Raw genomic sequence first — 55,850 nt, 5'->3', positions numbered from 1 at the left:
GTCTACTCGCCGCGTCTTAAGAAGAACATCGCGCTGGCGATGGTCGACGCCGAGTGCGCCAACATCGGCGCAGAGGTCGAGGTTGTCACCAAGTCGGGTCCGGCACCCGCAACGATCGTGGAGCGCCCCTTCTACGACCCGAAGAAAAAGATCGCCGCGGCCTAAGGCTGCTCGTCTTTCCCGGCGCGCGCGTCTTGATGCGCGCGCCCAACTTCTTCTCGCCCAACAAGAGACCTAAGATATGTCCGATCTTGCCATCGAGCTGCATTGGCAGCGCTCCGAGCCCGCTTTGCAAACCGGTAAATACTCCAACGAGCACACCGTCCAATACAACAGTGTCTATGATGTTCAGGTCGATTCCGCGCCCGACTGGGGCGGCGATCCTGCCAACACCAACCCTGAGCAAGCGCTGGCCTCCGCGCTCTCCAGCTGTCATATGATGACCTTCCTGGCTCTGGCGGCAAAGGCGGGCTGGCCCGTGGCGAGCTATCACGATTATGCCGAAGCGCATCTGGGCAAGAACCCCAAGGGCCAGATGTCGGTCACGCGAATCGACTTGCACCCGGTGGTGCGCTTTGACACCGGCTTTGCCGTGGATGATGCGCAATTGGCCCAGATGCAGGACCGCGCACACCGCTATTGTTTTATCGCCAACACGCTGGCTGACAGCGTCGAGATCAACATCCGCTAAAGGAGCGCCCCATGACTACGACAGACATTCTCCTCTCTGAACTGGGTGATGATGGCGTCCTGCGTCTTACGTTTAATGATGTGGCCCGCCGCAATGCGCTTTCCGAAGCGATGCTGGGCGCTTTGGGCACAGCTATTGCCGATTCCGGGCAAAACCCGGCGGTGCGCGTCATCATCCTTGCCGCCAATGGCCCGGCCTTTTGTGCAGGTCACGACCTCAAGGAAATGACAGCATGCCGCGCAGACGCGGATGGCGGCAAAGCGTACTTCGCCAAAGTCATGTCCATGTGCTCGGGCGTGATGCAGGGCATCGTCAACTGCCCCAAGCCGGTGATCGCCGAAGTGACAGGCGTCGCCACCGCGGCGGGCTGTCAACTCGTGGCCAGCTGTGATCTGGCGGTTGCGGCGGACACGGCCCAGTTCAGCACGCCGGGCGTTCACATCGGCCTCTTCTGCTCGACACCCATGGTCGCCCTGTCGCGCAATGTCTCGGCCAAACACGCGATGGAAATGCTTCTGACAGGCGACATGACGCCTGCCGCCCGCGCCGCCAAGATGGGTCTCGTCAATCGCGCCGTGCCCGAAGACATGCTGCAAGAGGCGACGTTGGAAATGGCCCGCAAGATTGCCTCTAAGTCGTCGATGACGCTGGCCACCGGAAAGCGCGCCTTCTATGCACAAAGCGAAATGCCGCTGGCGGAGGCCTATGACTATGCGTCCCAAGTGATGGTCGATAACATGCTTGCGCGCGACGCCGAGGAAGGCATCGGCGCCTTCATCGAAAAGCGCGCGCCCCAGTGGCAGGACGCTTAAAAAATGAGTGCAAACCCCTACAACACCGACCTGGACCGCACCCCGGCCAACCACCAGCCGCTGACGCCGCTCACCTTCCTTGAACGCGCCGCCACGGTGTTCCCCGTACATACTGCCATCATCCATGGCCCCCTGCGGCGCAGCTATGCCAGCTTCTATGCCCGCGCGCGACAGCTTGCCTCGGCCCTCGCGGACAAAGGCATCGGGCGGGGCGATACCGTCTCGGCCATGCTGCCCAACACACCAGCCATGCTCGAATGCCACTATGGCGTGCCCATGTGCGGCGGTGTGTTGCATTCGATCAACACGCGGCTGGACGCGGCGATCATCGCCTTTCAGCTCGATCATGCGATGTCGAAGCTCGTCATCGTTGATGCCGAGTTCCTGCCGCTGATGCAAGAGGCGCTGGTGCTGGCCGAGGTCGACCCTTTAGTGATCTTGGTGGATGACCCTGAATATGACGGCGCGCGCATGGCGTTTGACGGGCCAGACTATGAAGACATCGTCGCAGGCGGCGATCCCTCGTTTGACTGGCTCATGCCCGAAGATGAATGGGACGCGATCTCGATCAACTACACCTCTGGGACGACAGGCGATCCCAAGGGTGTCGTCTCGCACCACCGCGGTGCCTATCTGCTGGCCCAAGGCAATGCGTTGACCACGTCGATGCAAAAGCATGCCGTCTACCTTTGGACCTTGCCAATGTTCCACTGCAACGGCTGGTGCTTTCCATGGACGCTCTCGGCGATCATCGGCACACATGTCTGCCTGCGCGAAGTCCGGGCCGAGCCGATCTGGAACGCGCTCGCTGATGAAAAAGTCACCCACCTCTGCGGCGCACCGATCATCATGTCGCGGCTGATCTCGGCACCTTCGGACGTCCAGAGTGCGCTCGATCACACTGTGCAATTCTTCACCGCCGCCGCACCGCCCCCCGAAAAGCTGCTGGCCGATATGAAAACCGCAGGCTTTGACGTAACCCACCTGTACGGGCTCACCGAAACCTACGGCCCTGCCGTGGTGAACGATTGGCATGAAAGCTGGTCATCCCTACCCGGCGAAGAACAAGCGCGGCTGAAATCACGCCAGGGCGTGCGCTATCTGCCTCTTGAGGGGCTCGATGTGCTTGTTCCTGAAACCATGGAGCCCGTCCCACGCGACGGCGAGACGATGGGCGAGGTCATGTTCCGCGGCAACGTCGTGATGAAGGGCTATTTCCGTAACCCCTCTGCCACGCGGCAGGCCTTTGAGGGCGGCTGGTTCCATTCCGGCGATCTGGGCGTGATCCATCCCGATGGTTATATCCAGCTCAAGGACCGCTCAAAGGACATTATCATTTCGGGCGGCGAGAACATTTCTTCGATCGAGATCGAAGAAGTGCTTTACAGCTACCCCGCCATCGAGATTGCCGCTGTTGTCGCCATGCCGCATGATAAATGGGGCGAAACCCCCTGCGCGTTCATCGAACTGACGCCGGGCCAGGAGATTGACGCCGAGACGCTGCGGACATGGTGCCGTGGCAGGCTGGCAGCCTACAAGGTTCCCGGTCGGTTTGTCGTGACAACCATTCCCAGAACGTCGACCGGCAAGATTCAAAAGTTTGCGCTGCGTGAGCACGCAAAGGAGCTCGCAGCACAATCATGAGCCAACGCCCGTGAGTTTTCGACAGATAGTCATTGATTGCTGTGACAGCTCCCTAGGCGATGGCCGTATCATCTCTGAATTTTTGATCCGTTGGGTCACATAGCAGCCATTCTCGCACTTTGCAGCATTGGGTAAAGTGGGCTCACAGCTGCCATTCGCCGCGCCTAACGTAAATGTCCGCTCTGGGTGGAAAGCAAGCCCACACATCATCTGTGTTCTCAAACCGTGTTTGCACAAAAAATATGCCAACACTCTGATTCAGCTGTCAAAATAGCCAGCAACACAGCAAAAAGTGTGTTTATGAATTCTATCTCTTGATAAACTTAGAGCTTCGTTAGTTTGGGCTTCCTACCCCCACCGGACAACTGAGCGCCCCTTTAGAGGGGATGTCCGCGTTTGTCCGTCTAGGTGGGGGGGCGTAAACCTCACAAATCCAATGGCTCTCAACCCTATCAACTGTGTCAACTACGCGAGCTTTGCGCGGGTCATAGTTGATAGAGTTGACAAGGTTGATACCCATTAGTTGGCAATCAGAAGTCCCTCTCGGCGGCTGATTAACCCACTCGTAATCATTTTGTTAACTGCTGCGCTGAGTTGACCCTTGTCGCAGCTTAGATGCTCGACAATGGCGGCTTGAGTGCAGCGAGGATGGGCACGGATGTACTCAAGGCATTTTTGTTGAAACGTGCCGAGACGACCCTCAACCATGTCCTGTGGCCAGCCAAAGCCTGGCGACTGCCATGGAAGTACAAGCTCCTGCTGCTCGACGTCTTTGCCGGTGATGTAGAGGCCAACATCTTGGCTACCGATTTCGGGCTTCATCACCATTATCGTTTCTACTGTCGCCGCGATACCTTGTGAGCCGAGAATGGTTTCGACAGGAGAAGCGTCGCCTTCTTTGGCTTTTCTTGTATGATGCACAAGAATAATGGAAAGGTCCAAGTCATGGGCCAGCTTCCGCAAACCAGAGAACTCTTCTTCTGAGAGTGTATATTCATCTTTCTTCGTTTTGGATGATGGCGCCGCGCGGATAGAAGCGAGCGTATCAACTACTAGGCACTTCATTGCTGGATACTTGGCTTTCAATCCTCGTATGAACGCATGCGCGGCTTGTCCTTTTGGTAACGGCCGTTCGCACGACAAGCCCGCAATGAAGTGAATGTCGGGGGGCGGAAAGGGGCAGAGAGCCGACAAACGACTTTGCAATCTGCTGTCATTGTCTTCACTCGCGAGGTAGACGACCTCATGTCCAGCCTCGGCGACTTGCAGTGCAAAGAAAAAACAAAGCCAAGATTTACCAACTTTTGGGGGGCCGGCCAGCATAGTTAGAGCGGGCTTAGGCAATAGCTTCGGTATCAGCCAGTCGATTGGAGGAAAGACTTTCGCTGATAACTCCTGAGCAGACATGATCGTGTATCCGGCTAGAGGATCATCTTCGTCTATGTGAACCTCCCCATAGCCCTTTTGCCTTGCGCCTCTAATCATAGGCCGCAGTTCTGCTGTGGTTTGGGCAACTGTATAGCCATCAAGGGTCACAGCAGGCGCAAGAGCAGCAATGAACTCATCAGAGAGGCCAGCAGTGACGAGTGAAGCGACGAGGTCTCGCACATTGCTGTGCCAACTCTCCCCGTTGAGTGCAGCTCTTAAGCGGTTTGCGTTTTTGTCTCCGGTATCGATGAAGAACGATGTGTCGTGGGACGCGACGGTGCTTGCGGTCTGATCTTTCTGTATCGGAAACGCAGCCATAAAATCTTCAAATGACATCGGCATTAAAAGTCCTCCTTGAGCAGAGTTAATTCGGGTATGTAGCCACGCGTGTGTTTGGCTTTTGAAGGGTAAGCAACAGTGCCGGCCAGCCTCATGATGCGTGATGGGTTACAAATCGCTGGGTCGCTGCCAAAATTTGCGACGAGGCGTTTTTGCATCACTTTCCAGTTATTAAGGTTGAGGATGCAGTCGACACGCCAATAGGCATGAAGCCTCTGGGTTGGCGTACTACCAGTTTGAACGTAAAAGTCTGGTTTTACATTTGAAGCTAGAAGCTGCTTTGATGCTTCTCCATCATCTGCATCAGCAAATACGAAGTATGCCCCTACAATGGCTCCGTCGTTCGCCGGGCCAACGTTGGTGTTATCCATTGGGTTTACACAGATGTAGGCGTTCCACCCAGCCTGATTTAGATCACAGACTTTAGTGATCGCATCATCGAGAAAGTCTGCGTCGGCTGGATCGATATAAAGGCTTTTGGAGTGGCCTCTATCTTGTAGACACCTGATTTCGAGCAGGGCGGACAGCCCATCCTCAATCCATGGCTTTGTCAGCAGGTCAATGTGGCGCTCGATGGCGCTACGGTTGTATTCGAGTATCATTTTAAGACCTCATTTATTTGAGGCGAACCAAAAAACATGCTAATGTTCAACCAGACAAACGCTCCCCAACGAATTTGTCATATCGAACTAACCGCGTGCTTTCTGAGTGCGCGGTTTTTCTATGAGCGGGAGCGCTGTTTTTCGTATTCGCGGAAAGAGGAGGGCAGGGCATGGAGGAGGTGATCCTCTGATGCTACTGAGAGCAAGTTTAAGCTCCCACACGTCCGCAGCAGGCTATCGCGGCATGTGTGATAGCTAACGCCCCGCCAAGGACCTTCATGGGAGGCCTCTTTCTTTTGGATTATCGACTGGATGCGATCCTTGCAAAAGATAATTCGCCAGCGGGCGGTGAGGTGAAGGATCACATCATCGTAGTAGTCCGCGCTCTCCATGCGTGAGGAGGGCTGTGGTGAGCTACCCCCGTTGTTTTGATGCGGGGTTGGGGGTGTTTTAGTCATCTGCTGACACCCCCTGCATGGCCTCAAACCATTTTTCGATGTCTTCGGCCAGCCAACCGACAGCGCGTCGACCTATTCTGACTGGGCGAGGAAATTCGCCTTCATCCATCATTTTGTAGATAGAGCTGCGAGACAGACCGAGCCTTTTTTCCAGATCAGTTCGGCGTAATATTGTGGGAACCATTGGGTTTTCCTTCGATGCAGTTAGTCACTGCTGGAAGGGTATTCGCTGACTTTCAGTCTGTCGTTTGCGGATAACTTTTGATTAGTTTTTCGCAAACCTCACTTTCCCAATTCCAATCAATCTTTAATTCTTTCCTGCCGCGGGACAGTGACGTCTCTAGGGTGGCAGATGTTTTTGGAAACAGCTCCGAACTATTCTGCGCACCACTTAGAGTTAGTGCTGCTTCGCCATCCTGCATGATTTCGATGAGCGCACGATTAGTTATCCCTGAGCGTAGTTCTTGTGGAATATACTTTTGAACATGCTCCCAAATAACGAGTGCTCTCAGACAGTCGTAACTTTGATATGCTTCTTTACGCGGTCGACCGTTATTCTTGGCCGCAATTTTTCTGATGGACTGGCCTACTTCCAAGCAAAAGCCTTTGTATGCCCAGCGCGTTGCGTCCTTTGTTGCACCCATCCCCATACCATACACATAGTCTTCGCTCATTGGCTCAAGCTCCCACTCTTCGCCATCAGCCAAGCTGACAAGGTCAAGAATGCCACGAACACGTTTCTTACTCATCCCGTTCCCTCCAGAAACGCATGCCATTTGTTCATCAGCTCGGCACGTTGTTCGAGTAAATCTGTTCGGTAGTATGCGTGTTCGGTAGCCCCGCCAAATTTATGAGCAAGTTGCAACTCCGCTGCCTCGCGAGAGTGACCGTGTTCAGCTACCCAGTCTCTGTAAGTCGAACGTAAGCCGTGGGGGACCGCGGGGCGTTTACTGACTTTGTCAACAAATCCAATTTCGTCTGCAGCGTGCATGCGCTTCATCAGGGCAGACATTGTCATGTCGGAGATAGGACTGCCCGACCACGACCTAAAAACAAGCCCACTACTTGTTTTGCTTGCATGCAGCACCTCAAGAATAGGGCCGGTTATGGGGATGCGATGCTCGACGCGGGCCTTCATGCGATCAAACGGCCTTGTCCACTCACCGTAGAAGCCAGACCCCTCAGCCTTATCTTCTGAATAAAGCTCAAACTCAGACCAATCCGTGCCCCGTACTTCGTTGGATCGTGATCCTGTCAGCGTAACAAGCATAAGTGCTTTTGCGCCGATGCCATCTCTCCGTTTCAGTTCATGCCACCACCGCTGTGCATCTTTAAGTTGAAGTGCTGGGTGATGATTGTTGCTCTTGGGTTTTGCGGGGAGAAGTATGGAAAGGTTGCCGCCCCAAATTGCAGGGTTTGGCCCTGAGCGATGTCCCTTAACCGTGGCATAGTCGAGGACCGATTGTATCCTGCCGCGAACTCTTCCTGCAGTTTCGGGTTTTTTGGACCAAATCGGCTCCAAGGCGAGATGAACGTCATTCACAGTTATTTCGTCAACAGCCATGTGCCCGAGTAACGGAAATGCATAGGTTTCTAGCGTGGAGCGCCATTGTGCTTTGTGTTTTGGGTTTGAGAGTTCCGATTGCTTGAGGCGTATTACGATTTCTGCGACCTCGGCAAACGTCGGTATCGTAGTAGGTACGCGCCGTGCAACTCGTGGGTTTTCGCCGCTTGCTGCCAGCTTCTTGTTTTTCGCGGCTAACTCACGGGCTTCTGCAAGAGAGACGCTGGGGTAGCTGCCAAGTCCAAGCTCGATTTGCTTGCCTCGAAAGCGCAGCTTTTGAGACCAGCTCTTCGAGCCACTTGATCTCACATGGATATGAAGACCCGTTCCTGAGCTGTCGTAATACCGTCCAGCTTCAAGTCGTGAATTCAAATATTGGATTGTAAGTTTCTTGGCCATTCGCCCCCACATTCGCCCCCACAAAAATCTTGGAACACATGGGTATTGTAAGGAATATTAGAGATGATAGGAACAGCAATATTCAGCAAAATATGCCTATTATGCGCTAACTTTGGAAGATTTTGGAATAACAATTATACGGACTTCCTGTCCGCCATACTTTCGAAAGTCCTTTTTAATTCAGCGCCTTAAGTGTCGAGTTGTCAACTTGTTCGGGCGAGTTGTCAAATTGCTGTTCCTGCAATTAACTTTTTGGCATCTGCACTTTGAATTTAGGTGCGGTCCTGTGCGGCGGCGGTTTGGGTAAGAATGCTCCTGCGCTACCCTTCATTGGGCGTGAAGTGCTTTAAGAAAGCCAGCCTGCGGCTGATATGTTTGAGAAGCTCAGAAACAAGGTCAAGCTCCTCATAGATTATGGGGCTGAATAGATCGGGGGAACTTTTTAAAATTTACCGTTTGATAAATTTTTTAACTGGGAGTAGCCTCGATCCAAGATGTCAACATTTGGAGACGCACATGGGCAACTCTGTATCCACTACGGGAATCGTGTCAGGCCGCAAAGACAAGCAAGCCTTGGCGGAAAGTTTTAAAGATCTTCACGCGCCGCTGAGCGACCATGAGGCGCTTGTGGCGTCTGATCGGTGTTACTTTTGTCATGATGCACCTTGTGTAACGGCCTGTCCGACCTCGATTGATATTCCGCTGTTTATCCGGCAAATCGCCACCGGGACGCCGGAAGCCTCGGCCAAGACCATTTTTGAACAGAATATTCTGGGAGGCATGTGCGCTCGGGTCTGCCCGACAGAAACCCTCTGCGAGCAGGTCTGTGTGCGTGAGGTGGCGGAGGGAAAACCCGTCGAAATCGGGCGTTTGCAGCGATATGCCACCGACCGTTTGATGGCCGCGGGCACGCATCCTTTTGAGCGGGCTGCTCCCACGGGGAAGACTGTGGGTATTGTCGGGGCGGGGCCGGCGGGGCTGGCTTGTGCGCACAAGCTCGCGGTGCTGGGCTATGACGTGACGATCTATGAGGCACGCAGGAAGGGCGGAGGGCTGAACGAATTTGGCATCGCGGCTTACAAATCTGTCGATGATTTTGCGCAAAAGGAGCTGGAGTGGCTTTTGTCGGTTGGTGGCATCACCATCGAATATGGCAAGACAGTTGGCGAGGATATTTCGCTGGTCTCCCTACGGGAGGACTTTGATGCTGTCTTCTTTGGGATGGGGCTTGCGGGCGTGAATGCGCTGAGCTGCGAAGGCGAGGAGCTGGACAGTGTGATCAATGCCGTTGATTTCATTTCCGATATTCGCCAAGCGGCAGATCTGAGCCAGCTTGCGGTTGGCCGTCATGTTGTTGTGATCGGCGGGGGGATGACCGCTGTGGATGTGGCGGTGCAGAGCAAGCTTCTGGGCGCGCAGGATGTGGCCTTGGTGTATCGCCGCGACAAAGACAGCATGAGCGCCTCTCTTTTTGAGCAAGATCTTGCGACCTCAAAAGGGGTGCGCATAATTTACAACGCCCAGCCTGTGCGGGTGCTCAGCGAGGGGCCGGCGCTGTCTGTCGAGTTTGCCTATACCGAAACCAACGGGGGCAAGCTGACCAAAACCGGCGAGACTTTCCGCCTTGATGCTGATCAGGTATTTAAGGCGATTGGCCAGTCGTTGACAGGCGCTCCAGAGGCTTTGACCCTGCAAGGGGGTAAAATCAAGGTCGATGAAAACGGGCGCACCAATGTGCCAAAGGTTTGGGCCGGGGGCGACTGTGCCACAGGCGGCGATGACCTGACGGTCACGGCGGTTGCAGAGGGCCGTGACGCGGCGATCGATATTCACACCACACTTTTGGGCTAAAGCAAAAAGAGGGTAATTCAATGGCAGATCTTACAAGCAACTTCGTGGGGATCACCTCTCCCAATCCGTTCTGGCTTGCCTCGGCTCCGCCGACGGACAAAGAGTATAACGTGCGCCGCGCTTTTGAGGCGGGCTGGGGCGGCGTTGTCTGGAAAACGCTCGGGTCGGAGGGCCCACCTGTGGTCAATGTCAACGGGCCACGCTACGGCGTGATTCATGGGGCGGACCGCCGTGTTCTGGGGCTGAACAACATCGAGCTGATCACCGACCGCGACCTCTATCAAAACCTTGATGAGATCAAACGTGTGAAAGCGGATTATCCTGACCACGCGATTGTCGTTTCACTCATGGTGCCCTGTGAGGAAGAGGCCTGGAAGGCTATCTTGCCGCTGGTCGAGGAGACGGGCGCAGACGGAATCGAGCTGAACTTTGGCTGTCCGCACGGGATGGCGGAACGAGGTATGGGTTCGGCCGTGGGGCAGGTGCCTGAGTATATCGAGATGGTGACGCGCTGGTGCAAGCAGTATTACTCCAAGCCGGTGATTGTGAAGCTCACGCCAAACATCACCGATATCCGCAAGCCCGCTGCGGCGGCGATGCGTGGCGGCGCGGATGCTGTGTCATTGATCAACACGATCAACTCGATTGTCTCGGTTGATTTGGACGCCATGGCGCCGGAGCCGACGATTGACGGCAAGGGCACGCATGGCGGCTATTGTGGCCCGGCGGTCAAGCCGATCGCGATGAACATGGTGGCCGAGATTGCACGCACGCCGGAGACTTCCAACCTTCCGATTTCGGGCATTGGCGGAATCACCACATGGCGCGACGCGGCGGAATATATGGCGCTTGGCTGTGGCAATGTGCAGGTCTGCACGGCGGCTATGACCTATGGGTTCAAGATTGTGCAGGAAATGAAGAGTGGATTGTCCCAGTGGATGGATGAGAAGGGCTATGCCTCAATTGATGCGTTTAAGGGCATGGCTGTGCCCAATGTTACTGATTGGCAGTATCTGAACCTCAACTACGTTACAAAGGCCTCGATCAACCAAGACGACTGCATCAGTTGTGGCCGCTGCTTTGCCGCTTGTGAAGACACCTCGCATCAGGCCATCATCATGTCTGAAGACCGTGTTTTCACTGTCAATGATGCTGAATGCGTGGCCTGTAACCTCTGTGTTGAAGTCTGCCCTGTCGAGGACTGCATCACGATGGTCGAGCAAGCGCCCGGAACGGTGGATGAGCGCACACAGAAAGTTGTGGTGAAAGAGCATGGTGACTGGACGACGCATCCGAACAACCCCAGCGCAGTCGCGGCCGAGTAAGCCAAAAGGCCTGAGGGTGTGATCGGGCGGGAGTTGTCCGGTCACATGGCCATGATGTGTTTTGCGGCGCTTGTGGCGGGGTCGTTTTCGCTTGGGGCGCTGATTGGCGATCAGCTCTCTGCGCTTGTGGTCACGGCACTTCGGTTTGTTTTGACAGCGGCTCTCTTGGGTGCTTTGGCGTGGCCTGCGCTGGTGCGTGGGGAGTGGCGCGTCAAGACGCCCTGGCGATATGTTGCCTTGGGGGCCAGCCCTGCGCTTTATTTCATGCTGATGTTTGAGGCCCTGAAGACCACATCACCCGTTTCGCTTGCGGTCTTGTTTACACTGACGCCGCTTGTGACGGGTATTTTTGGATATGTTCTGCTCGGGCAGGGCGTTTCGCGGCGCGTTTTGCTGGGGCTGCTGATCGGCGGGCTTGGCGCGATCTGGGTTATCTTCCGGGGCGATTTGAGCCTGCTTCTGGCCTTTCACATCGGACGAGGCGAGCTGATCTTTCTGGTCGGTATGGTGTGTTATGCCCTCTATGCGCCGCTTGTGCGCAAGCTCAAACGGGAGGAGCCGCAAGTTGTGTTTACCTTTGCAGTCACCTTGGGGGCGCTGCTGGTGACACTTCCTTTTGCTGCGCGCGATCTTATTGAGACCGACTATAGCGGCGTTGCCCTACAGGTCTGGCTTGTGATTTGTTATCTCGCCGTTTTTGCCAGTGCGGCAACGTTTTCGCTGATCCAATTTGCCACCTTGCGCCTGCCCTCTGTCAAAGTCATGGCGCATACCTATCTGATCCCGAGTTGGGTTATTGTCTGGGAGCTTGTTTTGGGCCGTGGTGTGCCGCTTGGCCCCGAGATGATCGGTGTTGCGCTGACGGTGATGGCGCTTGGGCTGTTGCTTAAGTCACAGGCGTAGCGCCGCTTTGAAGGCAAGAGACATCAAGGGCGCAACATGGTGCGATACATCTTGTCCAAAAACGGCCCCGCCGTCTCAAAAGGATCGCTGCCATCGCCCAAAACACTGCGCACCTGAATATCAAAATCGGCATAATGCTGGGTTGTTGCCCAGATCGAAAAAAACAGATGGTAAGGGTCGATGTCGGCGAGTTTGCCGGCTTTGATCCAGCTCTTGACAACTTTGGCTTTGAGCGAGGTGAGCTCTTTCAGTTCGCCCTGAATTTCGGGCAGGATATGGGGTGCACCTTGCAGAATCTCGTTTGCAAAGAGCTTGCTTTCCCGCGGGAACTCGCGGGCCATTTTCAGCTTTTGGGCCACATATCCGCAGATTTCTTCGATTGGGTCTCCGGCCTCATCAATCTGGTGCAGAGGGTCAAGCCATGTTTGCAAAAGCTCTGCGAGCAGGGTTTTGTGAATGGCTTCCTTATTGTCGAAATAATAGAGGATATTGGGCTTGGAGAGGCCGGCGCGCGCGGCGATCATGTCGATCGTGGAGCCGCGAAACCCGAAATCGGAAAACACATCAAGCGCCGCTTCAAGGATCGCGCGGGTTTTCTCGCGTTGAATGCGCGTTGGTTTTTTTGTGGTTTGCGAGCGCGGCATATCTAAATCAAACGACCTTTTCAATCAATCGGGCGTCAATCCAACACCCTTCAATATGATGGTCTTAACGGATCGTTTCGCAGCTTTCCATTGGGCATCGCTATATGGTTGTCCACCGTTTAGAGTTTCGATCTGGTGACCGAAATCGGCATAGTGCTGTGTGGTTGACCATATCAGGTAGAGCAGATGGGCCGGATCAATAGGATCCATTTCGCCGTTCTTGATCCAGCGTTCGATATGTTGGCCGCGGTCTTTGGACCAGTCGAGCAATTGGCCTTCCAAATAATCCTGAATAATTGGCGCACCATGCATGATTTCTGCTGCCCAAACCTTTGATCCGTATGGATGACTGCGCGCCAGCTCCATTTTTGTATCGATGTAGCGGCTTAGGGCTTCCTTGGGGCCTAGGGCCGTATCAAAGGCCGAAGCCGCCTCCATCCATGTGTCGAAAATATTATAGACGACGCGGCGATAAAGCTCTTCCTTGGTTTTGAAATAATAGTGCACATTGGCTTTGGGAAGCCCCGCAACATCGGCGATCAGTTGGGTGGTCGCGCCTGCAAAGCCGGCTTCGGCAAAAACTTTTTCCGCTGCCTTCAGAATAACCGTCTGGTTTTGCGAGCGCTTAGAAATTTTGCGAAAGGCTATCGGCTCTGGGGGCAAGGTGTGTTTCTTCCAAATAAAACTTGACCGATTAGTCAGGTCGCTACAATACTTGACCATATAGTCAAAAAATATTCCGTCAAGGAATGTCTCCGGGAGGTCTTGATGCCAACACTCAACTCAAATCTTCGTATCAACGGTGAGCGCCTTTGGGACAGCTTGATGGAAATGGCAAAGATCGGCCCCGGTATTGCGGGCGGCAACAACCGCCAAACATTGACGGATGAGGATGCTGAGGGGCGGGCCTTGTTTCAGTCTTGGTGCGAGGCGGCGGGCTGCACCATGGGGCTTGACCAGATGGGCAACATGTTTGCCACATGGGGCGGAACGGATCCTGACGCTCTGCCTGTATACGTTGGCTCTCATCTTGATACCCAACCGACGGGTGGCAAATATGACGGCGTATTGGGTGTGCTGGGCGGGCTTGAGCTGTTGCGCAGTTTGAACGATTTGGGAATTAAGACCAAGCACCCGATTGTTGTAACCAATTGGACCAACGAAGAAGGCACGCGCTATGCCCCGGCGATGCTGTCTTCGGGCGTTTTTGCGGGTGTTCACACGCAGGATTGGGCCTATGAGCGGGAAGATGCCAAGGGGCTGAAGTTTGGCGAGGAGCTGGAGCGCATTGGTTGGCGCGGAGATGAGCCGGTTGGCGCGCGCAAGATGCGGGCCTTTTTCGAGCTGCACATCGAGCAGGGCCCAATTCTGGAAGCAGAAGGGAAAGACATCGGGATCGTCACGCACGGACAGGGCTTGAGCTGGACCCAAGTCACCATCACCGGCAAGGACAGCCACACAGGCAGCACGCCCATGCCCATGCGCAAGAACGCCGGTCTGGCCATGGCGCGTGTGTTGGAAAAGGTTGACGAGATTGCCTGGTCGCACGCGCCTCACGCGGTGGGCGCAGCGGGGCATATCGATGTGTCTCCGAACTCGCGCAATGTGATTCCCGGCCAGGCCGTGTTCACTGTGGATTTTCGCTCGCCCGAGCTTTCCGTGATTGAGGACATGGAGGCGCGCTTGCGTTTTGAAGCGCAAAAGATTGCTGATGATATGAGGCTGGAAATCGCGTTTGAAAAAGTGGGCGGGTTTGATCCGGTCACATTTGACGAAGGCTGCGTCACGGCATTGCGCAATGCAGCCGAGCGGCTGGGTTATAGCCATATGGATATTATCTCGGGCGCGGGCCACGACGCGTGCTGGATCAACCGGATGGCGCCAACAGCGATGGTAATGTGCCCCTGTGTGGATGGGCTTTCGCACAATGAGGCGGAAGAGATTTCCAAAGAATGGGCCACAGCAGGGGCTGATGTATTGATGCAGGCGGTCTTAGAGGTTGCCGAGATCGTCGAGTAAAACGGTCTCTGGGCCGCGCGACATCCGCGAAATAGGGGAGATGACAATGAACACCAAAGTAATCAAGGGCGGAACAGTCTGCACGGCGGACCGCAGTTTTAAGGCAGATATCCTGATCGAGGGAGAGGTGATCAAACAGATCGGCCAGGACCTGACGGGAGAGGAATATATTGACGCCGAGGGCGCCTATGTCATTCCGGGTGGAATCGATCCGCACACCCATCTTGAAATGCCTTTTATGGGCACAACGGCGGCCGAAACCTTCGAGAGCGGCACCTGGGCCGCTGCGGCGGGTGGAACGACCATGGTTGTTGATTTCTGTTTGCCCGGGGCAGACGGCAGCATCAAGAACGCGATCAATGAATGGCACCGAAAATCGGCCCCCCAGATTTGCTCGGATATCGGCTATCATATGGCGATCACCGGCTGGGACGAGAGCGTCTTTAACGAGATGAAGGATGCGGTCGATATGGGGGTCAACAGCTTCAAGCATTTCATGGCCTACAAAGGCGCACTGATGATTGAAGACGACGAGATGTTTGCCTCTTTCAAGCGCTGTGGAGAGCTTGGGGCTTTGCCAATGGTTCATGCCGAGAACGGTGATCTGGTGGCCGAGCTGCAACAAAAATACTTTGACCAAGGCATCACTGGCCCCGAGGGCCATGCCTTTTCGCGGCCACCGGAGCTTGAGGGCGAGGCGGCGAACCGCGCTATCACGATCGCGGATACAGCCGGGGTGCCGCTTTACATTGTGCATGTGTCCTGTGAGCAAACCCATGAGGCTATCCGCCGGGCGCGCCAGAAAGGGATGCGGGTTTACGGCGAGCCGCTGATCCAGTTCCTGACCTTGGATGAAAGCGAGTATTTCAACACCGATTGGGACCATGCGGCGCGCCGTGTGATGAGCCCGCCCTTTCGCTCCAAAGACCATCAGGACAGTCTTTGGGCGGGGTTGCAATCGGGCTCCTTGCAGGTGGTTGCGACGGATCATGCCGCCTTTAGCACCGAACAAAAACGGGCAGGCCGAAACGACTTCCGGATCATTCCCAACGGGTCCAACGGCCTGGAAGAGCGGCTTGCGGTGCTTTGGACAGAAGGTGTCGAAACAGGCCGCTTAACCAAAGAAGAGTTTGTGGCAACAACCTCGACCAATATCGCCAAAATTCTGAATATCTACCCAAAGAAAGGCGCGATCGTGGAAGGGGCCGACGCGGATCTTGTCGTGTGGGATCCGGCGTTGCGCAAAACAATCAGCCCGAGCAATCACCACTCTGTGCTTGATTACAACGTCTTTGAAGGCTTCGAAGTCAAAGCGCAGTCGCGCTTTACGTTGAGCCGAGGCGATGTGATCTGGGCCTGGGGCCGCAACAGCCAGCCACAACCGGGCCGGGGGCGATTTGTTCCGCGTCCGGCGTTCTCTTCGGCCCAGAAAGCCCTGAGCCAGTGGAAAACACTCAACTCACCACGGGCCATCAACCGTGATCCTCTGAACATTCCGGCGGGTATCTAGATGAGCGAAACGGTAATTTCGGCGAAAAACCTATCGCTGACCTTTCAAACCAATGACGGGCCTGTCCATGCGCTCAAAGACGTCAATCTTGAGATCAACAAGGGCGATTTCATTTCGTTTATTGGCCCTTCCGGATGTGGGAAGACCACATTTTTGCGGGTCATGGCCGATCTTGAAACACCGACGTCAGGCACGATTGAAGTCAACGGTATGAGTGCGTCTGAGGCGCGAATGAAGCGCGCTTACGGCTATGTGTTTCAGGCCGCAGGGCTTTATCCCTGGCGCACGATTGGCGGCAACATTCGCCTGCCGCTTGAGATCATGGGTTTTGACAAGGCCGATCAGGCCGAGCGGGTGGCGCGGGTATTGGAGCTTGTTGAGCTGTCGGGATTTGAAAACAAATTTCCCTGGCAGCTTTCGGGCGGGATGCAGCAACGAGCGAGCATTGCACGGGCCTTGGCGTTTGATGCGGATATCCTGTTGATGGATGAACCCTTTGGAGCTTTGGACGAAATCGTGCGCGACCACCTCAACGAGCAGCTTCTGAAGCTCTGGGCGCGCACCGAAAAGACCATCGGATTTGTGACCCATTCCATTCCTGAGGCGGTGTTTTTGTCGACCAAGATCGTCGTGATGTCGCCACGCCCGGGGCGGATTTCGGATGTGATCGAAAGCACGCTGCCACGCGATAGAACGCTTGATATCAGGGAGACACAAGAGTTTGCCGACATCGCGCATCGGGTGCGCGAAGGCTTGAGAGCAGGGCACGCTTATGACTGAGTTTTGGCATAGGGCTGGGCCTGTCTTGACCATGATCTTGCTGCTGGTCGCGCTTTGGTATGCTGCGGCTGTTGCGCTCAATGCGGCTTGGGCCAAGGACAAGGCGGCTCGCGCCAACACGAGCTTGAGCTTTTCTGAACTTGTGGCTGACACGATGAATCAGGAAAAGCCGCTGTTGCCCGCGCCGCATCAGGTTGTGAAAGAGATTTACAAAACCACCGTGTTGAAAAAAATCACCTCAAAGCGCTCTTTGATCTGGCATGGCTGGATCACGCTTTCGGCGACCTTGCTGGGCTTTGCTTTTGGCACGGCACTCGGCATTTTGCTGGCCATCGGGATCGTTTACAGCCGCGCGATGGATATGTCGGTGATGCCCTGGGTAATCACCAGCCAGACCATTCCTATTCTTGCTGTTGCGCCAATGATTATTGTGGTGCTCAACGCGGTGGGGGTGTCGGGGTTGCTACCAAAGGCGATCATCTCGATGTATCTTTCTTTCTTTCCGATTGTTGTGGGCATGGTCAAAGGGCTGCGCGCGCCAGACCAGATGCAACTTGACCAGATGCGCACATGGAATGCTGGCGGGGCGACAACCTTTTGGAAGCTGCGCCTGCCGCGCTCTATGCCTTATCTTTTTGCCTCGCTCAAAATTGGTATCGCCGCATCACTTGTCGGGGCGATCGTCGGAGAGTTGCCGACCGGAGCTGTCGCGGGATTGGGCGCACGGCTCTTGGCGGGCAGTTATTATGGCCAGACCATCCAGATCTGGAGTGCTCTTATCTGCGCGGCGGTTCTTGCGGCCGGTCTGGTGGCTTTGATCGGGCTCATCGAGCGGATTACTCTGCGTAAAATGGGGATGTTGCAATGAATTGGGCCTTGTTGGCATTTCTGTTTTGGCTTCTGATGTGCGCTGTGAATGTGCGCTTGGCCAATGGTGTGCAGACGCGGCTGACCCGGTTTCTCGTGCCGACGCTGTTTGGCGTGACGATCCTGATCTTGTGGGAGGGGCTTGTCCGCGGGCTGAACATCAGCCCGATCCTCTTACCACCGCCAAGCTCCATCGCGCTGCGGTTTTCTACAAGTTTGCCGATCTTGTGGGGAGATTTTGTGCAGACTTTCATCAAGGGGGCAATTTCGGGGTATGTCATAGGCTGCGGCGCGGCGTTTCTGACCGCGATTGCCGTGGACCGGTCCGATTTTTTGAAGCGTGGCCTTTTGCCGATTGGAAACTTTGTGGCGGCGCTGCCGATTATCGGCATGGCACCTATTCTTGTGATGTGGTTCGGGTTTGACTGGCAGTCCAAGGCGGCGGTTGTAGTGATTATGGTCTTTTTCCCGATGCTGGTGAACACCGTGACGGGGTTGGGCGCTCAGGATGCGATCCAACGCGATCTGATGAACACCTATGGCGCGAGCTATTGGCAAAGGTTGATGAAACTCAGCTTGCCTGCGGCCATGCCCTTCATCTTTAATGGCCTCAAAATCTGCACGACTCTCGCCCTGATCGGTGCAATCGTGGCCGAATTTTTTGGCTCGCCCATACGGGGTATGGGCTTTCGTATTTCCACAGAGGTCGGGCGGCTCTCGCTCGATATGGTCTGGGCGGAAATAACTGTCGCTGCCCTTGCGGGAACGGCGTTTTATGGGTCGGTGGCCCTTATCGAGAAGGCTGTAACCTTCTGGCATCCATCGCAACGAAACTAAACAAAACACCAGTTAGGAGAGACAAAATGAAAAGTATATTCAAAGGGGTGATTGCTGGCACATTGATGCTCGCGGGGACGACCGCCCAAGCGGCTGATGATGTGACCCTGCAATTGAAGTGGGTCACCCAAGCGCAATTCGCAGGCTATTATGTGGCCTTGGATAAGGGATTTTACGAAGAAGAGGGCCTCAACGTCACCATCAAGCCCGGCGGCCCGGACATCGCACCGGCGCAGGTTATTGCCGGCGGCGGTGCTGATGTTGTTCTGGACTGGATGCCCTCGGCTCTGGCCTCACGCGAGAAGGGCCTTGATTTGGTGAATATTGCCCAGCCGTTCAAAGCCTCTGGAATGATGCTGACCTGTCGCAAAGATGCGGGTATCGCCAGCCCCGCGGACTTTCCTGACAAGACATTGGGTGTCTGGTTCTTTGGCAATGAATATCCGTTCCTCAGCTGGATGAGCAAACTGGGCCTGAAAACTGATGGCTCTGCCGGCGGTGTGACGGTTCTCAAGCAGGGCTTCAATGTTGATCCGCTTTTGCAAAAGCAGGCGGCCTGTGTTTCGACCATGACTTACAACGAATACTGGCAGGTGATTGATGCCGGTCTTAGCCCTGAGGAGCTTGTTGTTTTCAAATACGAAGACGAAGGCGTTTCGACGCTTGAAGACGGGATGTATGTGCTTGGGTCAAACCTTGAAGACCCTGCCTTCAAGGACAAGATGGTGCGCTTTGTTCGCGCGTCCATGAAGGGCTGGAAATATGCCGAGGCAAACACCGATGAAGCGGCTGATATTGTTCTTGATAACGATGCCTCAGGCGCCCAGACCGAAAAGCACCAGCGCCGCATGATGTCAGAAGTGGCCAAGCTGACGGCCGGCTCAAACGGCGCGCTTGATGTTGCGGACTACGAGCGCACTGTCACGTCTTTGCTGGAAGGCGGTTCTGATCCTGTCATCACCAAAATGCCTGAAGGGGCATGGACACATGAGATCACAGACGCCGCTCTGAACTAAGATAAAGCTGTGGAGGGCCTTTGACTTGGTCCTCCACACGGCATTTTCAGATTAAACTGATTAAAAGAACACCTTCCGGGACTTTCAGCTATTGTTTTTTCGCTGTGCTGGCTGAGAACCAAGCTAACAGGACCTTGTGATGGCAATAGGAGGCTTTCGGCGGCACGAAGCCGACAAGGCAGTTTAATTTGATAATGCCCTTGCGTGAGTTGGCACGCAGATCCGCGTGACCCTTAGTTGCCAGTCTAGGTTTCCAGTCTCATGAGCGGCGTGTGAGTGCCTCGGGTCTGAAGTAAGCTTTCGTCGGCAGCTTTTCAAAACGTGAATTCCATGAAGTCACTGCACAAGCTGGGACGTTTTGCCGTCAGCGTTCCCTTTGGTGGGCTTGCGGGGGCAGGCCCCTTGCGCAGAAAAGCTTTTAGTCAGTTATACGGGTATTCAAGACATTTAATTTGCAAATATTGTTGAGTTTTGTTTTGGTGCTTAATAGCGCGAGATGGTATCGGCGCTAAATTGCGCAGCGGGAATGATGACATGGAAAATGCCTTATCTTGGAGAACCCTTGCGCCCGGCGATCAGCTTTATTCGTTCTCGGGTTATATTACAAATCGGGTTTTAGACGGGATTGCCGCAGGCATTGAGGATGTGCTCGCCGCACGCAGCGAAACCAACAAGTCATATCGCAAGATATTTGGCATTTTCGTTGAAATGGCGCAAAACATTATCTTTTACGCACCTGACAGAGTTGAAATCCCCAATGACGAAGCGGGTTTTGGCACACTCTCTATCTCAACTGACGGAGATCATGTCCGTATCCATGCGTCCAACGAAGTCTTGCCGCACCAAAAAGAGCAGCTGGAAAAGATATTCAGTCAGATTAAGGGGCAATCATCCGATGAGATTGGCCGCCTTTACAAGCAGCGTATGCTTGAAACCTTTGATGATCCAAACAGCCGGGGCGGGGGCCTTGGATATTTTGATATTGCACGAAAATCGACACGCCCAATCGAATTTGGATTTGAGCTTTTGGACAATGGAAAGAGTGTTTTTCATGTCTCTGCTTGGGTGTAAGGGCCGAAAATGACCGATATTATTGCAGCCCAAACGAGCAAGACACCTGAAATCTCATTTGATGCGGATACCAACACGTTGCGTATTGTTGGAAAGTCTTACCCTGAGGATCTCTATGCGTTTTGGCAACCGGTGACAGACCAGGTGCAAACCCTTCTCAACGCAAGGGACGCCTTGTTTACGTTTGAATTCGCCTTGACCTATCACAACAGCGGCACGACCCGAGTGATCATCAATTTCATCAAAGACGCAGAGCGGATTTTGAGCGAAAGCTCCCGGCAAATTCGGATAAAATGGTATTTTGACCCGGAAGATGAACAGACAGAAGAGCAGGGCGAAGACTATCGTGACTTGTGTGACGGGGTGACGTTTGAATTGATTGGGCAAGAGGTGTCGTAATGCAGGAAAAAGATACCATTCGACATCTCAAAAAGGGCGATATTCTCTACAAAAAGGGCGAGGTTGCGGATTCGATTTACCTGATCACCCAAGGTGAATTCGAGATCAGTCATGTTGATGGGGCCGTCCTGTTTCGGCCTGGGGATGTGTTGGGGATATTTGATGCCATTCTGCGCGGCACCTACACCAAAACTGCCGTTGCCACCACAAAAGCACAAGTTCGCTTCAGCTCGGTGAAAAAGGATCTGGTGGCTATTGAGGGCACCTTAACCCATAAGTTGATGCATTCCTTCTTGCTTGCAAAAGATACTGAAACGCCGGGGTATTGGTCTTAACATGGAGATCCGCCATCTTTTTGCCAGGGAAGCGTTAGACGCAGGTTTGAAACCTGTGGAACATCTTTATTTGGTGAAATCCGGAATTTTGGAGCTTTTGGACCAGAACAATGAGGTTATTGCGGTATATGGCCCAAAGTCAGTGTTGGGCATGTCCGAAATACTCAAGGGCGGCAAAATTGTTGGAACAGTGATCGCGCAACGCTCTACCAGTGTGGTTGCGATCGACAAATCACATGTCTTGGATGATCTGTCAGAGGCCGAAGCAAATGTTACGGAGATGTTGGGAGCTGTTGTTGATACGGTTGGGCGCCGCTCAGTTGCCCGCTAAGGTCGCCCGCATCACCACAACGCTCATGTCATCTACCAAGCTGTGATCTCCCAAATAGGCAAATGTCTCCGCGCGTATACTCTGCACGATCTGTGATGCGGTGGCATGATTTGAAAGGGAGGCTTGCACAACGCGTTTCAATCGGCGTTTGCCAAAGCCAAACCCTTTTGCGCCGCCAGGGGCATCCAATATGCCGTCCGAGCAAAATACAAGCACATCTCCTGCGTCACCAAATGACGCTTCAAAGACAGTAAATGTCTTGGCCTCGACTTCATAGCCGAGGCTTTGGCGGTCAGCTTGTGCAAAGGTAAGTTCACCCGCATGAGCAATCAAGAACGGCTGTTTCGCGCTGCACCAGGTAATTTTTTGCGTGGCCTTGTGATACATCAACAGCGTGGCATCTGCGCCAAGCCTTACATCCGTCTCCGAGACACGCCTGTCGCGCAGACCGGTGATGATGCGACGATGAATATCCTCAATGATCACTCCGGGTCCGGCATCGGGTTGCAGTGCAACTGCGTTGCGAACAGCCATAGACAACACGACGGTCGCCAATGCCCCGGGAATGCCATGGCCGGTCGCATCTGCAAAGAACAAGACATAGCGTTCAGGCTGATCGATCCCGACATAAAAATCCCCTCCAACTTGGGAGAGCTGCTGCACAAAGCCGTCTACCTCAATCGGGCTTCCCTTGACCGGATCGAGCGAGATCAGCTTGTTTTGAACCGAAGAGCCATAGTCGAGGCTCTGGGTGATGATATCGTGCTTTTCACGCAGCTCTGTTGCTTGTTGGGTAATCTTTGCTGTCGCAGTTTCAAGTTCTTGAGCCATGGCGTCAAAGGCGGTTGAAATGGCGCGCAGCTCTGGCGCGGCGGGCAGCGGCCCAATGCGTGCCTCCATAAGCCCCTGGCGAAAGCGGTTTATTGTCGTAACAATGCGGTTGATCGGTCGCAATGCGATCCGCCGTTGGGCAATCCAGAGGGCGATCAGGCAACCCAGCAGAATGGACACAAGGCCAATTGCGATGATCCGCAGAGCAAGGCCAAGCTCGGTCAGGATAAATTGATTTGTGAAATAAACGTTAACCTCGCCCAACACCCGTATGCCGCGCCTGATGGGTTGGGTATGCAGCAACAATTCAGGATTGTTTGCGACGCAATTTGCGTCAGGCCAATAAAGGGGCTCGGTTGTGCCGCGGGCTTTGAGGGTGACACAGGAGACCTCCGGAGTGCCTGCAAAGGCGGAAATAACGGCTTCTGTCATTTTGGTATCTTGGTTTGCCAGCGCCGGTATAATGGCGCGTGAAAGACGCACACTTGCCGTGGCGATGCGCACAGACAAATCTTTGCGTTTGTATTCGTAGGCGGTCTGCCAGAAGACGCCGACGCCCAATAAGGCCAGAACGAGGGATACGCCACACATCACGAAGAACAGGCGCGAGACAATGCTGAATTGGCGGAACATGGCGTTACAGCCTCCACTCGCAAATGCGATCAAACGTCTGGTTTTCCAGATAATGTGCGCGGGCGGTGTCATTCATCTGTGTCAAAAAGCGGTCGCGCTCTGTGAGCAAAGTGACGATCTCGGTGTGAAACAACTGGAGGAGGGCATCAAGCCAATAACTGACAATCAGAGCCGGCGTTTTTTCTGTGCCACAAAAGCCCGGCAAGGCATCAACGAGTGCGCACGCTGGCCGCATATGCTCATCAGTTACCCAACGGTTGGGCACAAAAAACCCCTGCAAGTCTCCCGTGCTGTCGAGCTCGACTGCGATCAAGTGGCTGAGCCCCACAGTGCGAGGAGCCTCAAAGAAAGACGGGGCCACAAACAGGTGAAAATGCCCTGCCAACCGGTCAGCTTTTTCTGTCTTTGAGTGAAAATGAAAAAACCAGCGATAATGCCCGCAAGTGCTCCGGGCGTCATGCTCCTCGGGAAGGCGCAGCGCGTCTGTGCTGGGCAGGAGATCAAAAACCCCAAGCGTCTCCTTTTCCATAAGCGCGGCCATGGTCTGCAAAAAAGCCTCTGCGCCCCCGAGCGTGGCAATAACATCTGCGCCAGCTTGATCTAGCCACTCAACCCTTGCCACGAGGGCTGCAAAACTGGCTGCGTCCGTCATATCTGTCTGTGCTCAGTCTTTCGCCGCGCAGCACTTTGCAGCACAACACTTGGCAGAACAACACTTGGCTGCGCAGCATTTTGTGCCGCAGCACTTGCCACCGCAGCCGCCCTCACGCTCAAACAACACTTTGGTTGTTTCCATATGGCTCTCGCGCAACTCGCCGCCGCGGACATGAATGGCAGCTTGAAAGACAGTCCAATACCCGCCCGATTCTGCGACCATGTAGTCGATATCCAAGAGCTCGCCGTCGTCGGTCAAAAAGTCTGAACAGGATACAAAAAATGTATCGGCAACCATCATAAGGTTGGTATGAAGTTTCTGAAACGTGGCGGAGATGTAGTCACCCTGCACGGGGTCAAAAACGAGGTGTTTTCCGTTTATTTTTGTGGCGTCAATATACTCCAACATGGCAGCTTGCACGGCCTCACGAAACTCAGGCGTTGCAGTTGCCGCTGACACCTTTTTGGGTGCTTGTGTGGCGGCCGCCCCAAAAAAAATCGGTGCTGCCAGAAATTTCGCTGCTTGGCGTCGAGAAAATTTCATGCTGTCGCCTTCCTGTGGTTTGAGTGTTATCTCTTATTAACCTTTATAATGAAACTTAACCCGGCGCTATATTTATCGGATATATTCAGTTTTATGCCATGTTGATAATATCAATATGGCCCATTGCGAATGTATGTGATGGGTTCCGCCTGAATTTTTGTCAGAGGAACATCAAATCTTGCAGTCCTGCCGAACCATTTGTTTCTGCCGGCGTTGGAGGGGCTCTTCATCACTGCGCCGCCGGCCTTGCCCCAGCGCATGTGGGCCTTTGACACCAATATGATCGCGCGGCTAGGGGCGAAAAACCCCGCCGGGCGCGCCACCCATGACGCCGCACCTTGCACAAGCGAAATGTGAGGGGCAATGCTTTGCGCGCTCTCTGCGGTTTGCAGGTTAGGCGCCAAATTTTGAGATACAATTTTGCCAAAAATCAGCCCAGCATTTCCTGGGCAGGTGTTTGGCTCCGGCGGTAGGGATCGAACCTACGACCAATTGATTAACAGTCAACTGCTCTACCGCTGAGCTACGCCGGAATGTGAGGCGCGTATAGCAATGCGCTTGGGGGGCGTCCAGCGGTTTTTGTGATTTATTGGCCAAAAACTTTTTGCTCTTCGCAAAGTTGGAAGAGGGCGTCTTGTGCCAGTTGGGGCATGGGGCGAATTTGCTCTTTTTGCGTCAGATCTACCAGGTGGGCGAAGACGTTGCGTTCGGCGGCCGTGAGAAGTGCGGGTGGCGTTTCGGTGTAGATTTCTTTGGCCAATTGCCTTGCTGATGCGGGGCCTTTGGCGAGGGTTGCCAGGATGTCGGCTTCGCGGGTTTTCCTATGGGCGATAAGCCATTTCAGGCGCGCATTGGGTTGTTCTATGGGCGCCCCGTGGCCCGCATGAAAAACCTGCCAGCTTTGGCGTTGCAGGCGTGCGCAAGAGGCCATGAAGGCGGTTAGATCGCCATCAGGGGGGCTGACGAGAGAGCTGGCCCAGCCCATCACCAAATCGCCACAAAAAAGCGTGTCATCTAGGGCAAAACACATGTGGTTTCCAAAATGGCCAGGGGTGTGCAGGGCTGTGAGCGCCCAACCATCACCTTGCACCCTGTCTTTGTCTTGCAAGCAGATGTCAGGGGCAAAGCCGTGGTCGACCCCTTCACCGCCACCGGAGAGGCCGCTGGCTGCAAGGGCCTGCATCACAGGGCTGCGCCCGCTCTGACTGTCTCCAAAGGCGTAGATCTTGGCCCCTGTGATCTGAGAGAGCCGCCCAGCGAGCGGGGAGTGATCCACATGGGAATGGGTGACAAAAATATGGCTGATATGCTGGTTTGGCCCGAGCGCAGCCAGAATGGCGTTGAGATGGGCCGTGTCATCAGGGCCAGGATCAATCAAGCCAAGCCCCTTGGAGCCGATAAGGTAGGTGTTGGTGCCTCGGAAGGTCATGGGCGAGGGGTTGTTGGCGAGAATGCGCTGCACATTGGCTCCGAGCATCTCGGCTTTGCCAGCAGGTGGATTAAATTGCTCCAGATCATTCATGGCTCTTCCTTCTGTCTGCGGCTCTGGTTAGGTTTAGGCATGTTTTTTGGCTGGCTCAAACATTATATGCCCCGCTCGCTTTATGGGCGGGCTGCGCTTATTCTGATTGTGCCGATTGTCGGGTTGCAACTTGTTGTGTCGATCATTTTTGTGCAACGCCATTTTGACGATGTCACCACCCAGATGACCCGCTCTATGGCGGTTGAGCTGCGCCTTGTGCTTGCGGAGTATCGCCAGACTGGCACCAGCGCTTCGGCTGAGGCTCTGCGGATTGATCTCGTCGAGGGGGGCGCTGTGCAAGAGCGGCACCGTTGGTATGATTTTGCGGGCCTTGTCGTGCGCCGTGAATTGCAGGCGGCGATTGCGGCGGTGCAGGGGGTTGATCTGCCAAATGGCCGTGTCGTTTATCTGGCGGTGATGACCGAGCGCGGCCCTGTCGTGCTCACTTTCGAGCGCCTGCGGGTGTCGGCCTCAAACCCGCACCAGCTGCTTGTTTATATGATCCTTGTTGGTATTTTGATGACGGTGATTGCCTATATTTACCTGCGCAACCAGCTGCGCCCGATCAAGCGCCTGGCGGCTGCGGCTTCGGCCTTCGGGCGGGGGCAGGTGATTGAGTATCGCCCGTCTGGCGCTGTTGAAGTGCGGGCTGCGGGCAATGCCTTTTTGGACATGCGCAACCGTATTGAACGCCAGATCGAACAACGCACACTCATGCTTTCTGGGGTCAGTCATGACCTGCGCACGCCGCTGACACGCATGAAGCTTGGGCTTTCGCTTTTGGAGGATGAAGAGCGTGAACCTCTGGAAAGAGATGTGCAGGAAATGCAGCGTTTGGTGGATGAGTTCTTGTCATTTGCCAAGGGCGCATCGGAGGGCGACCCCGAGCCAAGCGAGCCTTTTGCTCTGGTTGAAGAGATTGTGCATGATTGCCAGCGTGCAGGGCTGGCTGTGGAGCTGGGGGAGATGCTGGGCACGCGGGACGAGGCGGTTGCTTTGCGCCGGGTTGGGGTGCGGCGCGCGGTGGAAAACCTGATTGGCAATGCGGTGCGCTATGGCACACGGGCGGTCGTGTCGGTGGCTTTGACGGAGCGGGCGCTGCGCATCCGGGTGGAAGATGACGGCCCCGGCATTGCTCCGGATGATCGCGAGGAGGCGCTGCGCCCCTTCACGCGGCTCGACGCGGCGCGCAACCAAAACCAAGGCTCAGGTGTTGGCTTGGGATTGTCGATTGCCACCGATGTGGCACGCGCCCACGGGGGCGTGTTGCGGCTCGGGGAAAGCAGTGCTTTGGGCGGGTTGCGCGCAGATATTGTGATTGGGCGCGGCTGAACCCCCATATTTAGAGACTCAGGCTTTTTCCGCCGTCACACCCTTTTTCATGACGCCAACCGGGCCAACCAAACCAGACCGTAGCCAGAGCAGGACTGGTGCAAGGGCTGGAGCGGGTAGCGGGAATCGAACCCGCGCGTTCAGCTTGGGAAGCTGACAGGCTACCATTACATCATACCCGCACGGCGTTTGCGATACCCTGCCGGGGCAAAGCGGTCAAGCGCTATAGAGGCTTAGGCGCGCCGCCGCCGCCGTCCGCCGCCGCCATCCCCCGCGTTGAAGCTCACATCGGGCAATGTCACCACGCTGGCCAGAACAGGGAAGGGCTCTACCGAATTTGGAATCGCCGAGGCATTTACGAAGTGTTCCTGAAACCTTGGCTCAACCGCTGTTTCAACCTTGATAATGCTGCGCACGGTGCTCTCGATCTCGGCGCGGGCCTCGCTGTTGAGCAATGCGATTCGTGCGCCGGTGCCCGCGGCATTGCCTGCGGAGGTCACCTTTTCGATGAGACAGTCGGGGATCATGCCCAGCACCATGGCGTGTTTGGGCGAGATATGCGCGCCAAAAGCGCCGGCCAGCACCACGCGATCCACCGTCGCCACGTCAAATTTGTCCATGAGCAGGCGCGCGCCGGAGTAGAGCGCTGCCTTGGCCATCTGGATGGCGCGGATGTCGGGGTTGGTCACTGTGATGGTGGGGCCGCCCTCGGCGGAGCCGTCCCACATGAGATAACTGTGGGTGCGCCCGTCTGACAAGCAACGGGGCGTGCCCACTTGCTCGGCTGAACCGATCAGACCGGAGGCGTCGACGATGCCAGCAATGCGCATCTCGGCGATGGCCTCGATGATGCCGGACCCGCAGATGCCGGTGATGCCGGTGGTGGCGATGGCCTCGTTGAAGCCTTCCTCGTCAGACCAGAGCTCACATCCGATGACACGAAAGCGCGGCTCCTTGGTGACAGGGTCGATTTCGACACGCTCGATGGCGCCGGGGGCAGCGCGCTGGCCCGAGCTGATCTGTGCGCCCTCAAAGGCAGGGCCGGTGGGCGACGAACAGGCCAAGACTTTGGATTTATTACCCAAAAGAATTTCGGCATTTGTGCCCACATCAACCACAAGCACAAGGTCTTCGGATTTGTCAGGCGCTTCGGAGAGGGCCACGGCGGCGGCATCCGCCCCGACATGCCCAGCGATACAGGGCAAGAGATAAACCCGCGCGGAGGGGTGCAGATCGAGTTCCAGATCCCGGGCCTCAAGGCGCAGGGCATCCGAGGTGGCCAGCGCGAAGGGGGCCTGGCCCAGCTCGAAGGGATCAATCCCCAGAAAGAGGTGGTGCATGACGGGGTTGCAGACGAAGACCGCATCCATGATCAGGCGTTTGTCGATGCCCGCTTCGGTGGCGACCTGATCAAACAAATCGTTCATGCCGGCGCGCACGGCGGCGGTCATTTCTTCCGCGCCCTCTGCGTTCATCATCGAATAGCTGACCCGGCTCATCAGGTCTTCGCCAAAACGGATTTGCGGGTTCATCAGGCCCGAGGAGGCGACGACTTCGCCGGTTTGCAGGTTGCACAGATGGCCGGCGATGGTGGTGGAGCCGAGATCGACGGCGAGGCCGTAGATGCCGCCTTCGTGAAAACCGGGCCAGACCTGCATGATGGAGGGGGCAGATTCGGCATGGCCTTGGTGGACGGCCACCGTCACCTTCCAGCCGCCTTTGCGCAGCGCGGATTGCAGGTGCGAGAGCACATGCGGATCGGCCTTTGGCACCTTTAGGCCCCATTGCGTTTTGAGGCCCTCGCGCAGGCGCTCAAGATCGCCTGAAGGCTCGTGCATGTCTGGCTCTTCCACGTCAACATAGTAAAGCTTAACCGTTGGATTCATTGTAATATCGCGAGCCTCGGCCCGTTTGCGCACGACCTGTTTATGCACCTGGCTTTCGGGCGGGACGTCGATGACGATGTCGCCTTGGACGGTGGCCTGACAGCCCAGACGGCGGCCCTTGGGCAGGCCGCGTTTGCTGTCGTAGCGCTCTTCCACGGCGTTCCATGCGCTCAGGGCGTTGTCGGCGACGGTGACACCATGTTTGGAGAACTCGCCATAGGAGGGCGTGATCTGGCATTTGGAGCAGATGCCGCGGCCACCGCAGACAGAATCAAGATCAACGCCAAGCTGGCGCGCGGCGGTAAGTATCGGAGTTCCCACGGGAAAATGACCGCGCTTGCCGGAGGGCGTGAAGACAACGAGAGGATCTTTGCTCATATTCGAACTGCCTGATTGGGGTCTCTTTGGCCATAAGATAGTCTGGCGCGCCCGATTGTATAGGGCGGGCAGCGGCAAAAAGCTGACTGGGAACGTCATATTTTCCTTTCCATCAGCTTAAGGCTGCGCAACGCCGGATTAAGCTTTGGCCAAGGGGCCAAAACGGGGGGGTGAAATGCGTGCACAGTGCGTGCACCATGCGTGCACCGGCCAAAACGGGGGGCGTTAACACAAAATAAGTGAATGCAGCGTGCGCCCCCAACGGCGGGGCCGTGTTACAAAAGCTTATTCAAACGAACACAAAAATGAATCTAAAGGCACATATCCAAGCTCCAACCTAGGGGGCTGCTATGCTGCAATTGAAGAAAGTCACAAAAGTTTTCGGCGCGAATACGGCGGTGGATTCGGTGAGTTTTGACGTCGACAAACCCATGATGATCGGGATCATTGGCCGGTCGGGGGCGGGGAAGTCAACGCTGTTGCGGATGCTCAACCGGCTGACCGACACAACCTCGGGCGAAATGACCTTTGAGGGTGTGGATGTCACCGCTTTGAAGGGGGCGGCCAAGCGCAGCTGGCAATCGCAATGTGCGATGATCTTTCAACAGTTCAATCTGGTTCCGCGCATGGATGTTGTGTCAAACGTCTTGCATGGCACCCTGAACCAGCGCTCAACCCTTGCGACGATGTTCAACCTCTATCCGGATGCGGATATTCACCGCGCCATTGATATTCTGGAGCGCCTCGGGATTGCCGAACACGCGCCCAAGCGCGCCGAGGCGCTTTCGGGCGGTCAACAACAGCGTGTCGCCATTGCCCGCGCGCTGATGCAAGACCCGCGGATCATCCTGGCGGATGAGCCGATTGCCTCGCTTGATCCGATGAATGCGCAGGTGGTGATGCAGTCTTTGCGCGACATTCACGAGCAGGATGGCCGCATGGTCATCGCCAATTTGCACACGCTTGATACGGCGCGGCGCTATTGCGACCGGGTGATCGGAATGCGCGGCGGCAAGATCGTTTTTGACGGCACGCCAGAGCAGCTCACCACCGGCGTTGCGCGCGATATTTATGGCGCGGATGCAAGCTTTTCGGAAGCCACGACCTCAACCCAGATTGAACAGAGTGAGGCTGCGAAAAAGCTGATTGAAGAGGTCGTGTCGGCCTGAGCCGCGCACGCCAAACCCCGAGGCCCCGCTGTGGGGCATGATAAGAGAGAGACGACTGATGAAAAACCTGATTATCGCAACGGCGCTGGCCACGACGGCCTTGTCTTCTGCCGCTATGGCAGAGGGCATCACAGAATTCCGCATTGGCATCCTGGGTGGTGAGAACGCACAAGACCGGATGAACTCAAACGAATGCCTGCGCGCCTATACGCAAGACTTGCTGGGTGTTGAGACAAAGCTTTTTGCTCCGGCTGATTACAACGGTGTGATCCAGGGCCTGCTGGGCGGCACGCTGGATATGGCCTGGCTCGGTGCATCCTCTTATGCGGCTGTCTATCTGCAAGACCCTGAGGCGGTTGAGCCTGTGCTCGTGAAGATCAACCTTGATGGCTCGTTTGGCTATCATTCCATTGGTTTTGCCCGCAAAGACAGCGGCATCACATCGCTGGAAAGCATGAAGGGCAAGGTCTTCGGCTTTGGCGACCCAAACTCCACATCCGGCTATCTGATCCCGTCGATTGAAATTCCTCAAACAACCGGTTCCACGATGGAAAACGGCGCCTACTTTGGCGAAGTGAAGTTCACTGGCGGCCATGAGCAGACAATTGTGGCTGTGAACAACGGCGATGTTGACGGCGGCGTGACATGGGCCGACGGGCAGGGCAACTGGGAAGACGGCTTTAACTCCGGCGCGCTGCGCAAAGCTGTGGATGCGGGCCTTGTGGACATGAACGACCTTGTCGAGATCTGGCGCTCAAAGCCGATCCCTGAAGGCCCCGTTGTGCTGCGCAAGTCGCTGCCGCAGGACGTAAAAGACAAGATGATCGCGCTTGTGGATGGTCTGCACGAAGCGGATGCGGATTGCGCCTATGGCGTTGCGGCAGGGGAAAGCCTCGGTTTCAACCCGATCGGGCATGACGCCTATGTATCGATTATCGAGGCCCGCAAGGCCAAATCAAACTGATCCAACGCAGTTTTGAACACAGTGCTGGCTCCAACGCTTTGTTGGGGCCAGCCAAGTATATGGAGCAGAACATGGACAAGCACAGCAGTGGTGCGCAGGCAACAGCCCAGCTGCGCGGGCATTACATGGCGCAACTGCGCAAGAAGCGTCTGTTGAACATGATTTTGCTCATCGTCTTCATCGGCCTGATGGCGGCGGGGTTTCGCACCGCAGAAGAGCGCAACGCCGGTGGCTTTCTGGATGGGGTGCGCAACATTTTTGACTTTCCGGCCGATGTTGTGGGCGAGGCCATCTCGCGGGCGCATCTCTTGCCCGGGTATCTTTTGAAATACCTGCCGTCCTTGATTGAAACCATCAATATTGCGGCGGCCTCCACGCTTTTGGGCGGGTTGATCGGGCTGTTCTTTTCGCTGCTTGTGACGCGCGGTTTGGCGCCAGTGCCTTGGCTTGTGGGCCCCCTGCGGCGGGTGCTCGATTTCTTGCGGGCGATCCCCGAAATCGTTGTGGCGCTTGTTTTGATATATCTTTTAGGGGGCGGGCCTGTGCCTGCGATGATTGCGATTGCGCTGCACACGGTGGGCGCGCTTGGCAAACTGTTTTCAGAGGTGAATGAAAACGCCTCGCTCAAGCCTGTTGAGGGGCTTGAATCGGTCGGAGCGAGCTGGAGCAAGCGGATGTGGCTTGGTGTGGTGCCGCAGGTGGCGCCCAATTATTTCAGCTATGCGCTGCTCAGGTTTGAGATCAACATTCGCGCCTCGGCGATCTTGGGCTTCGTGGGCGCGGGGGGCATTGGCTATGATTTGCGCAACACGATGAGCTGGGGGCAGGGCAAATTTGACGAGGCTGGCGCGATTTTCCTCTTGTTGTTTGGCACGATTGTATTGGTGGACCAGATGTCGAGCCTTATTCGCAACCGCTTCACGCATGGGGCAAAATTGTCGGAGGTGCGGGTATGAACGCGCTGAGTTTAGAGGGCTCTGTGCAGCAGCAGTTTGCCCGCAAGCGGCTGGTTTCCTTTGCGGTGCCGGCGCTCATTTTGGGGTATTTTGCCTATATCTTTGTGGCCTTTGACATGGCCGGGCTTGGCGCGCGGGTAAATGTGAAAAACGCGGCGACGCTGGTGTCGGATGTTTATAGCCACAAGACCCATGTGACGCGTGACAACCGCGACGGCTCTCTTGAAATTGCCATCGAGGGCGAGCGCAAAGGGCGCTATGCGCCGGGCGATAGCCCCGATTGGGTGAGCTTGGGCGATGAGACGGTTGTGACGCTTTCAGGCGGGCATGTGATCACCATGGGGGCTTTGGTGAGTTATGACATTCCGGGCTATGGGCGAGTGACGGCCAAGCCCGGGGCCTCGGGTGTGAATGCTGTGTTTCCTGAGGGCGCGGTGCCTGAGTATATCAGCGCGTCAAAGAACCGTCTGATGATTGTGACGGATGCGGGGCGCTTGACGGTGACGCGCAACCGCACTGAGGTTTTCAAGTATAGCGCCGGGTGGGAGTTGTTCTTTTTCACGCTCGACAGCCCCTATCACAGCATGAGCTGGGGCCAGATTGCCACGGCCGCTTTGAGCGGCGAGGCGGGCGCAATTTTGCAGGATTTCTGGAGCAACAAGATGTGGCGCCATGCAGAGGTGGCTTGGGCGATTGTCGAGACCATCCTTATGGCCTTTCTGGGGACATTCGGCGCGGCGATCATTGCGCTGCCGCTCGGGTTTCTTGCGGCCAAGAATTTCACGCCGCTTGGCACATTGCGCTTTGCGGCCCGGCGCTTGTTTGATTTTCTGCGCGGTGTGGATGGGCTCATTTGGACAATCGTTCTGAGCCGTGCCTTTGGCCCCGGGCCGCTCACAGGCGCCTTGGCCATTTTGCTCACGGACACGGGCTCTTTTGGCAAGATGTTCTCTGAGGCGCTCGAAAATGTTGACGAGAAGCAGATCGAGGGGGTGGCCTCTACCGGGGCCAAGCCGTTGCAGAAATACCGGTTTGGGGTGATCCCGCAAGTGACCCCGGTTTTGCTGAGCCAGATCCTTTATTACTTTGAGTCAAACACCCGCTCCGCCACCATCATCGGGGCGATTACAGGGGGCGGTATCGGGCTTTTCCTGACCCAGGCGATCATCACCCAGAAGGATTGGGAAGAAGTCAGCTACTATATCATTCTGATTGTGCTTATGGTCTTTGCCATGGACACGCTGTCGGGCTGGTTGCGCCGCAAGTTGATCCAAGGTGATGGAGGCGGGCACTGATGGCGCGTTTGAAAGAGGAAGCTCCCTTTCTGCACCCTGAGTGTGAGATCACAGATGCCACATTTGGCCGCTATGTCGAGATCGGGCGGGGAAGCCGTTTGGCGCATTGTGACTGGGGCGATTATTCCTATTGCGACCGCTATGCAGACATAGCCAACACAACGGTGGGCAAGTTTGCCAATATTGCGGCTTTCGTGCGCATCGGGGCCACAGACCACCCCATGGAAAAAGCCAGTTTGCACCATTTTCACTACCGCTCGGATGATTACTTTGATGACGCCGCGCGAGACGAGGCGTGGTTTGCCCACCGCCGCACGCGCCGCACGGTGATTGGCCATGATGTCTGGATCGGGCATGGGGCGCAAATCCGCCCTGACGTGAGCATCGGCCATGGCGCCGTGATTGCCGGGGGGGCGATTGTGACCAAAGATGTGCCGCCCTACATGATCGTGGCGGGCATACCGGCTGTGCCGCTGCGGGCGCGCTACACGCCAGAGATTGCCGCGCGGATGATGGCGCTGGCCTGGTGGGACTGGCCCCATGCGCAGTTGCGCTCTGCGCTGGACGATTTTCGCAACCTCAGCGCCAAGGCGTTTCTGGAGCGTTATGAGCCGGGTGCTCAGGATCTGAAAGGGTCAGAGTGACTTTGTCTGCGGCAAACCATGTCCGTCCGAGTTCGACGGGGCGTGTATCAGGGCCAAGGTTCACGCTGATGCTGCGCAGCAGGGGAGCGTGTTCGGCGATGCGCAGGTGAAGCGCTTGTGTTGCCGTGGCCAGCTTGGCGTTGATGCGTGTGGAGGCGCGGGTGTAATCGCGCACACCGGATCTTGCCAAGGCGGCCGTGACCGAGGGGTCTGCTTGCAGGAAAGTCAGCATGTCCGGCAAGCGTTCGGCGGGAAAGACACTGCGAAAAAGGGCGATTGGCGTGCGATCCACCAAAGACAGGCCTTCGTAGACATGCACCGGCGCGCCGGGGTCAATTTGCAGAGCCTCGGCCTCATGGGCGCGCGCCGCGCGCGTTTGCAACAGCAGGACTTTCTTTGCCGGGGTGCGCCCTGCGGCGATCAGATTCTGGTGAAACCGCACGCGACGGCTGATCGGGTAATCTGTGGGAGTCATCGTCACAAAGACGCCCGCGCCGCGCCGCGCATGGACAAGCCCCTCCGCAGCCAGCGCGGCCAGAGCCTGGCGCACAGTATGCCGGTTCACCCCAAAGCGCGCGGCCAGGGACGCCTCTGTGGGCAGTTTGTCGCCCTGGGTGAGGCTTGCGCCAATCTCGCTGCGCAGGGAGGCGGCAATGGCTTTCCAGAGAGGGGTTTTGCGGGGCATGTCACGAAATCTTCACAGTTTGGGGGATTGGCAGAGGCGCGGCGGCTCTGTAGTATTTGTATAGTTGTATAGTAAATTGCGAAAGATGTCCAGATGACGGTGACGAGCGATCAAAACATGGCGCGCAAGGCCTGGCTGAGCCTTTTGGCAAAGTCGCCGGCAGCGGATGTGGCGCATCATTGGGCCGCTTTGGGCCTAGTGGTGGAGCATCATGTATTGCGCAGCCCCGAGGTGGGCGGGGTCATGGTGCGCGGGCGCGCGGGCGCGGTGGGTGCTGCGTTCAATCTGGGGGAGATGACGGTGACTCGCGCCTCGGTGAAGTTGTCAGACGGGACCATCGGGCACGGCTATGTGCAAGGGCGCAGCAAGGCGCACGCGCTTCAATCGGCTTTGGTGGATGCCTTGATGCAGACCGATGCCTCTGCTGCGGTTGAGGCGGGTCTTTTGGCGCCGTTGCGCGAGGCCATGCGCGCGCGCCAGAGCCAGCGGGCCGCCAAGGCTGCGGCCACCAAGGTTGATTTTTTCACAATGGTGAGAGGGGAAGACTGATGCACGAAGTTTTGGAGGGCGGTTTTAACGACGTTCCGGTGCAGGCCGCACAGGCCTTTCGCGCTGTGATGACGGCGATGGCGCGCCCGGGTGACATTGTGCAGGTCTGCGGCGCGCAGCCGCCTGCGCCCATGAGTGTTGCGGCGGGGGCGGTTGTGCTGACCCTTTGTGACCCTGAGACCCCGATTTATCTGGCGGGCAGCCATGACACAGAGCAAGTTCGCGCCTGGATCAGCTTTCATACGGGCGCGCCCTGTGTGGCGGCACATGACGCGGTGTTTGCGCTTGGGGTATGGGATGATTTGCCCCTCGGGGCCTTTTCGATTGGGCGTGCTGAGTATCCAGACCGCTCTGCAACCTTGATCGTGGACTCTGCGCATCTGGCCAATGAGGGGGCTGTTTTGCGCGGGCCGGGGATAGACGGCACGGCCCGGCTTTCGCTGCCTGAAACGCGGGCCTTTCAACAGAATGCGGCGCTGTTTCCGTTGGGTCTGGACTTTCTGTTCACCTGCGACACGCGCCTTGCGGCCTTGCCGCGCACAACGAGGGTAAGCTGATGTATGTGGCGGTAAAAGGCGGTGAGCGCGCGATTGACAATGCCCATGCGTGGCTGGCCGAGGAGCGGCGCGGCGACAGCTCTGTCCCCGAACTGAGCCTTGCGCAGATCAAAGAGCAGATGGCGCTGGCGGTGAACCGCGTGATGGCGGAGGGCTCGCTCTATGACCCGGATCTCGCGGCTTTGGCGATCAAGCAGGCGCGCGGGGATCTGATCGAGGCGATCTTTTTGATCCGCGCCTACCGCACCACGCTGCCGCGCCTTGGCGGCTCAGAGCCGATTGCCACGGAAGACATGGCCTGTGACCGGCGCGTGTCTGCAACCTTCAAAGATGCGCCTGGCGGTCAGGTTCTGGGGCCGACTTTTGACTATACCCACCGGTTGTTGGATTTCAAACTGGCCGCCGAGGGCGCGGTGGCGGCAGCGCCGGTTGCGCCCACACATGAGGGGCATACGCCGCATATCATGTCTTTTCTGGACAAAGAGGGTTTGATTCAGCCAGAGCCGCCGGGCCCGGACGTGCCAGACGATTTGACACGCACGCCGCTGGAGCTGCCTGCGAGCCGGGCTTTGCGTTTGCAATCCTTGACGCGCGGCGATGAGGGCTTTGTGTTGGGAATGGCCTATTCCACCCAGCGCGGATATGCGCGCAACCACGCTTTTGTGGCCGAGCTTCGGATCGGCGTTGTGGCGGTGGAGATGGAGATTGCGGAGCTTGGCTTTGCGATCGAGATTGGCGAGATCACAGTGACGGAATGTGAGACTGTCAATCAGTTTCAAGGCTCCAAGACCGAACCGCCGCAGTTTACGCGCGGCTATGGGCTGGTGTTTGGAATGACCGAGCGCAAGGCCATTTCGATGGCTTTGGTTGACCGGGCCTTGCGCTGGAAAGAGCTGGGCGAAGACAACCTTGGCGCCCCGGCGCAAGACGAGGAATTTGTGCTCTATCATTGCGACAACATTCAGGCGACCGGCTTTTTGGAGCATATCAAGCTGCCGCATTATGTTGATTTTCAATCTGAGCTGGAATTGATCCGCAAGCTGCGCCGTGAGGCGCAGGGCAACATGAGCCAGGAGGCGGCGCAATGAGCGATTACAACTTTGCCTATTTGGACGAGCAAACCAAGCGCATGATCCGCCGGGCGATCCTGAAAGGTTTGGCGATCCCGGGATACCAGGTGCCTTTTGCGAGCCGTGAGATGCCCATGCCCTATGGCTGGGGCACAGGTGGTGTGCAGGTGTCTGCCGCTGTTTTGAAGCCGGATGATACGTTCAAGGTGATTGATCAGGGGGCAGATGATACGACCAACGCAGTGTCGATCCGACGGTTCTTTCAAAAGACAGCGGGTGTTGCCGTAACCGAAGCGACGGAAGAGGCGAGCGTGATCCAGACCCGTCACCGGATCCCCGAGGCAGAGCTGCGCGCGGATCAGATCCTTGTGTATCAAGTGCCCATTCCCGAACCCCTGCGCTTTCTGGAGCCGTCTGAAGTTGAAACCCGAAAGATGCATGCTTTGGAGGAATACGGGCTGATGCATGTCAAGCTCTATGAGGACATCAGCCAGCACGGGGATATTGCAACAGCTTACGCTTACCCCGTCAAAGTTGAGGGGCGCTATGTGATGGACCCTTCCCCGATCCCCAAGTTTGACAATCCGAAGCTGAAAATGGCCGGCATCCAGCTCTTTGGAGCAGGGCGGGAGCAGCGTATCTATGCCATTCCGCCTTACACCGATGTTGTGAGCCTTGATTTTGAGGATTATCCCTTTCAGCCCACCAAAGCAGATCATGCCTGTGACCTTTGTGGGGCCGAGGACAGTTACCTCGACGAGTTGATCATGGATGACGCGGGCAAGCGGATGTTCATGTGCTCGGACACGGATTATTGCGCAACCCGGCGCAAGGGCGGGCATATTGGCGCTCAAGGCGCGCCTCACAGGGAGGATGCGGCATGACACCTTTGTTGCAGGTTGAAAACCTTGCCAAATTCTATGGCCACCGGATCGGCTGCACGGATGTTTCTTTTGATCTCTTTCCCGGAGAAGTCATGGGCATTGTGGGCGAAAGCGGGTCGGGCAAGTCAACCTTGCTCAACTGCCTCGCGGGTCATTTGACGCCAGATCGCGGCGCTGTGCGCTTTGATACCCGTGCCGAAGGCCTGAAAGACACAATTACAATGTCAGAGCCGGAGCGGCGTATGCTGGGGCGCACCGATTGGGCCTTTGTGCATCAACATGCGCGCGACGGGCTGCGCATGAATGTGAGTGCGGGGGGCAATGTGGGTGAGCGGTTGATGGCGGTGAATGCGCGCCACTATGGCAATATCCGCGCCGAGGCGATTGATTGGCTCGGGCGCGTCGAAATAACGCAAGATCGCATCGACGAGCGCCCCACGGCTTTTTCAGGCGGGATGCAGCAAAGGTTGCAGATTGCCCGCAATCTGGTGACGGGGCCACGGCTTGTCTTTATGGACGAGCCAACAGGCGGGCTTGATGTTTCGGTGCAGGCGCGCTTGCTGGATTTGCTGCGCAGCCTTGTGCGCGAGATGAACCTGAGCGCGATCATCGTCACCCACGATCTGGCTGTTGTGCGCCTTCTGGCGGACCGGCTGATGGTGATGAAAGATGGGCATGTCATCGAAACCGGGTTGACCGATCAGGTTTTGGACGACCCGCAACAGGCCTATACACAACTTCTTGTTTCTTCAGTCTTGCAGGTGTGACGCGATGATCTTTGTTGAAAACGTCTCAAAATCTTTCGTGCTGCACAACCAGGGTGCTGCGGAAATTCCTGTAATGCAGGGCGCAAGCCTGAGGGTGGCCGCAGGCGAATGCGTGTCGCTGGTGGGGGCGTCCGGGGCCGGAAAATCAACGCTGATGCGCATGATTTATGGCAACTACCTGACGGCCTCGGGCCGGATCATGGTGGGTGATCTGGACGTGGCGAGTGCGCCACCGCGCGAGATCATCCGGCTGCGCCGCGAGACTTTGGGCTATGTCAGCCAGTTTTTACGGGTTGTGCCGCGCGTGTCGACATTGGACGTTGTGGCGGAGCCGCTCTTGTCAACGGGCACAGCCCGCGATGACGCCATGGCACAGGCCGAAGCCCTGTTAAGGCGGCTCAATATCCCGAAGCGGCTTTGGGCGCTCAGCCCGACCACCTTTTCAGGCGGCGAGCAACAGCGCGTCAACATTGCGCGCGGCTTTGCCTTTCCCTATCCGGCGCTACTGTTGGATGAGCCGACCGCGAGCCTTGATCCGACAAACCGCGCAACGGTTCTGGCGATGATTGAAGAGGCGAAAGCGCGCGGCGCGGCACTCATCGGGATTTTCCACGATCATGCGGCGCGCGACGCGGTTTGCGACCGTCAGCTTGATGTCACCCAGTTCACACCGGGGCTTGCGGCATGAGCGGGCGCTTTATCGCTGTGGTCGGGCCGTCGGGGGTTGGCAAAGACAGCGTGATGCTAGCGGTGGCGGCGCGCGCGCCGCAGCTGAGCCTGGCGCGGCGTGTGATCACCCGCGCCAGCGACGCAGGCGGCGAGGCCTTTGATGCGGTGAGCCTGGCAGAGTTTGCTGCGCGCAAAAGCGCCGGGGCCTTTGCGCTCAGCTGGCAGGCACATGGGTTGCACTATGCGATCCCAGTGACGGTAGACACCGCGCTTGCTGCGGGCTTTGATGTCTTGGCAAACCTGTCGCGCAGCGCGCTTTTGGCGGCACAGGCCCGGTTTGCAAATTTTGAGGTGATCACCCTGAGTGCAGAGCGCAGCGTGCTTGCGGCGCGGCTCAAGGCACGGGGCCGCGAAACAGATGCGCAGATTGCGGCGCGGCTGGATCGCGCAGCCACGGGCTTGCCCAAGGGCCTTCTGGCCCGAGATTTTGACAACAGCGGCCCGCTTGAGCAGACCGTTCAAGCGGTGCTTGCGCATCTTTCTGCTGGCAGGCCAGCCCCATGAGCGTTGTGACCCGCTGTTGCGCGCGCCTTCCAATGTCACCGCAGAGCCGTTTGCTGTGCCCAACCAGTGTGCCAAACAAATGAAAAACAAGACTATTTTTGCAAATGCCCGGTTGATCCTAAAAGATGAGGTGATCTTGGGGTCTTTGACATTCTGCGACGGTGTGATCACCGATATTGCGTCAGGGGGCTCTGTTCCGGCTGGGGCGCTTGATCTTGAGGGCTCTTATCTCGCACCGGGGCTGGTGGAGCTGCACACCGACAACGTGGAGCGCCATCTAGAGCCCCGCCCCAAGGTGAGCTGGCCTTTTCGGGCGGCCATTCTGGCCCATGATCGGGAATTGGCGGGGGCGGGGATTACCACGGTGTTTGATGCCATCCGGGTCGGGTCTATCTTGTCTGACACCGGCGCGGGCTATCCCAAATATGCACGCCAGATGACAGATGAGATTGTTGCGGTGCAGGCCGCGGGCCTGTTTCGGATCAGCCATCATATTCACCTGCGCGCGGAGGTCTGTTCAGAGACCCTGATAGAGGAGCTGGATGAGTTTTCGCCCGAGGAGCGGATCGGGATTGTGTCCATGATGGATCACACGCCGGGCCAGCGCCAGTTTGGCGATATTTCCAAATTCGAGACCTATGTGCGCGGCAAGCGCAGCTATTCGGATGAGGCATGGGAGCGCTATATCGCGTTTCTTTATGGGCTTCAGGCCGAATATGGCGCCAAGCATGAGGCGGCGACGGTGGCCGCTGCGGCGCGGCTGGGCGCGACTTTGGCCAGCCATGACGACACCACGGAAGCGCAGGTGGCGGCCAGCCATTCTTACGGTGTGACCGTGGCCGAGTTCCCAACGACGGTCGCGGCTGCCGATGCCTGTCATGCCAAAGGCATTGCCACCATCATGGGCGCGCCCAACCTGATCCGGGGCGGGTCTCATTCCGGGAATGTTGCGGCAGAGGAGCTGGCCAAGCTTGACCGATTGGATATTTTGTCGTCAGATTATGTGCCGGCCGGTTTGCTTATGGCGGCTGTGCAACTGGGCGCGCTGTGGGGCGATTTGGCGCGCGGGATGCGCACGGTCACTGACACACCGGCTCGGGCGGTTGGACTGAACGATCGCGGCGCCTTGGCCGTGGGGCAGCGGGCCGATCTCATCCGCTTCACCCTTCAAGATCAAACACCTGTTTTGCAGGAAACATGGAGCCAGGGGCGGCGGGCCTCCTGACCCCCTTTGGAGCAGACGCGCATGACATATTTCAAAGCCGCCATTTTTGATTGGGCTGGAACGACGGTTGACTTTGGCTCTTTTGCCCCGACGGGAGCCTTTGTTGAGGCGATGGCGCAATTTGGCATCAAGGTGACGGTTACGCAGGCGCGCGCGCCCATGGGGGCGGCCAAGTGGGACCACATCCAAGCGCTCTTGCACATGCCGGAAGTCGCCCGGCAATGGCGAGAGATATACGGCGCGGCACCGGGGGAGGCGGATGTGGATCGTATCTTTCAGGTTTTTGTGCCGATGAATGAAAGGGTCGCCGCGCAATATGCGGAGCTTATCCCCGGCACGCTGGAGACGATGGCCAGCCTGCGCGCGCGTGGGATGAAGATCGGCTCAACCACCGGTTACACCCGCGCGATCATGCAACAGGTGCTGCCCGTGGCCGCCGCGCAGGGGTATGAGCCCGATTGCCTTGTCTGTTCGGATGACTTGCCTGAAACCCGTCCGGGGCCTTTGGGGATCTATCAGTGCATGATTGATATGGCGGTTTACCCGCCCTCTGAAATTTTGAAAATTGACGATACGGCCCCCGGGATTGCCGAAGGCGTGGCGGCCGGTTGTGTGACGGTTGGGCTTGCCTTGTCAGGCAATGCTGTGGGCATGACCCATGAGGCCCTGGCGCAGTTACAGCAGGGCGAGATCGCCGCACATCGCCACAGGGCCACTGCCTTGCTCAAGGCGGCGGGGGCGGATCATGTGATTGACACCATTCAAGACTTGCCCGGCCTTCTCAGCCAGCTTGAAGCGGAGGCCTGTGCCCGGGCAGGCGAAGGCGCGGCCTGAAAGCGGCTGCGTGCGCCTGTGAGCCTCAGCCCTGGCGCGCGTGAAACACAAACCCCAGCAAATTCAGCAAGACCTGCGCTGCGAGGATGGCGGTGCCGCCTGTCGGGTCATAGTCCGGGGCGACTTCGACCAAGTCGATCCCGACGATCTCATGAGTTTTGGCGACCTCTTGCAGAAGCTCGAGCACATCATAGTAGAGAAAACCACCATGGCTGGGCGTGCCTGTGCCCGGCGCGATGGAGGGGCAGAACGCGTCAATATCCAGTGTGATGTACACCCGCGCGCCTTTGGGGATGCGCGCGGCCGTGGCGGCGGGGCCGAGCGCGCGCATCTGGCGCACGGAGAGGATATCGGAGCCCATGGCGCGGGCCGCCTCATAGCCTTCAAGCGTGGTGGAGCTGACATTGCGGATGCCCACTTGGGTGAGCCCTGTGACATAGCTCTTTTCGGCGGCGCGGCGCATCGGGTTGCCGTGGCCGTTCCTCACGCCGTGGCGTTCATCGACAAAGTCGAGGTGGGCGTCGATTTGCAGGATGTGGATATCGCCTTGGCCGTCATAGGCGTTGATGCAGGGGATGTTGACCGAGTGATCCCCGCCGATGACCACGGGGAGCGCGCCTGCGGCCAGCGCGGCGCGCACGCCGGTTTCGATATTGGCGTGGCTCTTGGCGGTGTCGGTGTGGACGATATCGGCATCGCCCATATCAACCATGCGCACGGAGCCGGGCAGGTAAGTGACATCATCCTCGTGGTCATAGGCACCGGCATGGCCAAAAGAGAACAGCGTCGAAGCCTCGCGCACCGCCCGCGGGCCAAAGCGCGCACCGGAGCGATATTGGGTTCCAAAGTCAAACGGCGCGCCCAAAATGGCCACATCGGCCTCAAGGGCTGTCCAATCGGCCACATAGGGGCGTTTGGCAAAGGTGGCGATTCCCACGAAGGGCAGGTTGAGGCGGCCTGTATCATAGGTGTTTTGGCTCATGGCGGGCTCCTTTTGCGCAGAGCCTGCGGCCTGGGCGCGCAAATGGCAAGACTGTGCCGATCAGGCCCGCCACGCCGGGGCTGCGGCGATGGGGGGCTTGGCCTCGGCGGCAGATGGGCGTAAGGCTTGTGGAAATATGCGGTAAGAGGAATGTGATGCGGTCCAGATCAGCTTTCGGGGAGCAAACCCCACCTGCCATTTTCACCATTATCCTTGGGCTCTTTGGCCTTACGATGGCCTGGAGGGCGGCGGCGCAGGGGTCGGTTATGCCGGTTCAGATTTCAGAGGTGCTTTTGGGGGCGGTGGCGCTTCTGTATGGGTTTGCGCTGTTGGCTTACGGGCGCAAGGCGGTGCGCCGGTTGGGCGCGGTGGTGGAGGATGCGCGCATTCTGCCGGGCCGGGGCGGGCTGGCTGCCTTGGCGGTGAGTGCGGCGGCGCTGTCGGCGGGGCTTGCGCCGCTGATGCCTGCATTGGCCGAAAAGCTCATGTGGCTGGCGCTTGGCGCGCAGGCGGTTATGGCGCTATTGGTGGCTTATGTGTTGCTGAGCGGACCGGCCGAGCAACGGCAGGTGACTCCTCTGTGGCACCTCAGCTTTGTGGGGTTTATCGTGGCGGCCGTGCCGGCGGTGCAGCTGGGCCACACCGGCCTGGCACAGGCCATTTTTTGGGGAACTTTGGCAATGGCGCTGGTGATCTGGGCGCTGAGTGCGGTGCAGCTTGTGTTGCGTGTGCCGCCTTTGGCGTTGCGGCCCTTGTTGGCGATCCATCTGGCGCCTGCGAGTCTGTTTACCATTGTGGCGCTTGGCTTTCCGCAAGAGGGCTATCCTGAGATGCAGCTGATGGCGCGGATCTTTTCGGGGCTGGCCGTGGTGATCCTTGTGGCGGTGTTGGTGTCGCTTAGGCCTGTCTTGGCGGCGGGGTTCAGCCCGCTTTGGGGGGCCTACACCTTTCCGCTGAGCGCCTTTGCCACAGCCATGCTGAGCTTTAGCAACAGCACCGGCGCGCCTTTGGAGCGGGTTTTGGGCGGCATGGCTCTGGCGGCGGCCAGCGCGATTGTGCCTTACATTGCGCTCAAGGCCATACGCATGTGGATGAGCGGGCAGCTCGCGCTCAAGACCAATGCGGCGAAAGCCTGAGTTTGGACTTTCCCTTTCGGGCGAGGCATGAAATAGGGAAGCGTCAAACGAACCCTGTTTTGGAGATGTCCTATGGAGATTCGTGAGGCGCTGACCTTCGATGATGTATTACTTGTTCCCGCGGCTTCGAGCGTATTGCCGAGCACCGCGGATACGCGTACCTTTGTGACGCGGTCCATCAAGATGAACATTCCCCTGTTAAGCTCGGCCATGGACACGGTGACCGAGGCGCGCATGGCCATTGCCATGGCGCAGGCGGGGGGCATCGGTGTGGTGCACAAGAACCTGAGCGTGGAAGAGCAGGCGCGCGAGGTGCGCCGCGTGAAGCGCTTTGAGAGCGGGATTGTCTACAACCCTGTGACGTTGAAGGTGAACCAGACCCTGGCCGACGCCAAGGCGCTGGTGGAGCGCTACAACTTTACCGGCTTTCCTGTGGTGGATGAGGAGGGCCGTGTTGTCGGCATCCTGACCAACCGCGATATGCGCTTTGCAAGCTCCGATGACACGCCCGTGCACGCGATGATGACAAGCGAGAACCTTGCCATGCTGGCGGAGCCGGCCGAGCTTGAGGAGGCCAAGAGCCTCATGCGGGCGCGCCGGATTGAGAAGCTGCTGGTGCATGACGGCAAGGGCAAGCTCACCGGGCTTTTGACGCTGAAAGACACGGAGCAAGCCGTGCTCAACCCCACCGCCTGCAAGGACGAGCTGGGGCGCTTGCGTGTTGCCGCCGCCACCAGCGTGGGCGAAGCCGGGTTCGAGCGCACCGAGGCGCTTGTGGATGCGGGCTGTGACATAGTTGTTGTCGACACCGCGCATGGGCATTCCGAAGGGGTGATCGAGGCGGTGAAGCGCGCCAAGGCGTTGTCAAACAGCCTTCAGGTGATCGCCGGCAATGTGGCCACAGGCGAGGCGACGCGCGCGCTGATTGATGCGGGGGCGGATGCTGTGAAAGTGGGCATTGGCCCGGGCAGCATTTGCACCACGCGGATGGTCGCCGGTGTGGGCGTGCCGCAGCTGACAGCGATCATGGATTGTGCGCAGGCGGCGGGCGATGTGCCGGTGATTGCCGATGGCGGCATCAAGTTTTCCGGCGATTTTGCCAAGGCAATTGCGGCGGGGGCCTCTTGCGCCATGGTGGGCAGCATGATCGCGGGCACCGATGAAAGCCCCGGCGAGGTGATCCTCTATCAGGGCCGCTCGTTCAAGGCTTACCGCGGGATGGGCAGCCTTGGCGCGATGGCGCGCGGCTCGGCGGACCGCTATTTCCAGAAAGATGCGGCCAGTGACAAGCTCGTGCCCGAGGGCATCGAGGGGCAGGTTGCCTACAAGGGCAGCGCGAGCGCTGTGGTGCACCAGCTTGTGGGCGGCTTGCGCGCCGCCATGGGCTATACGGGCAATGCCACCGTGGCCGAAATGCGCAACAGCTGTCGCTTTGTGAAGATCACGGGGGCAGGGCTGAAGGAAAGTCATGTCCATGATGTGCAGATCACCCGCGAGAGCCCCAATTACAGGGTGATGTAGATGCAACCTGCTGCGCGGGTGGCCTCTGCTGCCGAGATTCTGGACCGGATTCTGGCTGGCGAACCCGCCGAAAAAGCGCTCACAACCTGGGCGCGCGGCAACCGCTTTGCCGGCTCAAAGGACCGCGCTGCGCTGCGCGACCTTGTGTTTCAGGCGCTGCGCTGTTTGCGCTCTTACACGGCGCTTGGCGGGGCAGATGCGCCGAGCGGGCGCGCGCTGATGATTGGCGCGCTCCGGGCCGAGGGCCTTGATCCGGCCACCGTCTTCACCGGTGAGGGCCATGCGCCCGCGCCTTTGAGCACGGCGGATGCCAGCGGCAGCCGCGTGCCGCAAGATGGGGCGCAGGTCTGTGATCTTCCGGACTGGCTCTGGCCGCAGTTTTGCGCCTCGCTCAAAGATCCGCAGGGCGAAGCCGCGCTGATGCGCCAGCGGGCAGATGTGTTTTTACGCGTCAACACCCGGCTGGCCAGCCTGCAAAGCGCGCAGGCGGCATTGGCCGAGGGGGGCATAGAAACCGTGCCCGTGGCGCTCAGCCCCACGGCGCTGAAAGTGACCAAGGGTGCGCGGCAGCTGCGTTTGAGTGCGGCTTTTGCGGCAGGGTTCGTTGAGCTTCAGGATGCGGCCAGCCAGGCTGTGGTTGATTTTCTGCCGCTCAAGGGCGCTGAGCGCTTGCTGGATTACTGCGCCGGGGGCGGGGGCAAGAGCCTTGCGCTGGCCGCCAGAACCGGGCTGGCGGTGGTGGCCCATGATGCGGCTCCCGAGCGGATGAAGGATATTGCGGCCCGCGCGGCGCGGGCCAAGGCGCAGATCACCGTGCTCACGAGCGCGGCGCTGGCCCGGCAGGCGCTCTTTGATATGGTGCTCTGTGATGCGCCCTGCTCGGGCTCGGGGGCCTGGCGGCGCGCGCCTGAGGGCAAATGGCGGCTGACAGAGGCGCGCCTGCAAGAGCTTGGCCAGATCCAGCGCTCTATTTTGGCCGAGGCGCAAAGCCGGGTCGCGCCGGGCGGACGGCTTGCCTATGTGACCTGTTCGCTGCTCAGGGCGGAAAACGAGGATATTTGCACAGAATTTGAGGCGAATTTTCCTGAATGGCGCCGCGAGAAGGAAGCCCGCTGGCTGCCATCTTTTGGGGCTGACGGCTTCTTTTGCGCGATCTTTGGCAGAAAGACAGGCTGAGACGCTCCATTGACAGGAGGCTGTTGCTGCGGGCCTTAAGTATACCTTAACGTGTTTCGCGTAAGCCGAGAGTGAACTCGGCAGGAGTATCGTTTAGTGAGTTTCGCAGTCTTGACCCCCGACAGAGCCACCCGTGTGTCTATGCGCCTTCTGCCGCGCGCTGCCCTTTTGGCGGCTTTGGCCGCACTGGCCGGTGTTTTGGCTTATGGTGCACCGTCGCAGGCTTTGCGGCTGGGGGCGGGGGTGGTTGCGGCCAGCCTGTGCTTTCTCTTGGTGATCAGCCTGCTGCTGGCGCTGCGCTTTCGCCTTGCGAGCCGGCGGGGCCAGCAGGCGATTGCGGAGTTTGTGTCCCATGACTCTGCGGCCTGTTTTGTGGCCGATGATGTGGGTGAAATCTGGTATCACAATGAAGCGGCGCTGGCGCGGTTTTCAGACCAGCCCAAAACGCTAGAAGCGGCCTTGGCCACGGTGTTGAGCGCCCCCTCCGGGCTTGTGGCACGGCTTTATCTCAAGGCGGCCAAGCAGGGCGCTGCGCGCGAGGATGTTGTGACCCGCGAGGCGCATTTGCGCCTGTCGTGCCACCGCTTGGCCAAGGGCGGGGCGCTTTGGCGGCTGGAAGATCTGCCGCCCCCGCGCGCCGAAGGCGGCTTGATTGGGTCGGATATCCTGCCGGTGCTGATTGTTGGACGTCAGGACACGGTGCTGTTCATGAATGAGGCGGCGCGGCGCTTCTTTGGCGAACGGGTGAAAAGCCTTGATCAGGTGATCCCTGATCTGCCGGTCAAGCTGGGCCGCTTGCAGGAGGTGCAGACCGAAACCCGCCGCGTGGCCTGTGTGATCACCGAGCTGTGCCTGGAGGCGGGGCGGCGCGAACTCGCCTTTGTGCCCACACTGGAAAGCAGTGTTGAGCTGCCCGAGAATGCACGGTTTTATGACGAGCTGCCGGTGCCGCTGCTCAAGCTTACCCCAGAGGGGGTCATCATTGAGGGCAACAAGATGGCGTGCCGCTTGCTGGGGCATGAAACGGTTGTGGGCGAGAGCCTGGGGGTGCTTCTGGAGGGGCTGGGGCGCTCGATCAAGGATTGGCTGCAGGATACGGTGCTGGGCCGGGCGAGCCGTCAGTCGGAGTTTCTGAAGGTGCGGCGCAAAGACTACGAGACCTTTGTGCAGGTGACACTCAAATCGGCGCTTGAGGAGGGCGAGCCTGTGCTTGTGGCGGTGCTGCATGATGCGACCGAGCTCAAGACCTTGGAAGCGCAATTTGTGCAGAGCCAGAAAATGCAGGCGATTGGCCAGCTTGCCGGTGGTGTGGCCCATGATTTCAACAACCTGCTCACGGCGATCACCGGGCATTGTGACTTGTTGATGCACAAGCGCGATGAGAGCGACCCCGATTACATGGATCTGGAGCAGATCAACCAGAACGCCAACCGTGCCGCGGCCTTGGTGAGCCAGCTTCTGGCGTTTTCCCGCAAACAGACCCTGCGCCCGCAGCGGCTTGATGTGCAGGAAATTCTCTCGGATTTGACCCATTTGCTTAACCGGTTGGTGGGCGAGAGGGTGCAGTTGGAGCTGGAGCATATGGCGGACAACCTCAAAATCCGCGCCGACAAACGCCAGATTGAGCAGGTTGTGATGAACCTGGTGGTGAATGCGCGGGACGCGATGCCCCAGGGCGGGGTTGTCAGAATTCGCACCGAGCCGCTGACCTTGACCACCCCGCTCAAGCGCGACCGCGCCGAAGTGCCCGCTGCGCGCTATGTCTCCATCAAGGTGATTGACGAGGGAACGGGCATTCCCAGTGACAAGCTGCAAAAGATTTTCGAGCCTTTCTTCACCACCAAGCGCACCGGGGAGGGCACGGGGCTTGGCCTTTCGACGGCTTATGGCATTGTGAAACAGACGGGCGGATTCATTTTTGCCGATAGCACCGTGGGCAAGGGCAGTTGCTTTACCTTGCTGCTGCCCACCGATGAAAGCCTGGGTGAGGCCCATGAGACGCAGGCTGTGCCAGCGGCAAAGGCCGCCCCTGTTGCACGGCCCGATCTCACGGTTTTGCTGGTGGAGGATGAAGCGCCGGTGCGGGCGTTTGCCTCGCGTGCGCTCAAGCTGAAGGGCTATACTGTTTTGGAAGCCGGGTCTGGCGAGGAAGCCCTCGCATTTGTGCGCGATGACAGCTTGCAAATAGATATTTTTGTCACCGATGTGATCATGCCGGGGCTCAAGGGGCCTGACTGGGTGGCCCAGGCGCGCGCGCTGCGCGGTGATATCACGGTTATTTTTGTGTCCGGTTATGCTGAAGATGTCTTTAATGACAATGGGTTGGATGTTCCCAATTCGCGGTTCTTGCAAAAACCCTTCTCCTTGGCCGAACTGGCCGAGGTTGTGCAAGCGGCGGTGCGCCCCAAAGCGCAGCTCACGCGGGGATAGACTCCCAGAGCGCAAAATCTGCCGCGCATTGGGCCCGCAGCCGCGCCTGCGTGTCAGGCGACAGGCAGAGCGCCTGGCGCGGCGAGACATTGACCTCGGGCAAGCAGATTTCCAGCTCCAGACGCTCTTGTAGATAGGCGACGCAGCTGTCCAGGGATTCATAGCGGAACAAACGGTTGATGGCGGTGCCATTGGGGCGCGGGGCCACGAATTTGGATTGCGCCCCGACATTGGCAAAAGCCGGCGGGCTGTCTTGTAGGTAGGCGAGCACAAACTCATCAAAACTGATGGATTGGGTGGAGACAGGCCGGCCAGCCAGAAAAGGGCGCTGGCGATAGCGATACCAACTGCCCAACCAGCTTACCGGCTCGCGGATCACCGCGAGGGTTTCGACATCCGCGCCGATAAACTTCTCGACCATGGGCCGGAAGAATCGGTTGTAGCGATACACCGGCGCATGTTTGAGCTCGGGCGGGTCCAAAATTGCGAGCGCCGCATGGGGCGCCAAGGCGGCCTCCAGCGCGGTGGTGCCTGTTTTGGGCACGGAAAAAACCACCAATTTGGCCTTGGAAAAAATCAGCATGAGCCTGCTTTCAAAACATTTACGCCTGTAAACCAATCTTTAACGACTTTGCCGGAAAGTCGGAATTGGAAAATTTTTATTGAAATGTTCTCCTTTTTGCCCCACAAGGAACAAGACGTGAACATTTGAGACGATTGCCGCCTTCGGCAGGGTGTGAAATAAGGACGTATAACAATGGCAACGGCAGACCTTCTGGATATGAAAAACAAACAAGATTCCGACAAGCAGAAGGCGCTCGACAGCGCTTTGGCGCAGATCGAACGGCAGTTCGGCAAAGGCTCGATCATGAAAATGGGCGGCGAAAACGCCATTCAGGAGATCGAAGCCACCTCCACAGGCTCGATCGGGCTCGACATTGCCCTGGGCATCGGCGGTTTGCCCAAGGGGCGGATCATCGAGATTTATGGCCCCGAAAGCTCGGGCAAAACCACGCTGACGCTGCATTGTGTGGCCGAGGAACAGAAAAAGGGCGGCGTTGCAGCCTTTGTGGATGCGGAGCACGCGCTTGACCCGCAATATGCCAAGAAACTGGGTGTTGATCTGGATGAATTGCTGATTTCCCAACCTGATACAGGCGAACAGGCGCTGGAGATCACCGATACGCTGGTGCGCTCAGGGGCGGTCAGCCTTGTGGTGGTTGATTCTGTCGCCGCACTTACCCCCAAGTCGGAATTGGAAGGCGAGATGGGCGATTCAAGCGTGGGCGTTCATGCCCGCCTGATGAGCCAAGCCATGCGCAAGCTCACCGGCTCGATTTCGCGCTCCAACTGCATGGTGATTTTCATCAACCAGATCCGGATGAAAATCGGCGTGATGTTTGGCAGCCCGGAAACAACAACGGGGGGCAACGCGCTGAAATTTTACAGCTCGGTGCGTCTGGATATTCGCCGGATTGGCGCCATCAAGGACCGTGATGAAGTGGTCGGCAACCAGACCCGTGTGAAAGTTGTGAAAAACAAGGTGGCTCCCCCCTTCAAACAGGTGGAATTTGACATCATGTATGGGGAAGGCATCTCCAAAACCGGTGAGTTGCTCGACCTTGGGGTGGCCTTGGGCATCGTTCAGAAATCAGGCTCTTGGTTCAGCTGCGGAGATGAGCGGATTGGACAGGGCCGAGAGAACGCGCGCCAATATCTGAAAGATCATCCGGACATGGCCTTTGACATTGAAGACAAGATCCGCGCGGCCCATGGGCTGGATTTTGACGCCGTAAAACCAGCTGGCGACAGCGACGAAGACGCGCTGCTCGAAGGCTAGGCACAAAAGCCGCACAAAGAAAGCGCCGGGGCCGTTTTGGCACCGGCGCTTTTGTCATGTAGACATGCGCGGGTGGGGCGGCTAAACCCTGACGGGTCACATCAAGCTGGAACCTCACTCTCTCATGGCAAGCCTCAACGAAATCCGCTCTACCTTTCTCGATTACTTCGCAAAACAGGGTCACGAGATTGTCCCTTCAAGCCCGCTTGTGCCGCGCAATGATCCGACGCTCATGTTCGTCAACTCGGGGATGGTGCAGTTCAAAAACCTTTTCACGGGCGTTGAGACGCGCGACTACAACCGCGCGACCACAGCCCAGAAATGTGTCCGCGCAGGCGGCAAGCACAATGATCTGGACAATGTGGGCTACACGGCGCGCCACCACACGTTTTTCGAGATGTTGGGCAATTTCAGCTTTGGAAACTACTTCAAGGAAGAGGCGATCGCCTATGCCTGGGAGCTGGTGACAGAGGTTTTCGGCATCGACAAGGACAGGCTTACTGTCACGGTGTATCACACCGATGATGAGGCCTTTAACATTTGGAAGAAGCTCGGGGTGCCCGAAGAGCGGATCATACGGATTGCGACATCAGACAACTACTGGCAGATGGGCCCAACAGGCCCCTGCGGGCCTTGCACCGAGATTTTCTATGACCACGGTGCACATATCTGGGGTGGGCCTCCCGGCAGCCCGGAAGAAGATGGTGACCGCTTCATCGAGATCTGGAACGTGGTGTTCATGCAGAACGAGCAGTTTGAAGACGGCTCGATGCGCGACCTGGACATGCAGTCGATTGACACCGGCATGGGGCTTGAGCGGATCGGCGCGCTGTTGCAGGGCAGCCATGACAACTATGACACCGACCTGTTCAAGGCGCTGATTGAAGCCTCTGCGCAGGCGACGGGTGTGGACCCATATGGCGCGCAGAATGTGCACCATCGGGTGATTGCCGACCATCTGCGCTCGACGGCGTTTTTGGTGGCGGATGGGGTGATGCCCTCAAACGACGGGCGCGGCTATGTTTTGCGCCGCATCATGCGCCGTGCGATGCGTCATGCCCATTTGCTGGGGGCCAAGGACCCTGTGATGCACCAGCTTGTGCCGGCACTTGTGCGCCAGATGGGCGCGGCTTACGGCGAACTGGGCCGCGCACAGGCGTTGATTGAAGAGACGTTCCTGCTTGAAGAGACCCGTTTCAAGCAGACGCTGGAGCGCGGCTTGAAGCTGTTGGACGACGAGCTGGACGGGCTTGGCGAGGGCGCGGCACTTTCGGGCGCAGCGGCGTTCAAGCTCTATGACACCTTTGGATTTCCTTTGGATCTCACGCAGGATGCGCTGCGCGAAAAGGGCCGCGAAGTGGATGTTGCGGGCTTTGAAGCCGCGATGGACGCGCAGAAAGCCAAGGCGCGCGCGGCCTGGTCTGGCTCAGGTGATGCGTCTGATGCTGCGGTCTGGTTTGACATTGCCGATGAGGCGGGGGCGACGGAATTTCTGGGCTATGACACGGAAGTGGCCGAGGGGCAGGTTCTGGCGCTTGTGGCCGATGGCGCGCGCGCCACGCGGCTTGAGGCTGGCCAAGAGGGCTGGGTTGTGCTCAACCAGACGCCGTTTTACGGCGAATCCGGCGGACAGGTGGGTGACAGCGGGTGGCTGCGCCGGCTCGAGAACATGGCGCAGGTGAGCGTGGTGAGCGACACGCGCAAACATGCGGATGGCAAGCTGTTTGGCCACAAGATTGTGGCCGGTGATGGCGGTTTGGGCGTGGGCGACACGGTGGCGCTTGAGGTTGATCATGGGCGGCGCAGTGCGATCCGGGCCAATCACTCGGCCACGCATTTGCTGCATGAAGCCCTGCGCGCCGCACTTGGAGACCATGTGGCGCAGCGCGGCTCGCTCAATGCGGCAGAGCGTCTGCGGTTTGATTTCAGCCACTCCAAAGCGCTGGAGCTTGACCAGATCAAGGCCGTTGAAGCCGAAGTGAACGGCTATATCCGCCAGAATGCGCCTGTGGAAACGCGCGTGATGACGCCGGATGAGGCGCGCGAGCTGGGCGCACAGGCGCTCTTTGGCGAGAAATATGGCGATGAGGTGCGCGTTGTCTCGATGGGTCATGCCGCAGGCTCAGGCAAGGGCAGCGATGGGCATACATATTCCATCGAGCTTTGTGGCGGCACCCATGTGGGCCAGACCGGGGACATCGGCTTGTTTGTGCTGCTCTCAGAATCGGCCTCCAGCGCGGGTGTGCGCCGGATCGAGGCGCTGACGGGGCAGGCGGCCTTTGAGTATCTGACGGCGCAGGATGCGCGGATGGCAGAGCTGGCGGCGGAGCTGAAGGCCCCTGTGGCCGAGGTGCCTGCGCGTGTGAAAGCGCTGCTTGAGGAGCGCCGGGCCTTGGCCAATGAGGTGGCGCAGCTCAAACGCGACCTTGCGATGGGCGGTGGCGCCGATGGCGAAAGCGCAGAGGCCATAGAAATCAATGGGATAAAGCTGATTGCTCAAGTGCTTTCGGGGGTGTCTGGCAAGGATCTGCCCGCCCTGATCGACGCGCACAAGAGCCGGATCGGCTCGGGGGCTGTGTTGCTCATTGCCGATACGGGCGGCAAGGCGGCTGTGGCGGCGGGCGTGACAGAGGATCTCACTGCGCGTGTCTCGGCGGTTGACCTTGTCAAGGCGGCCGTGCCCGAACTGGGCGGCAAGGGCGGCGGTGGGCGTCCTGATATGGCCCAGGGCGGTGGCGCGGATGCGCGCAAGGCAGAGGCCGCGATTGCGGCGGCCAAAACAGTTTTGGAGGGATAAATGCCAGCACTTTGGATTGCACATGTGACGGTGACAGAGCCGGAAGCCTACGCAAAATATGCCGAAGGGGCCGGTCCGGCGATTGCGGCGCATGGTGGCGAGTTTATCGCCCGTGGCGCGCGGTTTGTGCAGCTGGAAGGCAAGGAGCGGCCGCGCAATGTGGTGGCGCGCTTCCCCTCGTTGGAAGCGGCGGTGGCCTGCTATCACTCGGACGCCTACCAAGCGGCGCTGGCCTTTGCCAAAGGGGCCTCAGAGCGCGAGTTGATGGTGGTTGAAACCAGCGAATGAAGTGGCTTATCCCGGCTTTTTTGGCGGCGCTGAGCTGGTTTGTGCCAGCACAGAGCGCGGCGCAGGGCTGGGAGGCGCTTGAGGCGCCTGACGCCATTGTGCTTATGCGCCATGCGCTTGCGCCGGGGGGCGGAGACCCTGCGGGGTTTCGGCTTGAGGACTGCAACACGCAGCGCAACCTGAGCCGCGCCGGGCGCGCCCAGGCCGAGACGATTGGCGCAGAGCTGCGCGCGCGGGGCGTGGTTTTTGACAAGATATGGAGCAGCGCATGGTGCCGTTGTCAGCACACGGCCACGCTTTTGGGGCTTGGGGCTGTGCAGGTGGAGCCGTCGCTCAACTCGTTTTTTGGCGGGCAAGGCGACCGGCTGGGCCAGACCGCGGCCACGCTTTCACGGCTTTCGCAAAGCAAGGGGCGGCGGATGCTTGTGACCCATCAGGTCAACATCACGGCTTTGACGGGAATTTTTCCGCAATCGGGCGAGATGATCGTGGTGGAGATGCAAAAGGGCCAGCTTGCGGTGACAGGGCGCATTCTGATCGCGCCGCCAGAGTGAGGCGCTGTGGGGTGCGCAATGAATGCGCACCCTACGGGGCAAGTGGTGCGCAGTGAATGCGCACCCTACGGGCCAAGAAAAACAACCCCGCTCGTTTGAGCGGGGTTTTTCGTTCTAGAGCTGTTTTGAAGCGCGTTTGCGCTCGTGTGGGTCGAGGTGGCGCTTGCGCAGGCGGATGCTCTCAGGCGTGACTTCCACGAGCTCGTCATCGTTGATATAGGCAATCGCCTCTTCCAGGCTCAGCGTGATCGGGGTTGTCAGGCGCACGGCCTCGTCGGTGCCGGAAGCGCGCACGTTGGTGAGCTTTTTGCCTTTGAGCGGATTGACCTCAAGGTCGTTCTCGCGGCTGTGTTCGCCGATGATCATGCCTTGATAGATCTTGGTTTGTGCACCGATGAACATCTTGCCACGGTCTTCCAGGTTCCAGAGCGCATAGGCCACGGCCTCGCCCGCTTCCATCGAGATCAGAACGCCCGCGCGCCGGCCTGGCATCGGGCCTTTGTGCGGCGCCCAGCCATGGAACACACGGTTCAAGACACCGGTGCCGCGCGTGTCGGTGAGGAATTCACCGTGATAGCCGATCAGGCCGCGCGAGGGCACATGGGCGATGATGCGGGTTTTGCCCGCGCCGGCGGGGCGCATTTCAACGAGATCGCCCTTGCGGCCGCCTGTCAGCTTTTCGATGACAA

General features: G+C 57.9%; 56 protein-coding genes and 2 tRNA genes (2 of these 58 only partly in view). 40 read left to right on the top strand and 18 right to left on the bottom strand.

Features of this window, described 5'->3' with window-relative positions; translation table 11 throughout:
- The 4 genes from Q0478_RS12825 to Q0478_RS12810 form a co-directional block, all read left to right on the top strand.
- Positions 1-165 carry the 3' portion of a glycine cleavage T C-terminal barrel domain-containing protein gene (locus Q0478_RS12825; RefSeq protein WP_298679885.1) on the top strand. The gene continues 978 nt to the left of window position 1, outside the view, so only the last 165 of its 1,143 coding nucleotides appear in the window; its start codon lies off the left edge, out of view; the stop codon is at positions 163-165.
- A 76-nt stretch (positions 166-241) separates the two neighbouring features.
- Complete coding sequence (locus Q0478_RS12820) at positions 242-691, top strand: OsmC family protein (protein ID WP_298679884.1); 450 nt, start codon at positions 242-244, stop codon at positions 689-691.
- 11 nt (positions 692-702) lie between these two features.
- Positions 703-1,503, top strand: a complete 801-nt coding sequence (locus Q0478_RS12815; RefSeq protein ID WP_298679883.1) for an enoyl-CoA hydratase — start codon at positions 703-705, stop codon at positions 1,501-1,503.
- A 3-nt stretch (positions 1,504-1,506) separates the two neighbouring features.
- The gene (locus Q0478_RS12810; RefSeq protein ID WP_298679882.1) at positions 1,507-3,147 is read left to right on the top strand and encodes an acyl-CoA synthetase; all 1,641 of its coding nucleotides are present in this window, start codon (positions 1,507-1,509) and stop codon (positions 3,145-3,147) included.
- Between the two features lie 519 nt (positions 3,148-3,666).
- Here Q0478_RS12810 and Q0478_RS12805 read toward each other — a convergent pair.
- The 5 genes from Q0478_RS12805 to Q0478_RS12785 form a co-directional block, all read right to left on the bottom strand.
- Positions 3,667-4,917: an AAA family ATPase gene (locus tag Q0478_RS12805; RefSeq protein ID WP_298679881.1), complete on the bottom strand. Its 1,251-nt coding sequence runs from the start codon at positions 4,915-4,917 to the stop codon at positions 3,667-3,669.
- Positions 4,917-5,516: a hypothetical protein gene (locus Q0478_RS12800; protein WP_298679880.1), complete on the bottom strand. Its 600-nt coding sequence runs from the start codon at positions 5,514-5,516 to the stop codon at positions 4,917-4,919. Before Q0478_RS12800 ends, Q0478_RS12805 begins: the two co-directional genes overlap by 1 nt.
- 450 nt (positions 5,517-5,966) lie before the next feature.
- Positions 5,967-6,158, bottom strand: coding sequence for an AlpA family transcriptional regulator (locus Q0478_RS12795; RefSeq protein ID WP_298679879.1), 192 nt, complete (start codon positions 6,156-6,158; stop codon positions 5,967-5,969).
- 52 nt (positions 6,159-6,210) lie between these two features.
- Positions 6,211-6,723: a hypothetical protein gene (locus Q0478_RS12790; RefSeq protein WP_298679878.1), complete on the bottom strand. Its 513-nt coding sequence runs from the start codon at positions 6,721-6,723 to the stop codon at positions 6,211-6,213.
- A complete protein-coding gene (locus Q0478_RS12785) occupies positions 6,720-7,937 on the bottom strand; it encodes a site-specific integrase (RefSeq protein WP_298679876.1) in 1,218 nt (405 codons plus the stop codon). Before Q0478_RS12785 ends, Q0478_RS12790 begins: the two co-directional genes overlap by 4 nt.
- A gap of 516 nt (positions 7,938-8,453) precedes the next feature.
- Between Q0478_RS12785 and Q0478_RS12780 the strand changes: the two genes are divergently transcribed.
- The 3 genes from Q0478_RS12780 to Q0478_RS12770 are packed head-to-tail and all read left to right on the top strand — an operon-like array spanning position 8,454 to position 12,016.
- Entirely contained in the window at positions 8,454-9,788 is a 1,335-nt protein-coding gene (locus tag Q0478_RS12780; RefSeq protein WP_298679875.1) for an NAD(P)-dependent oxidoreductase, read from the top strand.
- A 20-nt stretch (positions 9,789-9,808) separates the two neighbouring features.
- Positions 9,809-11,113: an NAD-dependent dihydropyrimidine dehydrogenase subunit PreA gene (preA, locus tag Q0478_RS12775; protein ID WP_298679873.1), complete on the top strand. Its 1,305-nt coding sequence runs from the start codon at positions 9,809-9,811 to the stop codon at positions 11,111-11,113.
- A gap of 45 nt (positions 11,114-11,158) precedes the next feature.
- Complete coding sequence (locus tag Q0478_RS12770; RefSeq protein WP_298679871.1) at positions 11,159-12,016, top strand: DMT family transporter; 858 nt, start codon at positions 11,159-11,161, stop codon at positions 12,014-12,016.
- Between the two features lie 23 nt (positions 12,017-12,039).
- On the opposite strand, the gene Q0478_RS12765 is transcribed toward Q0478_RS12770, so the two are convergent.
- On the bottom strand, positions 12,040-12,660 hold the full coding sequence (locus Q0478_RS12765; protein WP_298679869.1) for a TetR family transcriptional regulator C-terminal domain-containing protein: 621 nt from the start codon (positions 12,658-12,660) through the stop codon (positions 12,040-12,042).
- Between the two features lie 24 nt (positions 12,661-12,684).
- Complete coding sequence (locus Q0478_RS12760) at positions 12,685-13,323, bottom strand: TetR/AcrR family transcriptional regulator (protein ID WP_298679867.1); 639 nt, start codon at positions 13,321-13,323, stop codon at positions 12,685-12,687.
- 105 nt (positions 13,324-13,428) lie between these two features.
- On the opposite strand from Q0478_RS12760, the gene Q0478_RS12755 reads away from it, so the two are divergent.
- The 10 genes from Q0478_RS12755 to Q0478_RS12710 all read left to right on the top strand — a co-directional run bounded on the left by Q0478_RS12755 (position 13,429) and on the right by Q0478_RS12710 (position 21,825).
- Positions 13,429-14,679 carry a Zn-dependent hydrolase gene (locus Q0478_RS12755; protein ID WP_298679865.1) on the top strand — a complete coding sequence of 417 codons (1,251 nt, stop codon included), beginning with the start codon at positions 13,429-13,431 and terminating at the stop codon, positions 14,677-14,679.
- A 46-nt stretch (positions 14,680-14,725) separates the two neighbouring features.
- Positions 14,726-16,189, top strand: coding sequence for a dihydropyrimidinase (gene hydA, locus Q0478_RS12750; RefSeq protein ID WP_298679863.1), 1,464 nt, complete (start codon positions 14,726-14,728; stop codon positions 16,187-16,189).
- Positions 16,190-16,969 carry an ABC transporter ATP-binding protein gene (locus tag Q0478_RS12745; protein WP_298679861.1) on the top strand — a complete coding sequence of 260 codons (780 nt, stop codon included), beginning with the start codon at positions 16,190-16,192 and terminating at the stop codon, positions 16,967-16,969.
- Positions 16,962-17,837: an ABC transporter permease gene (locus Q0478_RS12740; RefSeq protein WP_298679859.1), complete on the top strand. Its 876-nt coding sequence runs from the start codon at positions 16,962-16,964 to the stop codon at positions 17,835-17,837. Before Q0478_RS12745 ends, Q0478_RS12740 begins: the two co-directional genes overlap by 8 nt.
- A complete protein-coding gene (locus tag Q0478_RS12735) occupies positions 17,834-18,673 on the top strand; it encodes an ABC transporter permease (protein WP_298679857.1) in 840 nt (279 codons plus the stop codon). The genes Q0478_RS12740 and Q0478_RS12735 overlap by 4 nt, the downstream gene beginning before the upstream one ends.
- 26 nt (positions 18,674-18,699) lie before the next feature.
- Positions 18,700-19,689 carry an ABC transporter substrate-binding protein gene (locus Q0478_RS12730; protein WP_298679855.1) on the top strand — a complete coding sequence of 330 codons (990 nt, stop codon included), beginning with the start codon at positions 18,700-18,702 and terminating at the stop codon, positions 19,687-19,689.
- 534 nt (positions 19,690-20,223) lie between these two features.
- On the top strand, positions 20,224-20,760 hold the full coding sequence (locus tag Q0478_RS12725) for a SiaB family protein kinase (RefSeq protein ID WP_298679853.1): 537 nt from the start codon (positions 20,224-20,226) through the stop codon (positions 20,758-20,760).
- A 9-nt stretch (positions 20,761-20,769) separates the two neighbouring features.
- On the top strand, positions 20,770-21,159 hold the full coding sequence (locus Q0478_RS12720) for a DUF1987 domain-containing protein (protein ID WP_298679851.1): 390 nt from the start codon (positions 20,770-20,772) through the stop codon (positions 21,157-21,159).
- Positions 21,159-21,494, top strand: a complete 336-nt coding sequence (locus tag Q0478_RS12715; protein ID WP_298679849.1) for a cyclic nucleotide-binding domain-containing protein — start codon at positions 21,159-21,161, stop codon at positions 21,492-21,494. Before Q0478_RS12720 ends, Q0478_RS12715 begins: the two co-directional genes overlap by 1 nt.
- Position 21,495: 1 nt before the next feature.
- On the top strand, positions 21,496-21,825 hold the full coding sequence (locus Q0478_RS12710) for a cyclic nucleotide-binding domain-containing protein (RefSeq protein WP_298679847.1): 330 nt from the start codon (positions 21,496-21,498) through the stop codon (positions 21,823-21,825).
- Here Q0478_RS12710 and Q0478_RS12705 read toward each other — a convergent pair.
- The 5 genes from Q0478_RS12705 to Q0478_RS12685 all read right to left on the bottom strand — a co-directional run bounded on the left by Q0478_RS12705 (position 21,811) and on the right by Q0478_RS12685 (position 26,009).
- Positions 21,811-23,361: a SpoIIE family protein phosphatase gene (locus tag Q0478_RS12705; protein WP_298679844.1), complete on the bottom strand. Its 1,551-nt coding sequence runs from the start codon at positions 23,359-23,361 to the stop codon at positions 21,811-21,813. The genes Q0478_RS12710 and Q0478_RS12705 overlap by 15 nt on opposite strands.
- Entirely contained in the window at positions 23,294-23,941 is a 648-nt protein-coding gene (locus Q0478_RS12700; protein ID WP_298679843.1) for a hypothetical protein, read from the bottom strand. The genes Q0478_RS12705 and Q0478_RS12700 overlap by 68 nt, the downstream gene beginning before the upstream one ends.
- Positions 23,942-23,953: 12 nt before the next feature.
- Positions 23,954-24,403 carry a hypothetical protein gene (locus tag Q0478_RS12695; RefSeq protein ID WP_298679840.1) on the bottom strand — a complete coding sequence of 150 codons (450 nt, stop codon included), beginning with the start codon at positions 24,401-24,403 and terminating at the stop codon, positions 23,954-23,956.
- A 542-nt stretch (positions 24,404-24,945) separates the two neighbouring features.
- Positions 24,946-25,020, bottom strand: a tRNA-Asn gene (locus Q0478_RS12690).
- Between the two features lie 53 nt (positions 25,021-25,073).
- Positions 25,074-26,009 (bottom strand): MBL fold metallo-hydrolase, encoded by a 936-nt coding sequence (locus Q0478_RS12685; RefSeq protein WP_298679837.1) that lies wholly within the window; start codon positions 26,007-26,009, stop codon positions 25,074-25,076.
- Positions 26,010-26,048: 39 nt separating this feature from the next.
- On the opposite strand from Q0478_RS12685, the gene Q0478_RS12680 reads away from it, so the two are divergent.
- The gene (locus tag Q0478_RS12680; RefSeq protein ID WP_298679835.1) at positions 26,049-27,341 is read left to right on the top strand and encodes an ATP-binding protein; all 1,293 of its coding nucleotides are present in this window, start codon (positions 26,049-26,051) and stop codon (positions 27,339-27,341) included.
- Positions 27,342-27,449: 108 nt separating this feature from the next.
- Here Q0478_RS12680 and Q0478_RS12675 read toward each other — a convergent pair.
- Positions 27,450-27,523: transfer RNA gene (locus Q0478_RS12675), tRNA-Gly, on the bottom strand.
- Between the two features lie 51 nt (positions 27,524-27,574).
- Positions 27,575-29,605: an ASKHA domain-containing protein gene (locus Q0478_RS12670; RefSeq protein ID WP_298679833.1), complete on the bottom strand. Its 2,031-nt coding sequence runs from the start codon at positions 29,603-29,605 to the stop codon at positions 27,575-27,577.
- 350 nt (positions 29,606-29,955) lie between these two features.
- Between Q0478_RS12670 and phnC the strand changes: the two genes are divergently transcribed.
- The 5 genes from phnC to Q0478_RS12645 all read left to right on the top strand — a co-directional run bounded on the left by phnC (position 29,956) and on the right by Q0478_RS12645 (position 34,633).
- The gene (phnC, locus tag Q0478_RS12665) at positions 29,956-30,774 is read left to right on the top strand and encodes a phosphonate ABC transporter ATP-binding protein (RefSeq protein ID WP_298679831.1); all 819 of its coding nucleotides are present in this window, start codon (positions 29,956-29,958) and stop codon (positions 30,772-30,774) included.
- Positions 30,775-30,832: 58 nt separating this feature from the next.
- Positions 30,833-31,738 (top strand): phosphonate ABC transporter substrate-binding protein, encoded by a 906-nt coding sequence (gene phnD, locus Q0478_RS12660; RefSeq protein WP_298679830.1) that lies wholly within the window; start codon positions 30,833-30,835, stop codon positions 31,736-31,738.
- 71 nt (positions 31,739-31,809) lie between these two features.
- Positions 31,810-32,694, top strand: a complete 885-nt coding sequence (phnE, locus tag Q0478_RS12655) for a phosphonate ABC transporter, permease protein PhnE (protein ID WP_298679829.1) — start codon at positions 31,810-31,812, stop codon at positions 32,692-32,694.
- Positions 32,691-33,989: a phosphonate ABC transporter, permease protein PhnE gene (gene phnE, locus Q0478_RS12650; protein ID WP_298679827.1), complete on the top strand. Its 1,299-nt coding sequence runs from the start codon at positions 32,691-32,693 to the stop codon at positions 33,987-33,989. Before phnE (Q0478_RS12655) ends, phnE (Q0478_RS12650) begins: the two co-directional genes overlap by 4 nt.
- Positions 33,989-34,633 (top strand): chloramphenicol acetyltransferase, encoded by a 645-nt coding sequence (locus Q0478_RS12645; RefSeq protein ID WP_298679825.1) that lies wholly within the window; start codon positions 33,989-33,991, stop codon positions 34,631-34,633. Before phnE (Q0478_RS12650) ends, Q0478_RS12645 begins: the two co-directional genes overlap by 1 nt.
- On the opposite strand, the gene phnF is transcribed toward Q0478_RS12645, so the two are convergent.
- Positions 34,569-35,318, bottom strand: coding sequence for a phosphonate metabolism transcriptional regulator PhnF (gene phnF / locus Q0478_RS12640; RefSeq protein ID WP_298679823.1), 750 nt, complete (start codon positions 35,316-35,318; stop codon positions 34,569-34,571). The genes Q0478_RS12645 and phnF overlap by 65 nt on opposite strands.
- A 93-nt stretch (positions 35,319-35,411) precedes the next feature.
- Between phnF and phnG the strand changes: the two genes are divergently transcribed.
- The 9 genes from phnG to phnX all read left to right on the top strand — a co-directional run bounded on the left by phnG (position 35,412) and on the right by phnX (position 42,437).
- Positions 35,412-35,867, top strand: coding sequence for a phosphonate C-P lyase system protein PhnG (gene phnG, locus Q0478_RS12635; RefSeq protein ID WP_298679821.1), 456 nt, complete (start codon positions 35,412-35,414; stop codon positions 35,865-35,867).
- Positions 35,864-36,424, top strand: coding sequence for a phosphonate C-P lyase system protein PhnH (gene phnH, locus Q0478_RS12630; RefSeq protein WP_298679887.1), 561 nt, complete (start codon positions 35,864-35,866; stop codon positions 36,422-36,424). Before phnG ends, phnH begins: the two co-directional genes overlap by 4 nt.
- Positions 36,424-37,512, top strand: coding sequence for a carbon-phosphorus lyase complex subunit PhnI (locus Q0478_RS12625; RefSeq protein WP_298679819.1), 1,089 nt, complete (start codon positions 36,424-36,426; stop codon positions 37,510-37,512). The genes phnH and Q0478_RS12625 overlap by 1 nt, the downstream gene beginning before the upstream one ends.
- Positions 37,509-38,378, top strand: coding sequence for an alpha-D-ribose 1-methylphosphonate 5-phosphate C-P-lyase PhnJ (locus Q0478_RS12620; RefSeq protein WP_298679817.1), 870 nt, complete (start codon positions 37,509-37,511; stop codon positions 38,376-38,378). Before Q0478_RS12625 ends, Q0478_RS12620 begins: the two co-directional genes overlap by 4 nt.
- Complete coding sequence (phnK, locus tag Q0478_RS12615; protein ID WP_298679815.1) at positions 38,375-39,145, top strand: phosphonate C-P lyase system protein PhnK; 771 nt, start codon at positions 38,375-38,377, stop codon at positions 39,143-39,145. The genes Q0478_RS12620 and phnK overlap by 4 nt, the downstream gene beginning before the upstream one ends.
- Positions 39,146-39,149: 4 nt before the next feature.
- Positions 39,150-39,833, top strand: coding sequence for a phosphonate C-P lyase system protein PhnL (phnL, locus tag Q0478_RS12610; RefSeq protein WP_298679813.1), 684 nt, complete (start codon positions 39,150-39,152; stop codon positions 39,831-39,833).
- Positions 39,830-40,378 (top strand): phosphonate metabolism protein/1,5-bisphosphokinase (PRPP-forming) PhnN, encoded by a 549-nt coding sequence (phnN, locus tag Q0478_RS12605; protein ID WP_298679811.1) that lies wholly within the window; start codon positions 39,830-39,832, stop codon positions 40,376-40,378. The genes phnL and phnN overlap by 4 nt, the downstream gene beginning before the upstream one ends.
- Before the next feature lie 79 nt (positions 40,379-40,457).
- Positions 40,458-41,603, top strand: a complete 1,146-nt coding sequence (locus Q0478_RS12600; protein WP_298679809.1) for an alpha-D-ribose 1-methylphosphonate 5-triphosphate diphosphatase — start codon at positions 40,458-40,460, stop codon at positions 41,601-41,603.
- Positions 41,604-41,624: 21 nt separating this feature from the next.
- A complete protein-coding gene (gene phnX / locus Q0478_RS12595) occupies positions 41,625-42,437 on the top strand; it encodes a phosphonoacetaldehyde hydrolase (RefSeq protein WP_298679807.1) in 813 nt (270 codons plus the stop codon).
- A 25-nt stretch (positions 42,438-42,462) separates the two neighbouring features.
- Here phnX and speB read toward each other — a convergent pair whose 3' ends face one another.
- Positions 42,463-43,419, bottom strand: coding sequence for an agmatinase (gene speB / locus Q0478_RS12590; protein ID WP_298679805.1), 957 nt, complete (start codon positions 43,417-43,419; stop codon positions 42,463-42,465).
- Positions 43,420-43,574: 155 nt separating this feature from the next.
- On the opposite strand from speB, the gene Q0478_RS12585 reads away from it, so the two are divergent.
- From Q0478_RS12585 to Q0478_RS12570, 4 genes are all read left to right on the top strand, one after another.
- Positions 43,575-44,555 (top strand): tellurium resistance protein, encoded by a 981-nt coding sequence (locus tag Q0478_RS12585; protein ID WP_298679803.1) that lies wholly within the window; start codon positions 43,575-43,577, stop codon positions 44,553-44,555.
- Positions 44,556-44,627: 72 nt separating this feature from the next.
- On the top strand, positions 44,628-46,076 hold the full coding sequence (gene guaB, locus Q0478_RS12580) for an IMP dehydrogenase (RefSeq protein ID WP_298679801.1): 1,449 nt from the start codon (positions 44,628-44,630) through the stop codon (positions 46,074-46,076).
- Positions 46,077-47,252 (top strand): RsmB/NOP family class I SAM-dependent RNA methyltransferase, encoded by a 1,176-nt coding sequence (locus Q0478_RS12575; protein ID WP_298679799.1) that lies wholly within the window; start codon positions 46,077-46,079, stop codon positions 47,250-47,252.
- 96 nt (positions 47,253-47,348) lie between these two features.
- A complete protein-coding gene (locus tag Q0478_RS12570; RefSeq protein ID WP_298679796.1) occupies positions 47,349-49,682 on the top strand; it encodes an ATP-binding protein in 2,334 nt (777 codons plus the stop codon).
- On the opposite strand, the gene Q0478_RS12565 is transcribed toward Q0478_RS12570, so the two are convergent.
- A complete protein-coding gene (locus tag Q0478_RS12565) occupies positions 49,669-50,265 on the bottom strand; it encodes a gamma-glutamyl kinase (protein ID WP_298679794.1) in 597 nt (198 codons plus the stop codon). The genes Q0478_RS12570 and Q0478_RS12565 overlap by 14 nt on opposite strands.
- Before the next feature lie 174 nt (positions 50,266-50,439).
- Here Q0478_RS12565 and recA point away from each other — a divergent pair, with 174 nt between their 5' ends.
- The 4 genes from recA to Q0478_RS12545 all read left to right on the top strand — a co-directional run bounded on the left by recA (position 50,440) and on the right by Q0478_RS12545 (position 55,161).
- Positions 50,440-51,522, top strand: coding sequence for a recombinase RecA (gene recA / locus Q0478_RS12560; protein WP_298679793.1), 1,083 nt, complete (start codon positions 50,440-50,442; stop codon positions 51,520-51,522).
- Between the two features lie 124 nt (positions 51,523-51,646).
- Positions 51,647-54,319: an alanine--tRNA ligase gene (alaS, locus tag Q0478_RS12555; protein ID WP_298679790.1), complete on the top strand. Its 2,673-nt coding sequence runs from the start codon at positions 51,647-51,649 to the stop codon at positions 54,317-54,319.
- The gene (locus Q0478_RS12550) at positions 54,320-54,607 is read left to right on the top strand and encodes a DUF1330 domain-containing protein (RefSeq protein ID WP_298679789.1); all 288 of its coding nucleotides are present in this window, start codon (positions 54,320-54,322) and stop codon (positions 54,605-54,607) included.
- Positions 54,604-55,161 (top strand): histidine phosphatase family protein, encoded by a 558-nt coding sequence (locus Q0478_RS12545; RefSeq protein WP_298679787.1) that lies wholly within the window; start codon positions 54,604-54,606, stop codon positions 55,159-55,161. Before Q0478_RS12550 ends, Q0478_RS12545 begins: the two co-directional genes overlap by 4 nt.
- 114 nt (positions 55,162-55,275) lie before the next feature.
- Here Q0478_RS12545 and typA read toward each other — a convergent pair whose 3' ends face one another.
- Positions 55,276-55,850 carry the 3' end of a translational GTPase TypA gene (typA, locus tag Q0478_RS12540; protein ID WP_298679785.1) on the bottom strand. 1,243 nt of this gene lie beyond the right edge of the window, so only the last 575 of its 1,818 coding nucleotides appear in the window; its start codon lies off the right edge, out of view; its stop codon occupies positions 55,276-55,278.

Source organism: uncultured Lentibacter sp. (assembly GCF_937123735.1).
Lineage (GTDB): Bacteria > Pseudomonadota > Alphaproteobacteria > Rhodobacterales > Rhodobacteraceae > Lentibacter.
This window is presented reverse-complemented; position numbering and strand designations above follow the sequence as displayed.

Excerpts from the sequence above, each read along its gene's own strand:
- Q0478_RS12620 (WP_298679817.1), top strand. The coding sequence starts at position 37,509 with ATGAGCGATTACAACTTTGCCTATTTGGACGAGCAAACCAAGCGCATG.
- phnG (WP_298679821.1), top strand. The coding sequence starts at position 35,412 with ATGACGGTGACGAGCGATCAAAACATGGCGCGCAAGGCCTGGCTGAGC.
- Q0478_RS12735 (WP_298679857.1), top strand. The coding sequence starts at position 17,834 with ATGAATTGGGCCTTGTTGGCATTTCTGTTTTGGCTTCTGATGTGCGCT.
- Q0478_RS12800 (WP_298679880.1), bottom strand. The coding sequence starts at position 5,516 with ATGATACTCGAATACAACCGTAGCGCCATCGAGCGCCACATTGACCTG.
- Q0478_RS12685 (WP_298679837.1), bottom strand. The coding sequence starts at position 26,009 with ATGAATGATCTGGAGCAATTTAATCCACCTGCTGGCAAAGCCGAGATG.
- Q0478_RS12745 (WP_298679861.1), top strand. The coding sequence starts at position 16,190 with ATGAGCGAAACGGTAATTTCGGCGAAAAACCTATCGCTGACCTTTCAA.
- Q0478_RS12550 (WP_298679789.1), top strand. The coding sequence starts at position 54,320 with ATGCCAGCACTTTGGATTGCACATGTGACGGTGACAGAGCCGGAAGCC.
- Q0478_RS12765 (WP_298679869.1), bottom strand. The coding sequence starts at position 12,660 with ATGCCGCGCTCGCAAACCACAAAAAAACCAACGCGCATTCAACGCGAG.
- phnK (WP_298679815.1), top strand. The coding sequence starts at position 38,375 with ATGACACCTTTGTTGCAGGTTGAAAACCTTGCCAAATTCTATGGCCAC.
- preA (WP_298679873.1), top strand. The coding sequence starts at position 9,809 with ATGGCAGATCTTACAAGCAACTTCGTGGGGATCACCTCTCCCAATCCG.
- Q0478_RS12705 (WP_298679844.1), bottom strand. The coding sequence starts at position 23,361 with ATGACACCGCCCGCGCACATTATCTGGAAAACCAGACGTTTGATCGCA.
- Q0478_RS12820 (WP_298679884.1), top strand. The coding sequence starts at position 242 with ATGTCCGATCTTGCCATCGAGCTGCATTGGCAGCGCTCCGAGCCCGCT.
- Q0478_RS12680 (WP_298679835.1), top strand. The coding sequence starts at position 26,049 with ATGTTTTTTGGCTGGCTCAAACATTATATGCCCCGCTCGCTTTATGGG.
- Q0478_RS12815 (WP_298679883.1), top strand. The coding sequence starts at position 703 with ATGACTACGACAGACATTCTCCTCTCTGAACTGGGTGATGATGGCGTC.
- phnC (WP_298679831.1), top strand. The coding sequence starts at position 29,956 with ATGCTGCAATTGAAGAAAGTCACAAAAGTTTTCGGCGCGAATACGGCG.
- phnD (WP_298679830.1), top strand. The coding sequence starts at position 30,833 with ATGAAAAACCTGATTATCGCAACGGCGCTGGCCACGACGGCCTTGTCT.
- Q0478_RS12810 (WP_298679882.1), top strand. The coding sequence starts at position 1,507 with ATGAGTGCAAACCCCTACAACACCGACCTGGACCGCACCCCGGCCAAC.
- Q0478_RS12795 (WP_298679879.1), bottom strand. The coding sequence starts at position 6,158 with ATGGTTCCCACAATATTACGCCGAACTGATCTGGAAAAAAGGCTCGGT.
- phnE (WP_298679829.1), top strand. The coding sequence starts at position 31,810 with ATGGACAAGCACAGCAGTGGTGCGCAGGCAACAGCCCAGCTGCGCGGG.
- Q0478_RS12780 (WP_298679875.1), top strand. The coding sequence starts at position 8,454 with ATGGGCAACTCTGTATCCACTACGGGAATCGTGTCAGGCCGCAAAGAC.
- Q0478_RS12715 (WP_298679849.1), top strand. The coding sequence starts at position 21,159 with ATGCAGGAAAAAGATACCATTCGACATCTCAAAAAGGGCGATATTCTC.
- Q0478_RS12805 (WP_298679881.1), bottom strand. The coding sequence starts at position 4,917 with ATGCCGATGTCATTTGAAGATTTTATGGCTGCGTTTCCGATACAGAAA.
- alaS (WP_298679790.1), top strand. The coding sequence starts at position 51,647 with ATGGCAAGCCTCAACGAAATCCGCTCTACCTTTCTCGATTACTTCGCA.
- Q0478_RS12720 (WP_298679851.1), top strand. The coding sequence starts at position 20,770 with ATGACCGATATTATTGCAGCCCAAACGAGCAAGACACCTGAAATCTCA.
- phnF (WP_298679823.1), bottom strand. The coding sequence starts at position 35,318 with ATGCCCCGCAAAACCCCTCTCTGGAAAGCCATTGCCGCCTCCCTGCGC.
- Q0478_RS12790 (WP_298679878.1), bottom strand. The coding sequence starts at position 6,723 with ATGAGTAAGAAACGTGTTCGTGGCATTCTTGACCTTGTCAGCTTGGCT.
- hydA (WP_298679863.1), top strand. The coding sequence starts at position 14,726 with ATGAACACCAAAGTAATCAAGGGCGGAACAGTCTGCACGGCGGACCGC.
- Q0478_RS12670 (WP_298679833.1), bottom strand. The coding sequence starts at position 29,605 with ATGAGCAAAGATCCTCTCGTTGTCTTCACGCCCTCCGGCAAGCGCGGT.
- phnL (WP_298679813.1), top strand. The coding sequence starts at position 39,150 with ATGATCTTTGTTGAAAACGTCTCAAAATCTTTCGTGCTGCACAACCAG.
- Q0478_RS12545 (WP_298679787.1), top strand. The coding sequence starts at position 54,604 with ATGAAGTGGCTTATCCCGGCTTTTTTGGCGGCGCTGAGCTGGTTTGTG.
- guaB (WP_298679801.1), top strand. The coding sequence starts at position 44,628 with ATGGAGATTCGTGAGGCGCTGACCTTCGATGATGTATTACTTGTTCCC.
- Q0478_RS12785 (WP_298679876.1), bottom strand. The coding sequence starts at position 7,937 with ATGGCCAAGAAACTTACAATCCAATATTTGAATTCACGACTTGAAGCT.
- Q0478_RS12725 (WP_298679853.1), top strand. The coding sequence starts at position 20,224 with ATGGAAAATGCCTTATCTTGGAGAACCCTTGCGCCCGGCGATCAGCTT.
- Q0478_RS12770 (WP_298679871.1), top strand. The coding sequence starts at position 11,159 with ATGGCCATGATGTGTTTTGCGGCGCTTGTGGCGGGGTCGTTTTCGCTT.
- Q0478_RS12600 (WP_298679809.1), top strand. The coding sequence starts at position 40,458 with ATGAAAAACAAGACTATTTTTGCAAATGCCCGGTTGATCCTAAAAGAT.
- Q0478_RS12710 (WP_298679847.1), top strand. The coding sequence starts at position 21,496 with ATGGAGATCCGCCATCTTTTTGCCAGGGAAGCGTTAGACGCAGGTTTG.
- Q0478_RS12625 (WP_298679819.1), top strand. The coding sequence starts at position 36,424 with ATGTATGTGGCGGTAAAAGGCGGTGAGCGCGCGATTGACAATGCCCAT.
- Q0478_RS12565 (WP_298679794.1), bottom strand. The coding sequence starts at position 50,265 with ATGCTGATTTTTTCCAAGGCCAAATTGGTGGTTTTTTCCGTGCCCAAA.
- recA (WP_298679793.1), top strand. The coding sequence starts at position 50,440 with ATGGCAACGGCAGACCTTCTGGATATGAAAAACAAACAAGATTCCGAC.
- Q0478_RS12645 (WP_298679825.1), top strand. The coding sequence starts at position 33,989 with ATGGCGCGTTTGAAAGAGGAAGCTCCCTTTCTGCACCCTGAGTGTGAG.
- speB (WP_298679805.1), bottom strand. The coding sequence starts at position 43,419 with ATGAGCCAAAACACCTATGATACAGGCCGCCTCAACCTGCCCTTCGTG.
- Q0478_RS12755 (WP_298679865.1), top strand. The coding sequence starts at position 13,429 with ATGCCAACACTCAACTCAAATCTTCGTATCAACGGTGAGCGCCTTTGG.
- phnX (WP_298679807.1), top strand. The coding sequence starts at position 41,625 with ATGACATATTTCAAAGCCGCCATTTTTGATTGGGCTGGAACGACGGTT.
- Q0478_RS12585 (WP_298679803.1), top strand. The coding sequence starts at position 43,575 with ATGCGGTCCAGATCAGCTTTCGGGGAGCAAACCCCACCTGCCATTTTC.
- Q0478_RS12740 (WP_298679859.1), top strand. The coding sequence starts at position 16,962 with ATGACTGAGTTTTGGCATAGGGCTGGGCCTGTCTTGACCATGATCTTG.
- phnN (WP_298679811.1), top strand. The coding sequence starts at position 39,830 with ATGAGCGGGCGCTTTATCGCTGTGGTCGGGCCGTCGGGGGTTGGCAAA.
- Q0478_RS12575 (WP_298679799.1), top strand. The coding sequence starts at position 46,077 with ATGCAACCTGCTGCGCGGGTGGCCTCTGCTGCCGAGATTCTGGACCGG.
- Q0478_RS12730 (WP_298679855.1), top strand. The coding sequence starts at position 18,700 with ATGAAAAGTATATTCAAAGGGGTGATTGCTGGCACATTGATGCTCGCG.
- Q0478_RS12700 (WP_298679843.1), bottom strand. The coding sequence starts at position 23,941 with ATGACGGACGCAGCCAGTTTTGCAGCCCTCGTGGCAAGGGTTGAGTGG.
- phnE (WP_298679827.1), top strand. The coding sequence starts at position 32,691 with ATGAACGCGCTGAGTTTAGAGGGCTCTGTGCAGCAGCAGTTTGCCCGC.